The 57,268-nt window shown below is 70.2% G+C and carries 55 protein-coding genes and 1 pseudogene (2 of these 56 running past the window's edge); 42 read left to right on the forward strand and 14 right to left on the reverse strand.

Annotated elements, in window-relative coordinates; genetic code table 11:
* The 11 genes and pseudogenes from C6A87_RS10035 to smc form a co-directional block, all read left to right on the forward strand.
* A protein-coding gene (locus C6A87_RS10035; RefSeq protein ID WP_311117876.1) for a pyruvate carboxylase crosses the window boundary here: on the forward strand, positions 1-886 show its end. The gene continues 2,558 nt to the left of window position 1, outside the view; only the last 886 of its 3,444 coding nucleotides appear in the window; its start codon lies off the left edge, out of view; the stop codon is at positions 884-886.
* Positions 883-1,449, forward strand: coding sequence for a 16S rRNA (guanine(966)-N(2))-methyltransferase RsmD (rsmD, locus tag C6A87_RS10040; RefSeq protein ID WP_311117877.1), 567 nt, complete (start codon positions 883-885; stop codon positions 1,447-1,449). The genes C6A87_RS10035 and rsmD overlap by 4 nt, the downstream gene beginning before the upstream one ends.
* Before the next feature lie 11 nt (positions 1,450-1,460).
* Positions 1,461-1,942 (forward strand): annotated as a pseudogene (gene coaD / locus C6A87_RS10045) (pantetheine-phosphate adenylyltransferase).
* Between the two features lie 82 nt (positions 1,943-2,024).
* On the forward strand, positions 2,025-2,591 hold the full coding sequence (locus C6A87_RS10050; RefSeq protein WP_311117087.1) for a hemerythrin domain-containing protein: 567 nt from the start codon (positions 2,025-2,027) through the stop codon (positions 2,589-2,591).
* Between the two features lie 255 nt (positions 2,592-2,846).
* Positions 2,847-3,584 (forward strand): cell division protein SepIVA, encoded by a 738-nt coding sequence (sepIVA, locus tag C6A87_RS10055; protein WP_311117088.1) that lies wholly within the window; start codon positions 2,847-2,849, stop codon positions 3,582-3,584.
* Positions 3,585-3,614: 30 nt separating this feature from the next.
* Positions 3,615-4,229, forward strand: coding sequence for a DUF177 domain-containing protein (locus tag C6A87_RS10060; protein ID WP_311117089.1), 615 nt, complete (start codon positions 3,615-3,617; stop codon positions 4,227-4,229).
* On the forward strand, positions 4,226-4,918 hold the full coding sequence (gene rnc, locus C6A87_RS10065) for a ribonuclease III (protein WP_311117090.1): 693 nt from the start codon (positions 4,226-4,228) through the stop codon (positions 4,916-4,918). Before C6A87_RS10060 ends, rnc begins: the two co-directional genes overlap by 4 nt.
* A 5-nt stretch (positions 4,919-4,923) precedes the next feature.
* Complete coding sequence (gene mutM, locus C6A87_RS10070; RefSeq protein ID WP_311117091.1) at positions 4,924-5,805, forward strand: bifunctional DNA-formamidopyrimidine glycosylase/DNA-(apurinic or apyrimidinic site) lyase; 882 nt, start codon at positions 4,924-4,926, stop codon at positions 5,803-5,805.
* Positions 5,806-5,848: 43 nt separating this feature from the next.
* Positions 5,849-6,265 (forward strand): OsmC family protein, encoded by a 417-nt coding sequence (locus C6A87_RS10075; protein WP_311117092.1) that lies wholly within the window; start codon positions 5,849-5,851, stop codon positions 6,263-6,265.
* On the forward strand, positions 6,249-6,533 hold the full coding sequence (locus C6A87_RS10080; protein WP_311117093.1) for an acylphosphatase: 285 nt from the start codon (positions 6,249-6,251) through the stop codon (positions 6,531-6,533). The genes C6A87_RS10075 and C6A87_RS10080 overlap by 17 nt, the downstream gene beginning before the upstream one ends.
* Before the next feature lie 26 nt (positions 6,534-6,559).
* Positions 6,560-10,144 (forward strand): chromosome segregation protein SMC, encoded by a 3,585-nt coding sequence (gene smc / locus C6A87_RS10085; RefSeq protein WP_311117094.1) that lies wholly within the window; start codon positions 6,560-6,562, stop codon positions 10,142-10,144.
* Between the two features lie 7 nt (positions 10,145-10,151).
* Here smc and fni read toward each other — a convergent pair whose 3' ends face one another.
* Positions 10,152-11,180 carry a type 2 isopentenyl-diphosphate Delta-isomerase gene (fni, locus tag C6A87_RS10090; protein WP_311117095.1) on the reverse strand — a complete coding sequence of 343 codons (1,029 nt, stop codon included), beginning with the start codon at positions 11,178-11,180 and terminating at the stop codon, positions 10,152-10,154.
* Positions 11,181-11,208: 28 nt separating this feature from the next.
* Between fni and ftsY the strand changes: the two genes are divergently transcribed.
* The 6 genes from ftsY (at position 11,209) to C6A87_RS10120 (ending at position 19,839) form a co-directional block, all read left to right on the forward strand.
* Positions 11,209-12,627 (forward strand): signal recognition particle-docking protein FtsY, encoded by a 1,419-nt coding sequence (gene ftsY, locus C6A87_RS10095; RefSeq protein WP_311117096.1) that lies wholly within the window; start codon positions 11,209-11,211, stop codon positions 12,625-12,627.
* A 218-nt stretch (positions 12,628-12,845) separates the two neighbouring features.
* Positions 12,846-14,198, forward strand: coding sequence for an ammonium transporter (locus tag C6A87_RS10100; RefSeq protein WP_311117878.1), 1,353 nt, complete (start codon positions 12,846-12,848; stop codon positions 14,196-14,198).
* A 33-nt stretch (positions 14,199-14,231) separates the two neighbouring features.
* Entirely contained in the window at positions 14,232-14,570 is a 339-nt protein-coding gene (locus C6A87_RS10105) for a P-II family nitrogen regulator (RefSeq protein WP_311117097.1), read from the forward strand.
* 79 nt (positions 14,571-14,649) lie between these two features.
* Positions 14,650-17,130 (forward strand): [protein-PII] uridylyltransferase, encoded by a 2,481-nt coding sequence (locus C6A87_RS10110; protein WP_311117098.1) that lies wholly within the window; start codon positions 14,650-14,652, stop codon positions 17,128-17,130.
* A gap of 51 nt (positions 17,131-17,181) precedes the next feature.
* The gene (ffh, locus tag C6A87_RS10115) at positions 17,182-18,750 is read left to right on the forward strand and encodes a signal recognition particle protein (RefSeq protein ID WP_311117099.1); all 1,569 of its coding nucleotides are present in this window, start codon (positions 17,182-17,184) and stop codon (positions 18,748-18,750) included.
* A 3-nt stretch (positions 18,751-18,753) separates the two neighbouring features.
* The gene (locus C6A87_RS10120) at positions 18,754-19,839 is read left to right on the forward strand and encodes an amidohydrolase family protein (RefSeq protein WP_311117100.1); all 1,086 of its coding nucleotides are present in this window, start codon (positions 18,754-18,756) and stop codon (positions 19,837-19,839) included.
* Between the two features lie 85 nt (positions 19,840-19,924).
* On the opposite strand, the gene C6A87_RS10125 is transcribed toward C6A87_RS10120, so the two are convergent.
* Together C6A87_RS10125 and C6A87_RS10130 are read right to left on the reverse strand one after the other, a co-directional pair.
* Positions 19,925-20,761: a serine hydrolase gene (locus C6A87_RS10125; protein WP_311117101.1), complete on the reverse strand. Its 837-nt coding sequence runs from the start codon at positions 20,759-20,761 to the stop codon at positions 19,925-19,927.
* Positions 20,762-20,835: 74 nt separating this feature from the next.
* Entirely contained in the window at positions 20,836-21,720 is an 885-nt protein-coding gene (locus C6A87_RS10130; RefSeq protein ID WP_311117102.1) for a serine hydrolase, read from the reverse strand.
* 81 nt (positions 21,721-21,801) lie between these two features.
* On the opposite strand from C6A87_RS10130, the gene C6A87_RS10135 reads away from it, so the two are divergent.
* Positions 21,802-22,233 (forward strand): nuclear transport factor 2 family protein, encoded by a 432-nt coding sequence (locus C6A87_RS10135; protein ID WP_311117103.1) that lies wholly within the window; start codon positions 21,802-21,804, stop codon positions 22,231-22,233.
* Positions 22,234-22,242: 9 nt separating this feature from the next.
* On the opposite strand, the gene C6A87_RS10140 is transcribed toward C6A87_RS10135, so the two are convergent.
* Positions 22,243-22,737 carry a nuclear transport factor 2 family protein gene (locus tag C6A87_RS10140; RefSeq protein WP_311117104.1) on the reverse strand — a complete coding sequence of 165 codons (495 nt, stop codon included), beginning with the start codon at positions 22,735-22,737 and terminating at the stop codon, positions 22,243-22,245.
* Between the two features lie 92 nt (positions 22,738-22,829).
* On the opposite strand from C6A87_RS10140, the gene mgtE reads away from it, so the two are divergent.
* From mgtE to trmD, 5 genes are all read left to right on the forward strand, one after another.
* The gene (gene mgtE, locus C6A87_RS10145; protein WP_311117105.1) at positions 22,830-24,188 is read left to right on the forward strand and encodes a magnesium transporter; all 1,359 of its coding nucleotides are present in this window, start codon (positions 22,830-22,832) and stop codon (positions 24,186-24,188) included.
* A gap of 165 nt (positions 24,189-24,353) precedes the next feature.
* A complete protein-coding gene (rpsP, locus tag C6A87_RS10150; RefSeq protein WP_311117106.1) occupies positions 24,354-24,836 on the forward strand; it encodes a 30S ribosomal protein S16 in 483 nt (160 codons plus the stop codon).
* A complete protein-coding gene (locus C6A87_RS10155) occupies positions 24,833-25,075 on the forward strand; it encodes an RNA-binding protein (RefSeq protein ID WP_003928628.1) in 243 nt (80 codons plus the stop codon). The genes rpsP and C6A87_RS10155 overlap by 4 nt, the downstream gene beginning before the upstream one ends.
* An 11-nt stretch (positions 25,076-25,086) precedes the next feature.
* Positions 25,087-25,608, forward strand: a complete 522-nt coding sequence (gene rimM, locus C6A87_RS10160; RefSeq protein ID WP_311117107.1) for a ribosome maturation factor RimM — start codon at positions 25,087-25,089, stop codon at positions 25,606-25,608.
* A 12-nt stretch (positions 25,609-25,620) separates the two neighbouring features.
* A complete protein-coding gene (trmD, locus tag C6A87_RS10165; RefSeq protein WP_311117108.1) occupies positions 25,621-26,340 on the forward strand; it encodes a tRNA (guanosine(37)-N1)-methyltransferase TrmD in 720 nt (239 codons plus the stop codon).
* Here trmD and C6A87_RS10170 read toward each other — a convergent pair.
* Complete coding sequence (locus C6A87_RS10170; protein ID WP_311117109.1) at positions 26,337-27,275, reverse strand: hypothetical protein; 939 nt, start codon at positions 27,273-27,275, stop codon at positions 26,337-26,339. The two genes, trmD and C6A87_RS10170, sit on opposite strands and share 4 nt — an antisense overlap.
* A 300-nt stretch (positions 27,276-27,575) precedes the next feature.
* Here C6A87_RS10170 and rplS point away from each other — a divergent pair, with 300 nt between their 5' ends.
* Genes rplS through C6A87_RS10205 form a run of 7 tightly spaced genes read left to right on the forward strand, consistent with a single transcriptional unit; the run spans position 27,576 to position 32,786 of the window.
* Positions 27,576-27,917 carry a 50S ribosomal protein L19 gene (rplS, locus tag C6A87_RS10175; protein WP_003928624.1) on the forward strand — a complete coding sequence of 114 codons (342 nt, stop codon included), beginning with the start codon at positions 27,576-27,578 and terminating at the stop codon, positions 27,915-27,917.
* A gap of 48 nt (positions 27,918-27,965) precedes the next feature.
* Complete coding sequence (lepB, locus tag C6A87_RS10180; protein WP_311117110.1) at positions 27,966-28,853, forward strand: signal peptidase I; 888 nt, start codon at positions 27,966-27,968, stop codon at positions 28,851-28,853.
* A gap of 17 nt (positions 28,854-28,870) precedes the next feature.
* Positions 28,871-29,620 carry a ribonuclease HII gene (locus C6A87_RS10185; protein ID WP_311117111.1) on the forward strand — a complete coding sequence of 250 codons (750 nt, stop codon included), beginning with the start codon at positions 28,871-28,873 and terminating at the stop codon, positions 29,618-29,620.
* Positions 29,617-29,922: a DUF2469 domain-containing protein gene (locus C6A87_RS10190; protein ID WP_003928621.1), complete on the forward strand. Its 306-nt coding sequence runs from the start codon at positions 29,617-29,619 to the stop codon at positions 29,920-29,922. The genes C6A87_RS10185 and C6A87_RS10190 overlap by 4 nt, the downstream gene beginning before the upstream one ends.
* A gap of 39 nt (positions 29,923-29,961) precedes the next feature.
* Positions 29,962-30,735 (forward strand): HAD-IIA family hydrolase, encoded by a 774-nt coding sequence (locus C6A87_RS10195; RefSeq protein WP_003928604.1) that lies wholly within the window; start codon positions 29,962-29,964, stop codon positions 30,733-30,735.
* A gap of 24 nt (positions 30,736-30,759) precedes the next feature.
* A complete protein-coding gene (locus tag C6A87_RS10200; protein ID WP_311117112.1) occupies positions 30,760-31,968 on the forward strand; it encodes a CoA transferase in 1,209 nt (402 codons plus the stop codon).
* The gene (locus C6A87_RS10205) at positions 31,965-32,786 is read left to right on the forward strand and encodes an acyl-CoA thioesterase domain-containing protein (protein ID WP_311117113.1); all 822 of its coding nucleotides are present in this window, start codon (positions 31,965-31,967) and stop codon (positions 32,784-32,786) included. The genes C6A87_RS10200 and C6A87_RS10205 overlap by 4 nt, the downstream gene beginning before the upstream one ends.
* On the opposite strand, the gene C6A87_RS10210 is transcribed toward C6A87_RS10205, so the two are convergent.
* The 3 genes from C6A87_RS10210 to aqpZ form a co-directional block, all read right to left on the reverse strand.
* The gene (locus tag C6A87_RS10210) at positions 32,746-35,241 is read right to left on the reverse strand and encodes an AMP-binding protein (protein WP_311117114.1); all 2,496 of its coding nucleotides are present in this window, start codon (positions 35,239-35,241) and stop codon (positions 32,746-32,748) included. The genes C6A87_RS10205 and C6A87_RS10210 overlap by 41 nt on opposite strands.
* Before the next feature lie 41 nt (positions 35,242-35,282).
* Positions 35,283-36,125 (reverse strand): DUF1206 domain-containing protein, encoded by an 843-nt coding sequence (locus tag C6A87_RS10215; protein WP_311117115.1) that lies wholly within the window; start codon positions 36,123-36,125, stop codon positions 35,283-35,285.
* An 82-nt stretch (positions 36,126-36,207) separates the two neighbouring features.
* On the reverse strand, positions 36,208-36,984 hold the full coding sequence (aqpZ, locus tag C6A87_RS10220; RefSeq protein WP_311117116.1) for an aquaporin Z: 777 nt from the start codon (positions 36,982-36,984) through the stop codon (positions 36,208-36,210).
* 192 nt (positions 36,985-37,176) lie between these two features.
* On the opposite strand from aqpZ, the gene C6A87_RS10225 reads away from it, so the two are divergent.
* From C6A87_RS10225 to C6A87_RS10255, 7 genes are all read left to right on the forward strand, one after another.
* A complete protein-coding gene (locus C6A87_RS10225; protein WP_311117117.1) occupies positions 37,177-37,542 on the forward strand; it encodes a YraN family protein in 366 nt (121 codons plus the stop codon).
* Complete coding sequence (locus tag C6A87_RS10230; protein WP_311117118.1) at positions 37,542-39,053, forward strand: YifB family Mg chelatase-like AAA ATPase; 1,512 nt, start codon at positions 37,542-37,544, stop codon at positions 39,051-39,053. Before C6A87_RS10225 ends, C6A87_RS10230 begins: the two co-directional genes overlap by 1 nt.
* Positions 39,053-40,174, forward strand: a complete 1,122-nt coding sequence (gene dprA / locus C6A87_RS10235) for a DNA-processing protein DprA (RefSeq protein ID WP_311117119.1) — start codon at positions 39,053-39,055, stop codon at positions 40,172-40,174. Before C6A87_RS10230 ends, dprA begins: the two co-directional genes overlap by 1 nt.
* Before the next feature lie 104 nt (positions 40,175-40,278).
* Complete coding sequence (locus C6A87_RS10240; protein ID WP_311117120.1) at positions 40,279-40,779, forward strand: DUF302 domain-containing protein; 501 nt, start codon at positions 40,279-40,281, stop codon at positions 40,777-40,779.
* Positions 40,780-40,865: 86 nt separating this feature from the next.
* Positions 40,866-41,708, forward strand: a complete 843-nt coding sequence (locus tag C6A87_RS10245; RefSeq protein WP_311117121.1) for a siderophore-interacting protein — start codon at positions 40,866-40,868, stop codon at positions 41,706-41,708.
* Between the two features lie 48 nt (positions 41,709-41,756).
* Positions 41,757-42,917 (forward strand): lactate 2-monooxygenase, encoded by a 1,161-nt coding sequence (locus C6A87_RS10250; protein ID WP_311117122.1) that lies wholly within the window; start codon positions 41,757-41,759, stop codon positions 42,915-42,917.
* A gap of 68 nt (positions 42,918-42,985) precedes the next feature.
* On the forward strand, positions 42,986-43,888 hold the full coding sequence (locus C6A87_RS10255) for a tyrosine recombinase XerC (protein WP_311117879.1): 903 nt from the start codon (positions 42,986-42,988) through the stop codon (positions 43,886-43,888).
* A gap of 12 nt (positions 43,889-43,900) precedes the next feature.
* Here C6A87_RS10255 and C6A87_RS10260 read toward each other — a convergent pair whose 3' ends face one another.
* From C6A87_RS10260 to C6A87_RS10270, 3 genes are all read right to left on the reverse strand, one after another.
* A complete protein-coding gene (locus C6A87_RS10260) occupies positions 43,901-44,590 on the reverse strand; it encodes an L-ribulose-5-phosphate 4-epimerase (RefSeq protein ID WP_311117123.1) in 690 nt (229 codons plus the stop codon).
* Positions 44,587-46,260, reverse strand: a complete 1,674-nt coding sequence (gene araB / locus C6A87_RS10265; RefSeq protein WP_311117124.1) for a ribulokinase — start codon at positions 46,258-46,260, stop codon at positions 44,587-44,589. Before araB ends, C6A87_RS10260 begins: the two co-directional genes overlap by 4 nt.
* A 253-nt stretch (positions 46,261-46,513) precedes the next feature.
* Complete coding sequence (locus tag C6A87_RS10270) at positions 46,514-47,563, reverse strand: LacI family DNA-binding transcriptional regulator (protein WP_311117125.1); 1,050 nt, start codon at positions 47,561-47,563, stop codon at positions 46,514-46,516.
* 156 nt (positions 47,564-47,719) lie between these two features.
* Between C6A87_RS10270 and chvE the strand changes: the two genes are divergently transcribed.
* Genes chvE through galK form a run of 5 tightly spaced genes read left to right on the forward strand, consistent with a single transcriptional unit; the run spans position 47,720 to position 53,953 of the window.
* On the forward strand, positions 47,720-48,808 hold the full coding sequence (gene chvE, locus C6A87_RS10275; protein WP_311117126.1) for a multiple monosaccharide ABC transporter substrate-binding protein: 1,089 nt from the start codon (positions 47,720-47,722) through the stop codon (positions 48,806-48,808).
* Complete coding sequence (mmsA, locus tag C6A87_RS10280; protein WP_311117127.1) at positions 48,805-50,340, forward strand: multiple monosaccharide ABC transporter ATP-binding protein; 1,536 nt, start codon at positions 48,805-48,807, stop codon at positions 50,338-50,340. Before chvE ends, mmsA begins: the two co-directional genes overlap by 4 nt.
* 4 nt (positions 50,341-50,344) lie before the next feature.
* Positions 50,345-51,595, forward strand: coding sequence for a multiple monosaccharide ABC transporter permease (mmsB, locus tag C6A87_RS10285; protein ID WP_311117128.1), 1,251 nt, complete (start codon positions 50,345-50,347; stop codon positions 51,593-51,595).
* A 7-nt stretch (positions 51,596-51,602) separates the two neighbouring features.
* Positions 51,603-52,733 carry a galactose-1-phosphate uridylyltransferase gene (gene galT / locus C6A87_RS10290; RefSeq protein ID WP_311117129.1) on the forward strand — a complete coding sequence of 377 codons (1,131 nt, stop codon included), beginning with the start codon at positions 51,603-51,605 and terminating at the stop codon, positions 52,731-52,733.
* Positions 52,730-53,953 carry a galactokinase gene (gene galK / locus C6A87_RS10295; protein WP_311117130.1) on the forward strand — a complete coding sequence of 408 codons (1,224 nt, stop codon included), beginning with the start codon at positions 52,730-52,732 and terminating at the stop codon, positions 53,951-53,953. The genes galT and galK overlap by 4 nt, the downstream gene beginning before the upstream one ends.
* Here galK and C6A87_RS10300 read toward each other — a convergent pair.
* The 3 genes in view from C6A87_RS10300 to C6A87_RS10310 are tightly spaced (each overlapping or abutting the next) and all read right to left on the reverse strand, a layout consistent with a single transcriptional unit that may run on beyond the window.
* Positions 53,947-54,900 carry an aldose 1-epimerase family protein gene (locus C6A87_RS10300; RefSeq protein WP_311117131.1) on the reverse strand — a complete coding sequence of 318 codons (954 nt, stop codon included), beginning with the start codon at positions 54,898-54,900 and terminating at the stop codon, positions 53,947-53,949. The genes galK and C6A87_RS10300 overlap by 7 nt on opposite strands.
* On the reverse strand, positions 54,897-56,408 hold the full coding sequence (araA, locus tag C6A87_RS10305) for an L-arabinose isomerase (RefSeq protein WP_311117132.1): 1,512 nt from the start codon (positions 56,406-56,408) through the stop codon (positions 54,897-54,899). Before araA ends, C6A87_RS10300 begins: the two co-directional genes overlap by 4 nt.
* On the reverse strand, positions 56,405-57,268 hold the 3' portion of the coding sequence (locus tag C6A87_RS10310; protein ID WP_311117133.1) for a LacI family DNA-binding transcriptional regulator. The gene runs 174 nt beyond the window's last position; 864 of the gene's 1,038 nt are visible here — the last part of the coding sequence; its start codon lies beyond the right edge, outside the window; it ends in the stop codon at positions 56,405-56,407. The genes araA and C6A87_RS10310 overlap by 4 nt, the downstream gene beginning before the upstream one ends.

Here is a 57,268-nt window from a genome sequence, read left to right on the forward strand (position 1 = left end):
CGCGGCGGCAGACCGGATCCTGGGCCGGCTGGTCAAGGTCACCCCGTCATCGAAGGTCGTCGGCGACCTGGCCCTGGCGCTGGTCGGCGCCGGGGTGTCGGCCGACGAATTCGCCGAGGACCCGGCACGTTTCGACATCCCGGACTCGGTGATCGGGTTCCTCCGCGGCGAGCTGGGCGATCCGCCCGGCGGCTGGCCCGAGCCGCTGAGGTCCAAGGCGCTGGCGGGCCGCGCTCCGGCCAAGCCGCCTGCCGAGCTGAGCCCCGAAGACACCCGCGCGCTGGCCGTGGCGGGACCGGAACGTCAGGCGACGCTGAACCGGCTGCTGTTTCCCGGTCCGACAAAGGAATTCGAGGCCCACCGGGAGCTCTACGGGGACACCTCGAGTCTGTCGGCCAACCAGTTCTTCTACGGGCTGCGGCACGGCGACGAACACCGCGTCACCCTGGAGCGCGGCGTCCAGCTGCTCATCGGGCTGGAGGCGGTCTCCGACGCCGACGAGCGGGGCATGCGCACCGTGATGTGCATCATCAACGGGCAGCTGCGTCCCGTGGTGGTCCGCGACCGCAGCATCGCCAGCGACGTGCCCGTCGCCGAGAAGGCCGACCGGACCAACTCGGACCACGTGGCCGCGCCGTTCGCCGGGGTGGTCACCGTCAGCGTCGACGAGGGCGACACGGTCGAGGCGGGCGAGACCATCGCGACCATCGAGGCGATGAAGATGGAGGCCGCGATCACCGCGCCGAAGGCGGGCACGGTGCAACGCGTCGCGGTGTCGGCCACCGCGCAGGTCGAGGGCGGGGACCTGCTGGCAGTGATCGGTTCGGCCGGCGGCGGGCACCGCCCGCCCGCAGCGGACAGCGACGCGGCCGGGGGACCGTCCTGACCCGGATCGTCGCCGGAATCTTCGGCGGGCGCCGGATCACGGTGCCGCAGCAGCGTTCCGGACGCGGCACGCGGCCCACCACGGATCGGGTGCGCGAGTCGTTGTTCAACGTGCTGAGCGCGCGCGTCGACTTCGACGGGCTGCGGGTGCTCGATCTGTACGCCGGTTCGGGCGCACTGGGTCTCGAGGCGTTGTCGCGCGGTGCCGCGTCGGCGGTGTTCGTCGAGTCCGACGCGCGGGCCGCGGCGGTGATCGAACGCAACATCGCCACCCTGGGTGCGCGCGACGCGGCCGTGCGCCGCGGCGCGGTCACCGCGGTGCTTGCCGGTGGTGCGTCCAGGCCGGTGGGCCTGGTGCTGGCCGACCCGCCCTACGAACTGGACGCCGCGCAGATCGACGCCGTGGTCGCCGCGCTGACCGAGGGCGGCTGGACCGCACCGGGCACCGTGATGGTGCTGGAACGGCCCGCCTCCGCGCCCGAGACCGACTGGGCTGACGGGTGGTCGGCGTGGCGGTCGCGCCGCTACGGGGACACCCGCGTCGAGTTCGCCGAACGCTGCTAGCGTCGACCGTCATGAGCGGAGCGGTGTGCCCGGGATCCTTCGATCCGGTGACCCTCGGTCACATCGACGTCTTCGAGCGCGCCGCGGCGCAGTTCGACGAGGTCGTCGTCGCGGTGATGGTCAACCCGAACAAGACCGGCCTTTTCACCCACGACGAGCGGATCGCGCTGATCGAGGAGTCGACCGCCCACCTGCCGAATCTGCGGGTGGAGTCCGGCCGGGGCCTGATCGTGGACTTCGTCAGGGAACGCGGGCTGACCGCGATCGTCAAGGGACTGCGCACCGGCACCGACTTCGAGTACGAGCTACAGATGGCGCAGATGAACCGGCACGTCGCCGGCGTTGACACGTTCTTCGTCGCGACCACGCCGCAGTACTCGTTCGTGTCCTCGTCGCTGGCCAAGGAAGTCGCGTTGCTCGGTGGCGACGTCTCCGACCTGTTGCCGGCCCGGTGAACGCGCGGTTGAAGGCCAAGCTCGCCGAACGCGGTTGAGGCGTGCGGGTGGGGGTAAGCACAGGGCACGGCGCGCAGCCCCGCGCCGTATTCCTGCAGCCCGCCCCCGGAGGTGCCGACCGTGCCCGAGACATTCGTTCAATCCACCGATGATGTCGTCGCGTTTCTCAGGGATCAGCACAACCTGATCAAAGACATGTTCGACGATGTGCTGCTGGCGTCCGAGGACAAGGCGCGCGAAAAGGCGTTCACCGATCTGCGCCAGTTGCTTGCGGTGCACGAGACCGCCGAGGAGATGGTGGTCCATCCGAGGGTCCGGCGCGAGGTGGAGTCCGGCGACGAGATCGTCGACGCGCGCCTGCGCGAGGAGCATGCCGCCAAGGAGCAGCTGGTCGCGTTGGAGAACTTGGACATCGGGTCCGAGGAGTTCCTCACCGCGCTGACCGAGTTCCGCGACGCTGTGCTCGAACACGCCGAGCACGAGGAGACCGAGGAGTTCCCCAAGCTCAAGCGCGAACTCGACGCCGACGAGCTCAAGAGCCTCGCCGGAGCGGTGCGGGCGGCCGAGGCCACCGCGCCGACCCGCCCGCACCCCGGAGTCGAGTCCGCCAAGCTCAACTTCGCGGTCGGCCCGTTCGCGTCCATGCTGGACCGCGCGCGGGACGCGATCGGCGCGGCACTGCGCTGAGGTAGCCGCCCGCCGCTGCACTGGCCTGGGCGGCTCGCCGCTGCACTGTCCTGGGGCGGCTCGCCGCCGTGCTGCCTGGGCGGCTCGCCGCCGTGCTGGCCTGGGCGGCTCGCCGCCGTCTTGACATAATCCAACCCACGGATGCCGGTCGAGCCTGGCCGCGACTCGTAACGCGACACACCGCGACGGAAGCCCAGTCACACGCGTAACACCAGGCACACTGGTCACTAACAACTACGCCTGGAGGGTGTCGCCGTGTACCGAGTGTTCGAAGCTCTCGATGAATTGGGTGCGATCGTCGAAGAAGCCCGCGGTGTGCCGATGACGGCAGGCTGCGTGGTGCCGCGCGGCGACGTCCTGGAGTTGATCGACGACATCAAGGACGCCATCCCGGGTGAGCTCGACGATGCGCAGGACGTGCTGGACGCCCGTGACTCCCTGCTGCGGGAGGCCAAGGAGCATGCCGACTCCACCGTGTCCAGCGCCAACGCCGAAGCCGACTCGATGGTCAACCACGCCAGGGCAGAGGCCGACCGGCTGCTGGCCGACGCGAAATCCCAGGCCGACCGCATGGTCGCCGAGGCGCGCCAGCACAGCGAGCGCATGGTCGGCGAGGCGCGGGAGGAGGCCGCCCGCCTCGCCGCCACGGCCAAGCGCGAATACGAGGCCAGCACCGGGCGCGCCAAGTCTGAGGCCGACCGGCTGATCGAGAGCGGCAACCTGGCTTACGAGAAGGCGGTGCAGGAGGGGATCAAGGAGCAGCAGCGCCTGGTCTCGCAGACCGAGGTGGTCGCCACCGCCACCGCCGAGGCGACCCGGATGATCGACTCCGCGCACGCGGAGGCCGACCGGTTGCGTGGCGAATGCGACATCTACGTCGACAGCAAGCTCGCCGAATTCGAGGATTTCCTCAACGGCACGCTGCGCTCGGTGGGCCGTGGCCGTCATCAGCTGCGCACCGCTGCGGGCACTCACGACTACGCGGCCCGGTAGTCCGGCGGCGGGCCACCGTACGATACGGGGATGGCGACGCACGTCAATGCGGCGGCGCACCGAGGTTCACGGTCGCCGCTGGTAATCGATATCTCCCGACTCGGCCGGCGACCGGGCTCGATGATCACCGTCGACGAGACGGTGCCCAGCCCGGCCCGGATGGGCCTGGAGCTCATCGCCGTGCCCGAAGGGGCCCCGCTGCACCTGGACCTCGTCCTGCAATCGGTGTCCGAAGGCGTGCTGGTCACCGGCACCGTGGTGGCGCCGACCTCCGGCGAGTGCGCCCGGTGCCTGACCCCGATCACCGGCGAGGTCGAGATCGAACTGACCGAGCTGTACGCGTACCCCGACAGCACCACCGAGGAGACCACCGAGGCCGACGAGATCCCGCGGGTCGGACGCGACCGGGGGTCCGAGACCATCGACCTGCAGCAGCCGATCACCGACGCCGTCGGTCTGGCGCTGCCGTTCTCCCCGGTCTGCACCCCGGACTGCCAGGGGTTGTGCCTGGAGTGCGGAGTCCGGTTGGCCGACGCCGAACCCGGCCACCACCATGATCAGATCGACCCGCGATGGGCCAAGCTGGCCCAGCTGCGCGACCAGGACGCCGAACCGGACGGGCCGAGCACCGGAGACGACTCGTGACGGCCGACCGCGGGCTTCTGCTCGAGGCCCTCGGCGTCGAACTGCCCGGCGAGCTGCTGACCATGGCCCTCACCCACCGCAGCTACTCCTACGAGAACGGCGGCGTGCCCACCAACGAGCGCCTGGAGTTCCTCGGCGATTCGGTGCTCGGGCTGACCATCACCGAAGAGCTCTACCACCGCCACCCGGACCGCTCCGAAGGAGATCTGGCCAAACTGCGGGCCAGCATCGTCAACACCCAGGCGCTGGCCGACGTCGGGCGCAACCTGACCGAACACGGTCTGGGGGCCTATCTGTTGCTCGGCAAGGGCGAGGAGGCCTCCGGAGGCGCCGACAAGTCCAGCATCCTGGCTGACGGTGTCGAATCCCTTTTGGGCGCAATCTATCTCGAACACGGCGTGAACGAGGCGCGCGAGGTGATCCTGCGGCTGTTCGCCGGGCTGCTCGACACCGCGCCGACCCTCGGCGCGGGGCTGGACTGGAAGAGCTCCCTGCAGGAACTGACCGCGTCGCAGGGACTCGGGGTGCCGGCCTACGTCGTCACCTCCACCGGGCCCGATCATGACAAAGAGTTCACCGCGATCGTCGTGGTCGGGGAGCGCGACTACGGCCGCGGCGTGGGCCGGACCAAGAAGGAAGCCGAGCTCAAGGCCGCCGCGGCCGCCTGGCACGCTCTCACCGGTGACTGACCGCGATGCCTGAACTTCCCGAGGTGGAGGTCGTCCGGCGCGGGCTGGCCCAGCACGTCACGGGCAAGAGGATCGCCGCGGTGCGGGTGCACCACCCGCGCGCCGTGCGCCGGCACGAAGCCGGACCCGCCGACCTGACCGCCCGGCTCCTCGACACCACCATCACCGGGACAGGCCGGCGGGGAAAGTACCTGTGGCTGACCCTGGACGATGGTGCCGATGAGCGGCTTGCGCGAAGAGAATCTGACACGGCGCTGGTCGTGCACCTGGGGATGAGCGGCCAGATGCTGCTGGGTCAGGTGCCCAACGAGAACCACCTGCGCATCGCGGCGCTGCTCGACGACGGCACCACGCTGAGTTTCGTCGACCAGCGCACCTTCGGTGGCTGGATGATCACCGACCTCGTCGATGTCGACGGCAGCGCGGTGCCGGTGCCGGTCGCGCACATCGCCCGGGATCCGCTGGACCCGCTCTTCGACCGCGACGCGGTGGTGAAGGTGTTGCGGGGCAAGCACTCCGAGATCAAGCGCCTGCTCCTCGACCAGACCGTGGTGTCGGGAATCGGCAACATCTACGCCGACGAGTCTCTGTGGCGGGCCAAGATCAACGGTGCCAGGCCGGCCTCGGGGGTGTCGCGGGCCAAGCTCGCCGAACTGCTGGACGCGGCCGCGGCGGTGATGACCGACGCGCTGGCCCAGGGCGGCACGTCGTTCGACTCGCTCTATGTCAACGTCAACGGGGAGTCCGGCTACTTCGACCGGTCGCTGGACGCGTACGGCCGCGAGGGTGAGCCGTGCCGGCGGTGCGGCGCGATCATCCGGCGGGAGAAGTTCATGAACCGCTCGTCGTACTACTGCCCGCGCTGCCAGCCCCGCCCCCGCACCTAGTTCCCCAGCAATGCTATTCCGCGGGACGTTGTAGAAATGACCCGTGACTGAACTGTGGGTGGAGCGCACCGGTGTGCGCCGTTATACGGGCCGAAGCACGCGGGGCGCCGAGGTGCTGGTGGGCTCCGAGGACGTCGAGGGCGTCTTCACGCCGGGCGAGCTGATGAAGATCGCGCTGGCCGCCTGCAGTGGGATGTCCAGCGACCAGCCGCTGCGGCGCCGGCTCGGGGACGACTACGCGGCCACCATCCGGGTGTCGGGGCCGGCCGACCGCGAGCAGGAGCGTTACCCGCTGTTGCAGGAGTCCCTGGAGGTCGACCTGTCGGCGCTGTCGGGCGACGAGCTGACCCGGCTGCTCACCGTGGTGGAGCGTGCGATCGACCAGGTGTGCACGGTGGGGCGGACATTGAAGAGTGGTACTGAAGTGACGTTTGAGGTGAAAGATGTTGGACGAGAATGATGTCCGCCTGACCGCCTGGGTGCACGGGCAGGTCCAGGGGGTGGGTTTCCGCTGGTGGACGCGGTCCCGCGCGCTCGAACTGGGGCTCACCGGGTTCGCCGCGAACAGACCCGACGGCCGGGTGCAGGTGGTCGCCCAGGGTCCGCGGGACGCCTGCGAGCGACTCCTTGCCCTGCTCAGCGGCGGTGACACCCCGGGTCAGGTGGACAAGGTCATCGCGGACTGGGGAGCGCCCGCCGACGCGATCGCGGGCTTCACCGAGCGGTGAGGTCCGCGGCGGTAGGGTAACGCGTCATGCATCTGAAGAGTCTGACGCTGAAGGGCTTCAAGTCCTTCGCCTCGCCGACGACTCTGCGCTTCGAACCCGGCATCACCTGCGTGGTCGGCCCGAACGGTTCGGGCAAATCGAACGTGGTCGACGCGCTCACCTGGGTGATGGGGGAGCAGGGCGCCAAGACGCTGCGCGGCGGCAAGATGGAGGACGTCATCTTCGCCGGCACCTCGTCGCGCGCGCCACTGGGCCGCGCCGAGGTGACGCTGACCATCGACAACTCCGACAACGCGCTGCCGATCGAGTACTCCGAGGTCTCGATCACCCGCCGGATGTTCCGCGACGGCGCCGGCGAGTACGAGATCAACGGCAGCCGTTGCCGTTTGGCCGATGTGCAGGAGCTGCTCAGCGATTCCGGCATCGGACGCGAGATGCACGTCATCGTCGGGCAGGGCAAGCTCGCGGAGATCCTGGAGTCCCGCCCCGAGGACCGCCGCGCGTTCATCGAGGAGGCCGCGGGCGTCCTCAAGCACCGCAAGCGCAAGGAGAAGGCGGTCCGCAAGCTGGACTCGATGTCGGCGAACCTGGCGCGGCTGACCGATCTGACCACCGAACTGCGCCGCCAGCTCAAACCGCTGGGCCGCCAAGCCGAGATGGCCCGCCGCGCGCAGACCATCCAGGCCGACCTGCGTGACGCCCGATTGCGGCTGGCCGCCGACGACCTGGTCACCCGCAAGGCCGAGTTCGACGACACCAACCAGGCCGAGACCGCGCTGCGCCGCGAACACGAGGAGCTCAGCGAGCGACTGCAGGCCAGGTCCCTCGAACTCGACGCCCACGAGAGCGCCGTGGAGGACCTCAGCGAGCGCGCCGACGCGGCCCAGCAGCGCTGGTTCCGGCTCTCGGCGCTGGCCGAGCGGGTGGGCGCGACCGTGCGCATCGCCGCCGAGCGGGCACAGCACCTGGATGCCGAGCCGGACTTCTCGGCCGGTCCCGACCCCGACGAGCTCGAAGCCCGGGCCGACGCCGTCGCCGAGCAGGAGCGGCAGCTCCTCGAGGAGCTGGCGGAATGCCAGGCCCGGCTGGAGGCCGCCCGCGACGAACTCGGCGAGCGCGAACGGACCGCGGCCGAAGCCGAGCGCGCCCACATGGCCGCCGCACGTGCCGAGGCCGACCGTCGCGAGGGGCTCGCACGGTTGTCCGGGCAGGTCGACACGATGCGCTCCCGCGTGGACTCGGCCGACGAGACCGTGGCGCGGCTGACCGCCAACATCGACGAGGCCGCCGCCCGCGCCCAGCAGACCCAGACCGAGTTCGAGATGGTCCAGGGCCGGGTCAGTGAGCTCGACGCCGGCGAGGTCGGTCTCGACGAACACCACGACCGCACGGTCACCGCGCTGCGCCTGGCCGACGAACGCGTCGCCGAGCTGCAGGCCGCCGAGCGGGCCGCCGAACGTCAGGTGGCCTCGCTGCAGGCCCGCATCGACGCGCTGTCGGTCGGCCTGGACCGCAAGGACGGGGCCGCTTGGCTTCGGGAGAACCACGGCGTCCCAGCACTTTTCGACTCTCTGGCCAATCTGGTCAAGGTCCGCCCCGGGCACGAGTCGGCGATCGCGGCCGTCCTCGGCGCCGCGGCGGACGCCCTGGCCGCCGAGAACTCCGCGGCGGCGAAGGACGCGCTGGCCGCGCTCAAAGAGGCCGACGGCGGCCGGGCCGCCATCGTGCTGGGGGACTGGCCGGCGCAGCCGTCGCTGACAGGGCAACTGCCCGCGGGCGCGGTCTGGGCGGTGGACCTCGTCGACCCGGCCCCGCGGATCCAGGGCGCGGTGTCGGCGATGCTGGCCGGTGTGGCGGTCGTCGGCGATCTGGCCGGCGCGCTGGAAATCGTTGCGGCGCAACCGCAGTTGCGTGCGGTGACCGCCGACGGCGACCTGGTGGGCGCCGGCTGGGTCAGCGGTGGTTCCGATCGCAAACCCAGCACCCTGGAGATCACCTCCGAGGTGGAGAAGGCGCGCACGGAGCTGGCCGCCGCCGAGCGGCAGGTCGGGGAGCTCTCGGCGGCGCTGTCGGGGGCGCTGGCCGAGCAGGCGGCCCGCCAGGACGCCGCCGAACAGGCGCTGGCCGCGCTGAACGAGTCCGACGCCGCGATCTCGTCGATCTATGAACAGCTCGGCCGGCTCGGCCAGGACGCTCGCGCCGCCGACGACGAGTGGCAGCGCCTGATCCAGCAGCGCGACGAGCTGGAGGCCGCGCGCAACCGCACGGTCGAGGAACTGACCGAACTGGAACAGCGTCTGCACCTCGCCCAGCAGGAGCCCATGTTCGACGTCGAGGTGGTGGACCGCTCGGAGTCCACTGCTGCGGCCGAGGCGGCGCGCTCGGCGGAGGTGGAAGCCCGGCTGGCCGTGCGCACCGCCGAAGAACGTGCCAATGCCGTTCGTGGACAAGCAGATTCGCTGCGCCGCGCCGCCGTCTCCGAACGGGAGGCGAGGGCGCGGGCGGCACGGGCCCGGGAGGCCCGCGTGCACGCCGCCACGATGGCGGCCGCCGTCGCGGAGTCCGGCCGTCTGGTCGCGCAGCGGCTGAGCCAGGCGGTGGCCGTGGCGTCGCAGGTGCGCGACGAGGTCGCCGCCGAGCGGCAGGTCCGGGCCGGCGCCCTGACCAAGGCACGCGAGGAGGTCAACGAACTGAACTCGCGGATCGCGGCGCTCACCGACGCCCTGCACCGCGACGAAGTCGCCAAGGCCCAGGCCGCGCTGCGCATCGAGCAGCTCGAGCAGCAGGTGCTCGAACAGTTCGGGATCGCGGTGGCCGACCTGGTCGCCGAGTACGGTCCCGACGTCGCGTTGCCGCCCACCGAACTGGAGATGGCCGAGTACGAGCAGGCCCGGGAGCTCGGTGAGCAGGTGGTCGCGCCCGCGCCGATGCCCTACGACCGGTCCACCCAGGAGCGCCGGGCCAAGCGCGCGGAGAAGGAGCTGCGGGAGCTGGGCCGGGTCAATCCGCTTGCGCTGGAGGAGTTCGCGGCGCTGGAGGAGCGCTACAACTTCCTGTCCACCCAGCTCGAGGACGTCAAGGCCGCCCGCAAGGACCTGCTGGACGTGATCGCCGACGTGGACTCGCGGATCCTGCAGGTCTTCACCGAGGCCTACATGGACGTCGAGCGGGAATTCACCCAGGTGTTCGACACGCTGTTCCCCGGCGGCGAGGGCCGCCTGCTGCTGACCGACCCGTCCGACATGCTGACCACGGGCATCGAGGTCGAGGCCCGGCCCCCGGGCAAGAAGATCAAGCGCCTGTCGCTGCTGTCCGGCGGCGAGAAGTCACTGACCGCGGTCGCGATGCTGGTGGCGATCTTCCGGGCCAGGCCGTCGCCGTTCTACGTGATGGACGAAGTCGAGGCCGCGCTCGACGACGTGAACCTGCGGCGGCTGATCAGCCTGTTCGAGCAGTTGCGGGAGCGTTCGCAGCTGATCGTGATCACGCACCAGAAGCCCACGATGGAGGTCGCCGACGCCCTCTACGGCGTGACGATGCGCGGCGACGGCATCACCACGGTGATCTCGCAGCGGATGCGCGGGCAGGAACTGGTCACCAGCCCGACCTGAGCGCGCCTCAGGTGAGGGCGGTGACGCCGAGCCCGCGCAGCGCGGCCAGGTCGGACGCCCCGCTGCCGTGCAGGCAGACCAGCAGCTCGTCGAGGAAACGCTGCAGCCAATCCACCACGGCGTCAACGGATTCCACGGCAGGGGCGAGCAGCGGGCGGGCGATGGCCACCACCTGGGCGCCCATCGCGAGCGCCTTGGCCGCGTCCATCCCGGTGCGGATGCCGCCCGAGGCCACCAGCGGCATGTCGGGCAGGAGTTGCCGCACCTCGGTCAGTGCCTGGGCGGTCGGGATGCCCCACTCGGCGAGCGCGGGGTAGCGCACCTCCCCGTAGCGGACGAACTGCTCGATGCGCGCCCAGGACGTGCCGCCGGCCCCGGCGACGTCGACGGCGGCCACCGGACAGTTCACCAGCTGTGCGGCGGCGGCCGCACCGATGCCGTGCCCGACCTCCTTGAGCATGACGGGATAGCCGATCTCACCGGCCACGTCGCACAGCCTCGCGATCGAGCCGGAGAAATCGGTGTCGCCGTTGTGCTGCATCGCTTCCTGCAGCGGGTTGGTGTGCACGGCCAGCCCGTTGGCGCCCACCCGGTCCAGCGCGGCGGCCAGCCCGGGCGTCATCGACGTCTGCAGCTGCGCGAGTCCGATGTTGCCGATCAGCAGCACGTCGGGCGCCACGCCCCGGACGTCGAAGCTGGCGGTCGCGTCGGCGTCGTCGATCATCACCCGCTGCGAGCCCAGCATCATCCCGATGCCCAGTTGCTGCGCGGCGGCGGCCAGATTGCGGTTGATGATTCCCGACAGCGCCGCGCCACCCGTCATCGCGCCGATCAGCACCGGGGCGCGCAAGTGGCAGCCGAGGAACTCGGTGCTCAGGTCGACACTGTCGAGATCGGTCTGGGTCAGCGCGTTGTAGGGCAGCCGGAACCGCTCCAGACCGGTGGTCACCGTCTGGTAGTCGACGGCTTCGGTCAGGCACACGTCGATGTGCCGGCGCTTGCGGTGCTGCAGGGCGGACCCGGGGTCGGACGTCACCGGTTACGTCCCCTGCCACAATGGGGCGGTGAGTGAAGGTCTCTGGATCGCCATCGCGGTCATCGCCGTCCTGCTGCTGGTCGCACTCGTGGTGGGGCTGGTGCGGTACCGCCGTCGCCGGATCAAGTTGTCGGCTCCAGACACTGCCACTCCCGTCGATCGTTCCGGCGGCTATACCGCCTCGTCAGGCATCACGTTTGCCCAGTCGACGCCGGTGCAGGCCCCGCCGAAGGCGCCCGAACGCATAGACACCAGCGGTCTACCCGCCGTCGGCGATGATGCCACCATTCCCCGCGACGCACCCAAGCGTCCCATCGCCGATGTCAGGCTGCCCGAGCCGCCCGTGCTGCCGCCGGAGCCGGTCGTCGAGGAACCCGTCCGCGAGCAACCGGTCGTCGAGCCGGTCGTCGAGCCCGTCGAGCCGCCGGAACCCGTCCTGGAGCCGGAGCCGGTCGAGGCGCCGACACCCGTCGAGGCGCCGGCCCCGGTGTCCGCCGCACCCGCGGCCCCGCAGATCGAGGACATCGCGCCCGCCGAAGGCCGGCTGGACCGGCTGCGCGGCCGGCTGTCGAAGTCACAGAACGCGCTCGGCCGCAGCATGCTGGGGCTGCTGGGCGGCGGCGATCTCGACGAGGACTCCTGGGAAGAGGTCGAGGACACCCTGCTGATCGCCGACCTCGGCCCGGTGGTCACCGAGTCGGTGGTGGCGTCGCTGCGGGAGAAGATGGCCAGCAGCGGGGTGCGCACCGAAGCCGACGCGCGGGCGGTGCTGCGGGAGGTGCTGATCGCCGAGCTGCGCCCCGACCTGGACCGCTCGATCAAGGCCCTGCCGCACGCCGACAAGCCGTCGGTGTTGCTGGTGGTGGGGGTCAACGGCACCGGCAAGACGACGACCGTCGGCAAGCTGGCGCGGGTGCTGGTGGCCGACGGCCGCCGCGTCGTGCTCGGGGCGGCCGACACCTTCCGTGCCGCCGCGGCCGACCAACTGCAGTCCTGGGCGTCGCGGGTGGGCGCGCAGGTCGTACGCGGCCCCGAGGGCGCCGACCCGGCGTCGGTGGCGTTCGACGCCGTCGACACCGGCATCGCCTCAGGCGCGGACGTCGTGGTGATCGACACCGCGGGCCGGCTGCACACCAAGACCGGCCTGATGGACGAACTGGGCAAGGTCAAACGCGTGGTCGGTAAGCGCGCCTCCGTCGACGAGGTGCTGCTGGTGCTCGACGCGACGATCGGCCAGAACAGCCTGCCGCAGGCCCGGGTGTTCGCCGAAGTGGTCGACATCACCGGGGTGGTGCTGACCAAACTGGACGGGACGGCCAAGGGCGGCATCGTGTTCCGGGTGCAGCAGGAACTCGGGGTGCCGGTGAAGCTGGTGGGGCTCGGCGAGGGACCCGACGATCTGGCCCCGTTCGAGCCCGCCGCGTTCGTCGACGCGTTGCTCGGCTGAGCGCCGACCGGCCAGCGAATTCCTCGGGGCAGTCGCTGATTTTTGCTGTTCCGCCCTGATGAAACACGAGCGTAACGACATCGGCGCGTCCGTTCACGTGTGCGAAACACAACAGAATCACAGGTGAAACGCTTGCCAAAGAGTCTCTTCGGGAGGCCGATCGTGATCGGCCGTCAACCCAAGGAGGTTCACACAAAGTGGCATTCGGCTTACACGACGTGGTCTTGGCCCTGCCAGACGACCAATTCGCGCCATTCGGGGAAGGGGGCCTGAGCGCCGGAGACACCGCGTGGGTGCTCACGGCAGCCGCACTGGTGTTGTTCATGACTCCGGGCCTGGCGTTCTTCTACGGTGGTCTGTCCCGGCAGAAGTCCGTCCTGAACATGATGATGATGTCCTTCGGCTCCATCGGTGTCGTCAGCGTCATCTACGTGCTGTGGGGTTACTCGATGTCGTTCGCGTCGGCGCACACCGGCGACAGCGACTTCTTCGGCGTCTTCGACAACCCGTTCTCGCTGTTCGGGCTCAGCCAGCTCACCGAGGTGCGCGAGGTCGACGGCATCAGCACCTACGTGCTGGGCGGTTTCGGCACCGTGCCCGCCATCGTCTGGGTCGGCTTCCAGCTCACCTTCGCGGTGATCACCGTGGCGCTGATCAGTGGTGCGGTGGCCGAGCGCATGAAGTTCGGCACCTGGCTGGTGTTCGGCGGCATCTGGGTGACGCTCGTGTACTTCCCTCTGGCACACATGGTCTGGGGTGGCGGCCTGCTCTCCGGTTCGGAGGACAGCCTCGCGGCCAAGCTGTTCGGTCTCGATGACGAGGGCGCGGCCAACGTGTCGCCGATCGACTTCGCCGGTGGCACCGTGGTGCACATCAACGCCGGTGTGGCCGCGCTGGTGCTGGCGATCCTGCTCGGTAAGCGGACCGGCTTCGGCCGCACGCCCTACCGTCCGCACAACATCCCGTTCGTCATGCTGGGCGCGGCGATCCTGTGGTTCGGCTGGTTCGGCTTCAACGTGGGCTCCGAGGGCGCGGCCGACATGCTCGCCGGTGTGGTGTGGGTGAACACCACCGCCGCCACCGCGGCCGCCATGCTGGCGTGGTTGCTGGTGGAGCGCATCCGCGACGGCCACGCAACCAGTGTGGGCGCCGCGTCGGGCATCGTCGCGGGCCTGGTCGCGATCACCCCCGCGTGTGGATCGCTCAGCGCGATCGGTTCGCTGATCCTCGGGGCCGTCGCCGGCACGCTGTCGGCACTGGCGATCGCACTGAAGTACAAGTTCGGTTACGACGATTCACTCGACGTCGTCGGCGTGCACCTCGTCGCCGGCCTGTGGGGCACCATCGGCATCGGGTTCCTGGCCACCGAGACCGGTCTCTTCTACGGCGGCGGCGTTCAGCAGCTCGTGGTCCAGATCGTCATCGCACTCGTTGCCGTAGTCTTCACCGCAATCATGACCGCCATCATCGCGTTCATCGTCAAGCCTCTGGGCTGGCGGGTGTCCAAGGAGGACGAAGACACCGGTATCGATGAGACCGAACATGCCGAAACGGCTTACGAGCTCGCCTGACCGGCGACAATTTCATCGGAAGGGATCAACTACATGAAGCTGATAACCGCGATCGTCAAGCCGTTCACGCTGGAAGATGTCAAGACCGGTCTGGAGCAGACAGGCATTCTCGGCATGACCGTCAGCGAGGTTCAGGGCTACGGCCGGCAGAAGGGCCACACCGAGGTCTACCGCGGTGCGGAGTACTCGGTCGATTTCGTCCCGAAGGTGCGGGTGGAGGTCGTGGTCGACGACTCCGCCGTCGACAAGGTGGTGGACGTGATCGTCCAGGCCGCGCGTACCGGCAAGATCGGCGACGGCAAGGTCTGGGTCAGTCCGGTCGAGGCGGTGGTGCGGGTACGCACCGGTGAACGCGGGGCGGATGCCCTTTGATCCGCATGGAATGAGTGGTCGTCTCCCGGCGGTTTGGTCGTGTGAGTAGTTCAATCGTCATATGCCGGGAGGGCAACCCATGAAAGAGCAGAAGTCGCAATCCGCCGCCGGCGCTCCCCGATGGGAGCGTCCGGCGGCGGGTTCTTTGCGTCCTGCAACAGATCTCGTCGCAGCTGCCGAGCAGCTGCTCTCCGGCGGCCGTCAGCTCGATTCCGCCGCGCTGCGCGACGCGCTGCTCGACCTGTACGACTTCTGGCTCACCACAAAGGCGGCCGAGATCGGCATCACCGCCACCAGCGGGTTCGCGATCGTCGCGACCGGTGGTCTGGGCCGCGGCGAGATACTGCCGTTCTCGGACCTGGACCTGATGCTGCTGCACGACAACATGCCGGCCTCCGACGTCGCCGAGGTGGCGGACCTGTTGTGGTATCCGTTGTGGGACGCCAACATTCGTCTGGATCACAGTGTGCGCACCGTGCCCGAGGCGCTGCGGGTGGCCGGTGAGGACATCTCCGCGGGGCTGGCCATGCTCGAGGCGCGGCACATCGCAGGCGACGCCGACCTGTCGGCACTGCTGATCGGCGGGGCCCGCAGGCAGTGGCGCACCGGCATCGCCTCCCGGTTCGACGAGCTCGTCGAGCACACCAGGGCGCGCTGGCAACGCAGCGGCCAGATCGCCCACCGCGCCGAGCCGGATCTCAAGTGCGGCAGGGGCGGGCTGCGCGACGTGCAACTCCTCAACGCGTTGGCGATCGCGCAGCTGGCCGACGTGTATCCCAGCCGCTCGCTGGCCTCGCCCACGGAAACCCTTGGCGAAGCCCATCTCTCGTTGCTCAATGTGCGCACCGAGCTGCACCGGGTGGCCGGCCGCGGCCGCGAACTGCTGCTGGCCCAGCACGCCGACGAGATCGGCGCCCAGCTGCGCATCGGGGACCGCTTCGATCTGGCGCGCGCACTCTCCGACGCCGCCCGCACGGTCAGTTACTACGTCGATGCCGGCATCCGCACCGCGGGCAACGCGCTGCCGCGCCGCGGGCTCGCCGTGCTGCGGCGCCCCGTGCGGCGGCCCCTCGACGAGGGCGTCATCGAGTTCAACGGCGAGGTGATCCTGGCGCGCGACGCCCGCCCGGAACGCGACCCCGGCCTCATCCTGCGGGTCGCCGCCGCGTCGGCCACCACAGGGCTGCCGATGGCGGCCTCCACGCTGAGCCGCCTGGTCGAGGCCGCGCCGGAACTGCGCACCCCGTGGCCCAGGCAGGCGCTCAAAGATCTGCTGGTGATGCTGGCGGCGGGTCCGTCGGCGGTGGCCACCATCGAGGCCCTCGACCGGACCGGGCTGTGGGGCCGGCTGTTCCCCGAGTGGGGTGCGGTGCGCGACCTGCCCCCGCGCGACGTCGTGCACATCTGGACCGTCGACCGGCATCTGGTCGAAACAGTTTCCCGCGCAAGCGCATTCACCACGCGGGTGTCGCGTCCGGATCTGCTGGTGCTGGGTGCGCTGGTCCACGACATCGGCAAGGGCCGGGGCGGGGACCACAGCGTCATCGGCGCCGAACTGGCCAATCAGATCGGCAGCAGGCTGGGGTTGTGGCCATCGGACATCAAGATCTTGTCGATGGTGGTGCGTCACCATCTGTTGTTGCCGCACACCGCCACCCGGCGCGACCTTCAGGATCCCGTCACGATCTCCGCCGTCGTGGACGCACTCGAAGGCGACCTCGTCGTGCTGGAGCTGCTGCACGTCCTCGCCGAGGCCGACTCGCTGGCGACCGGCCCCGGCGTCTGGGGTGACTGGAAGGCCTCGCTGATCGGCGAGCTGGTGCGCCGGTGCCGGCTCGTGATGGCCGGTGAACCGCTTCCGCAGCCGGACCCGATCGAGCCGCGGTTCATCGAGCTGGCCCGCGACGCCGGCGTGCACGTCGAGCTGACGCCGGGGGACACCCCGCACATCTTCAACGTCACGATGATCGCGCCGGACGGTCGCGGGGTGCTCTCCAAGGCGGCCGCGGTGCTCGCACTGAACTCGCTGCGCGTGCACTCGGCGTCGGTGAACGGGCACGACGGCGCGGCCATCAACACGTTCGTGGTGTCCCCGCACTTCGGCGCCCCGCCGGCGGCCGAGCTGCTGCGCCAGCAGCTGATCCTGGCCATCGACGGCGACCTCGACGTGATGGGCGCGCTGGACAAGAAGGAGGCGGAGGCCACGGCCACCGCCAGGGCCGGCGAGATCCGCGCCGCGGTCCCCGTGCACGCACCGGCCGCGCCTCCCCGGGTGCTGTGGCACGACGGCGCCGGCGCCGGGCAGATGGTCGTCGAGGTCCGGGCCACCGACCGCACCGGCCTGCTGGCGGCGCTCACCGGCGTCTTCGAACGCGCCGGGGTGGACATCGCGTGGGCCAAGGTCACCACGCTGGGCTCGTCGGTGGTCGACGCGTTCGGGATCGTGCTGCCCCCGGCGCTGGCGGCGGACGAAGCCGCGGCGCGGCAGAACCTGGAACGACAGCTGTTCGCGGTGCTACCCGCCCCGCCGGCCAGGCACACCGAGGTGGAGGCCAGCTAGTGACCCGCAGCACCCCGAACCCGCCGCGCCGCCCGCGATAGGCTTGGCCACGTGTTTGAATCCCTGTCCGACCGGTTGACCGGAGCCCTCTCGGGCCTGCGCGGCAAAGGTCGGCTCACCGACGCCGACATCGATGCCACCGCGCGCGAGATCCGACTGGCGCTGCTCGAGGCCGACGTTTCGCTGCCCGTCGTGCGTGCGTTCATCTCCCGCATCAAGGAACGCGCCAAGGGCGTGGAGGTGTCGGCGGCGCTGAACCCCGCCCAGCAGGTCGTCAAGATCGTCAACGAGGAACTCATCGGGATCCTCGGCGGCGAGACGCGCCAGCTGGCCTTCGCCAGGAACCCACCGACGGTCATCATGCTGGCCGGTCTGCAGGGTTCGGGTAAGACCACGCTGGCCGGCAAGCTGGCCCGGTGGCTCAAAGCCCAGGGCCACACGCCGCTGCTGGTGGCCTGTGACCTCCAGCGTCCCGGTGCGGTCAACCAGCTGCAGATCGTCGGTGAGCGCGCCGGGGTGAGCGTGTTCGCGCCGCATCCGGGCGTGTCCCCGGGCGGCACCACCATCGAGCAGATGGCCACCAACGATCCGGTGGCCGTGGCCGCCGCGGGCCTGGCCGAGGCCAAGGCCAAGCTCTACGACGTGGTGATCGTCGACACCGCGGGCCGGCTCGGCATCGACGAGGAGCTGATGGCCCAGGCCGCGGCCATCCGCGACGCCGTCAACCCCGACGAGACGCTGTTCGTCCTCGACGCGATGATCGGTCAGGACGCGGTGACCACCGCCGACGCGTTCCGCGAGGGCGTGGGCTTCACCGGTGTCGTGCTGACCAAGCTCGACGGCGACGCCCGCGGCGGCGCCGCGCTGTCGGTCCGCGAGGTCACCGGCGTGCCGATCCTGTTCGCGTCGACCGGCGAGAAGCTCGAGGACTTCGACGTCTTCCATCCCGACCGGATGGCCAGCCGGATCCTCGGCATGGGTGACGTGCTGTCCCTCATCGAGCAAGCCGAGCAGCATTTCGACGCCGAACAGGCCGAGGCCACCGCGGCCAAGATCGGCAGCGGGGAACTCACCCTCGAGGACTTCCTCGAGCAGATGCTCGCGATCCGCAAGATGGGGCCGATCGGCAACCTGCTCGGGATGCTGCCCGGCGCGGGCCAGATGAAGGACGCGCTGGCCGCCGTGGACGACAGCCAGCTCGACCGGGTGCAGGCCATCATCCGGGGGATGACCCCGCAGGAGCGGGCCGATCCCAAGATCATCAACGCGTCGCGCCGGCTGCGGATCGCCAACGGCTCCGGGGTGACGGTGGCCGAGGTCAACCAGCTCGTGGACCGCTTCTTCGACGCGCGCAAGATGATGTCGCAGATGGCCGGCCAGATGGGTATGCCGTTCGGCCGCAAGAACACCCGTAAGGCCGCCAAGGGCAAGAACAAGCAGGCCGGCAAGAAGGGCCGCAAGGGACCGACGCCGCCGAAGAACCGCAATCCGCTCGGTGCCGGAATGCCGGGCATGCCCGCGGGCTTCCCGGATCTGTCGAACATGCCCAAGGGACTCGACGAGCTGCCGCCGGGGCTGGCCGACATCGACCTGTCGAAGCTGAAGTTCCCGAAGAACTAGCGGATGGGCACGCCTCTGCACGTGCGGGGCCGCGGTCTGCCCGACGGCGAACCCGTCGAATGGTGGATCGCCGACGGCGTGCTCAGCGCGGAACCGGTCGCGGGCGCCGAGACGGTCTTCGGGGCCGACGGCGACGCCGGCTGGATCCTGCCCGGACTGGTCGACGCGCACTGCCACGTCGGGCTCGGCCCGGGCGGCGAGGTCGAGCTGGCCGAGGCGATCGCGCAGGCCGAGACCGAACGGGGAGTCGGCGCGCTGCTGCTGCGCGACGCCGGCTCGCCCACCGACACCCGCAGCTTCGACGCCAGGCCGGAGCTGCCGCGGATCATCAGGGCCGGGCGGCACCTGGCGCGTCCGAAGCGCTATTCGCGTGGCTTCGCGCTCGAGCTCGAAGACGAATGGCAGCTACCCGACGCGGTCGCCCAGCAGGCCCGGTGGGGTGACGGCTGGGTGAAGCTGGTGGGGGACTGGATCGACCGGGATACCGGGGATCTGGCGCCGCTGTGGTCCGACGACGTGCTGGTGGCGGCCATCGACGCCGCGCACGCCAACGGCGCTCGGGTCACCGCGCACGTGTTCAGCGAGGACGCGTTGCCCGGCCTGATCAAGGCCGGCATCGACTGCATCGAACACGGCACCGGCCTGACCGAGGACACGATCGACCTGATGGTCGAGCACGGTACCGCGCTGGTGCCCACGCTGATCAACATCGAGAACTTCCCGGGCATCGCCGCCGGGGCCGACCGCTACCCGGTCTATCAGAAGCACATGCGCGCGCTGTACGAAACCTGTTCGACCCGAATCGGAGCCGCCCACGAGGCGGGCGTACCCATCTTCGCCGGCACCGACGCGGGCAGCGCGGTGGCCCACGGCCGCATCGCCGAGGAGGTCGACGCGCTCAAGGCCGTCGGCATGACCCCGACCGATGCGCTGGGCGCGGCGTGCTGGTCCGCCCGCGAGTGGCTGCGCCGTCCCGGCCTGTCCCACGGCGCGCCGGCGGATCTGGTGTGCCACACCGAGGATCCCCGTTCGGGCGCCGCGGTGCTCGCCGATCCGGCGCTGGTGATCCTCGGCGGGGTCGTCTACTGAGGGACGGCTGCCGGTTGCGTAACGCCATGGCGGTTCTCGGCCGCGAATTCCGCCACCCCGTTACGCAAACGGTGTGCGTGACGTGCTACGGCCGGCCGAACCCGTAGTCCAGCAGCCGGATCGCCTGGCCGTAGAGATCCCCGCTGCCGTACATCTGCACCACGACCAGCCGCCGGTTGCCGCGCTGCGCGGCCCCGACGTAGGTCTTGCGGGCCAGATTGGTGAAACCGGTTTTGCCGCCGATGTTTCCGGGATAGCGGGTGAGAAGCTCGTTCTGGTTGCGCAGCGTCTTACCCGGGAACGGCGCCGACGGCGACCGCATGATCTGCGCGATCAGCGGATATTTCAGCGCCGCCCGCATGATGACCGCCAGATCGTGTGGCGTGGTGACCGATTCCCACCCCGGCCCGTCCAGCCCCGACGGCGAGGACGCCCTGGTGCCGCGCGCGCCGACCAGCGCGGCCTTGCGGTTCATCGCCGCGACGGCGACCCGCTGCCCGCCGAGCATGTCGGCGAGCATGTTCGCCGCGTCGTTGCCCGACACCATCAGGATCGCCGCGACCAGTTGCCCGGTGGTGTAGGCCTGCCCGGGTGTGAGCCCCACGCAGGAACATTCGACACGGGTGTGGGATTCGTTGGCGCGCGCGAAGTTGTCCGGCCGGAGGTGGTCGAGCACCGTCATCGCCAACAGCACCTTGATGGTGCTCGCCGGGGCGTATGCGCCGTAGGGGTCCTTGCTGGCCAGCACATGGCCGGTGTCGAGGTCGGCCACCAGCCAGGCCTTGGCGGGCCCGTCCGGAAGCGGTTGGGCCGCAGCGGGTTCGGCTGCAGGCTGGGCCGGGCTCGGCGGCGCGACCGACAGCGAGGCGACGGGCAGCAGCGCGCTGAGCGCGAGCGCCAGCCCCGCGAGTCGTCTTCGCACGTGGCGACGCTATCGGCGCCAGGACTCGGCCAGCGCGCGATCAGGTCTCCATCGGGTATCGGAGCGTTTGAAACTCAGAGCCGGCTGACGCCGGCGTTCGGGCCCAGCGCGAAACCCCAGTCGAGCAGCGCGCCCGCCTGGTCCCAGTAGGTCGGGCCACCCTCGGCGACCAGCCCGTACATCAGCGCCACCACCAGGTGCCTGCCGCCGCGGTGGGCGCCGCCGACATAGGTCTTGCGGGCCAGGTCGGTGTATCCGGTCTTGCCGCCGAACGCGCCCGGGTAGCGGTGCAGCAGCTCGTTCTGGTTGACCAGCACCACGTCACCGCGCTTGGCCGGGAACACTGCGGTGGGCTGGGCGGTGATCTGCGCGAACACCGGGTTGGCCATCGCGGCGCGGAAGATCGTGGCCAGGTCGTGCGGGGTGGACCGGATGTCGATCCCGGGACCGTCGATACCCGACGGGGAACCCGCGCTGGTGGCGTGCGCGCCCAGCATCGCGGCCTTGGCGTTCATCTTCTGCACCGCCACGTCGCGCCCGCCGAGCATGGTGGCCAGGGTGTTGGCGGCGTCGTTGCCCGACACCAGCAGCAGCGCCTCGAGCAGTTGGCGGGTGGTGTAGGTGCGGCCCGGAGCGACGCCGGCGCAGTTGCACTCCACCCTGGTGTCGGCCTCGTTGGCCACGACGGTGGCGTCGAGCGGGAGTTCGTCGAGGACCACCGTGGCCAGCAGCACCTTGATGGTGCTGGCCGGTGCGTGCGTTTCGTGCTCGCCGCGCGCGGCCAGCACCTCGCCGGTGTCCATGTCGGCGACGATCCAGGCCTCGGCGGGACCGTCGGGGATCGGTGTCGAACCGGCGGGCTGCACCACTGCGGTGACGGGTGCGGCCGCGGCCGGGCCCGCCGGCACGGCGGCCAGCAGGCACAGCGCGACACCGATGCAGCTGAGGAGCCTGGTCATGACGGCTGAGCCTAAACCGCGGCTGCCGAACTCGCCTGCCATCACGCCGGCGGGAACGGCGGGATCGTGTTCAATCGATTCATGTTGAGCCTCGGGGAGATCTCGGACCGGCTGGAGATCCAGCAACTGCTGATCGACTACTCCACGGCGATCGACGGGAGGCGGTTCGACGACCTGGACGCCGTCTTCACCGACGACGCCTACATCGACTATCGGGTCAGCGGCGGCGTCGACGGCCGGTTCCCGGAGGTCAAGGCCTGGCTGAAGGAGGTGCTGCCGAACTTCCCGGCGTACTACCACATGCTCGGCAACGTCGATGTGCGCCTCAGCGGCGACACCGCGACGTCGCGGGCCATCTGTTTCAACCCGATGGTGATGGGCGCGGGGGAGGCCGGGACCTCACCGCAGATCTATTTCGTCGGGATCTGGTACGTCGACGAGTTCGTCCGCACCGCGCAGGGCTGGCGGATGAGCAGACGCGTCGAGGAGAAGTGCTTCGACAAGCTGGTGTGAGCCGCCCGCTCAGCGCGTGAGCAGGCGGCCGATCCGGCCGGCGGCCCGCTTCATCCGGTCGGACACGTACACCGACACCGCGACGTTGAAGATGTCCTCGCGCAGGCGGGTCAGGGTCGACGCGGTGATCAGCCAGCGACCGTCGATCTTCTGGTAGGTCTCCCGGTAGTGGCCGTAGCCGCGCAGGTTGATCCCGGGGCCCAGCCGCACCACGTCTTCGAGCGCCCACACCGCGCGGGCGGTGGTGGGGGAGGTCAGCTCGATCTCCGGCGCGTGCACCTGGTGCACGGTCGCGCGGTCGCCGAGGCTCTTGCGGGTGAACGCGACGAACTCGTCGGCCCCGACGATCACCTTGCCGCCGGCCCGAGAGGTGTCACTGTGCAGGTCGTCGGCGAACAGCGACCGCCATCCGTCCCACTCCTTGGTGTCCAGATATCTGCAGTAGCGCGCCTTCAGCTGTTTGACCGCCTCGATCTCCGCCAACGCCACCACTGGGTCCGTCATCCGTGCAGCGTGACATCTGCGCTCTCAGCTGTAAACCGCGTGCCGTTCGGTAACCGGTCCTTCACCACGATGGTGTAGAGCTATCCCACGACATGACCGACATGACCGCGCCGCCCTCCGACGCCCAGCTCAAGCCGATTCTCCGGGCGCTCGACGAACTCGACCTGCCCGCACTGACCACCGCACTGCGGGAGTTGTCGACGATCCAGGTCGTCGACGTGCTGGAACGGCTGGACCGGCAGGAACAGGCCGTGCTGTACCGGGTGCTGCCCAAGGACCGCGCCCTCGAGGTGTTCGAGATGCTCGACGCGAGCCTGCAGCGCGACCTGGTCGGCGGGCTGCAGGACGACGCGGTGGCCGCGCTGTTCGCCGACCTGGATCCCGACGACCGGGTCGAACTGCTCGACGAGCTGCCCGCAACCGTGGCCGGGCGCCTGCTGCACGGGCTGCCGCCCGCCGAACGGGACCTGACCGCCGCGATGCTCGGCTATCCGCAGCGCTCGATCGGCCGCCGGATGAGCCCGGAGTTCGTCTCGGTGCGGCCGGCGATGACGACGGCCGCGGCGCTGACCCGGGTGACGGCGAGGCTGGAGGACGCGGAGACCGTGTACACGCTGCCGGTGGTCGACGAGCAACGCGTGCTCATCGGGGTGGTGAGCCTGCGCCGGTTGCTCGCGGCCGCGCCCGGGACGACGGTGGCCGAGGTGATGAGCGCACCGCACTGGGCGCGCGCCACCGAGGCGGCCGAGACCGCCGCCCGGCGCTGCGCCGACCTCAGGATGCTGGCGCTGCCGGTGGTCGACAGCGAGACGCGGCTGGTCGGCATCCTCACCGTCGACGACGCGTTGCAGATCCTGGAGACCGCCGAGTCCGAGGACCAGGCCCGCATCAGCGGCACCGAACCGCTGCGCCGGCCCTACCTCACCGCGCCGGTGGTCGGCCTGGTCCGGTCCCGTGTGGTCTGGCTGCTGGTGCTCGCGGTCGGCGCCACGCTGACGGTGCAGGTGCTCGAGGTGTTCGAGTCGACGCTGGCCGAGGTGGTCACGCTCGCGTTGTTCGTGCCGCTGCTCATCGGCACCGGCGGGAACACCGGCAACCAGGCCGCCACCACGGTGACCCGGGCCCTGGCGCTGGGCGATGTGGGACCCCGCGACCTGGGCAAGGTGCTGTTCCGTGAACTGCGGGTCGGGTTGTCGCTGGGCCTGCTGCTGGGCGGGTTGGCGTTCGCGGTGACCAGCCTGATCTACGACAGCTCCATCGGCGCGGTGATCGGGCTGACGCTGGTGAGCCTGTGCACCATGGCCGCCGCGGTCGGGGGAGCGATGCCATTGATCGCCCGGTCGATCCGGGTCGATCCGGCGGTGTTCTCGAATCCGTTCATCTCGACGTTCGTCGACGCGACCGGGCTGCTGATCTACTTCCTGATCGCCAAGGCCGTGCTGGGGATCTGAGCGCGATTTCCGCAGCACGTGCGTGTTCTGGCACAATGGGCGGCTGTCTGCCGCAGGACTCCGGCTCTGCGTCGGTCACACGCGTAAGGCAAAACCGGGTCCCGGCATCCCGCCGGAGATCGCTCGAATTGCAAACGTGGCAATCACAGGAGAAAACGCTCAACCATGGCTGTCAAGATCAAGCTCGCCCGCTTCGGCAAGATCCGCAATCCCCAGTACCGCATCGCCGTCGCCGATGCGCGCAACCGCCGCGACGGCCGCGCCATCGAGGTCATCGGCCGGTACCACCCGAAGGAGGAGCCGAGCGTCATCGAGATCGACTCCGAGCGCGCACAGTACTGGCTGGGCGTCGGCGCCCAGCCCACCGAGCCCGTGCTGCAGCTGTTGAAGATCACCGGTGACTGGCAGAAGTTCAAGGGTCTGCCCGGCGCCGAGGGCACGCTGAAGGTCAAGGAGCCCAAGCCCTCCAAGCTGGACCTCTTCAACGCCGCACTCGCCGAGGCCGAGGGTGGCCCGGCCACCTCCGCGACCACGCCGAAGAAGAAGAAGCCCGCCGCCAAGAAGGACGAGGCCGCCGAGGCTGCGCCGGCCGACGCTCCGGCTGAGGACAAGGCTGCCGCCGAGTCCGACGCCCCCGCTGCCGAATGAGTTCGGTCGTCGTCGACGCCGTGGAGCACCTGGTCCGCGGAATCGTCGACAATCCTGACGACGTCCGCGTGGACATGGTGACCAATCGCCGCGGCCGCACCGTGGAGGTGCACGTGCACCCCGACGACCTGGGCAAGGTCATCGGGCGCGGCGGTCGCACCGCGACCGCACTGCGCACCCTGGTGGCAGGCATCGGCGGTCGCGGGATCCGCGTCGACGTGGTGGACACCGACCAGTAGCGTCGCGCCAGATGGACCTTGTTGTCGGGCGCGTGGTCAAGGCGCACGGCGTCACCGGCGAACTTTCCGTCGATGTCCGCACCGACGACCCCGAGGGTCGTTTCGTGGCGGGTGCGGTGCTGCGCGGCCGCCCTTCGCGGGGCGGCGGCGCAGAACGCGAGTACGTCATCGAATCGGTGCGGCCCCACGGGGACCGCGTGCTGGTGCGCCTGCAGGGGGTCGGGGACCGGAACGCCGCCGACGCGCTGCGGGGCACCCTGTTTCTGGTCGACTCGGGCGATCTGCCCCCGATCGACGACCCGGACGAGTTCTACGACCATCAGCTCGAGGGCATGACCGTGACCACCACCGACGGCCGGTCCCTCGGCACGGTGGCCGAGGTGTTGCACACTGCCGCAGGCGAACTGCTGGCCGTGCGCGACTCCGAGGGCGCCGAGGTGCTGGTGCCTTTCGTGTCGGCGATCGTGGTGTCGGTGTCGTTGGCGGACAACGCGATCGAGATCGACCCGCCTGAGGGTCTGCTCGATCTGTAGGGATGGCAGCCCGTGAAGATTGATGTCGTCACCATCTTCCCCGCGTTCCTGGACGCGCTGCGGCAATCGTTGCCCGGCAGGGCGATCGACGCGGGGATCGTCGAACTGGCCGTGCACGATCTGCGGGACTGGACCCACGACGTGCACCGCTCGGTGGACGACTCGCCGTACGGCGGGGGACCGGGAATGGTGATGAAGGCACCGGTGTGGGGACCGGCACTGGACGAGATCTGTTCCACGGAAAGCCTTCTCGTGGTGCCGACCCCGGCCGGGCGGCTGTTCGACCAGGCCACCGCGCAGCGCTGGTCGGCCGAGCGGCACCTGGTGTTCGCGTGCGGCCGCTACGAGGGCATCGACCAGCGGGTGATCGACGACGCGGCCAGGCGGATGCGGGTTGAAGAGGTCTCGATCGGCGACTACGTGCTGCCCGGCGGTGAGTCGGCCGCGGTGGTGATGATCGAGGCGGTGGTCCGGCTGCTGCCCGACGTGCTGGGCAATCCGGCTTCGCACCAGGACGATTCGCACTCCGAACTCGTCGGGGGGCTGCTGGAGGGGCCGAGTTACACGCGCCCGGCGAGCTGGCGCGGACTCGACGTGCCCGAGGTGTTGCGTTCCGGTGACCACGCGCGGATCGCCGCGTGGCGACACGAACAGGGGCTGCAGCGCACCCGGGAGCGCCGTCCCGATCTGATCAAGCCCGACCTGATCGAGACCGAGGCGCCGCCGGCCTAGATCCGGCCTCCGGGGAACATCGTCTTGACCGCGTCGGTGATGGTCCGGCGGGCCACCTCGTCGTCGGCGGCCTGCATCGACGCGATCACCATCACGTAGCGGTCGGCGGCGCCGATCACCCCGGTGGACAGATGCATCCAGTCCGAGCCGACGCAGCACATCCAGCCCTGCTTCACGGCGACCCGTTCGGCGAACAGGCCCTCCGGGATGCCGAACCGCTGCGGGTACACGCCGCCGGGTGCCATCCCGTCCGGCGCGGTCGGGGTCGACGCCGCGAGGTTCGACATGATGATGTCCACCTGTTCGCGCGGCAGGCCCCCGGCGCCCGACAGCAGCATGTCGTAGTAGCGGACGAGGTCGGTGGCGGTGCTGACGGTGTTGAACCAGCGCCCGTTGCCCGGCCGCCGCGTCGACGACAACCCGTAGCGCTGGGCGACGCGGTCGACGATCGCGCTTCCGCCGCTGCGGTTCCAGAACACCTCGGCGGCGCTGTCGTCGGAGGACCGCAGCATCACGTCCAGCGATGCGCGGTCGTCGGGGGACAGTTCGGTCCGGCCCTCGGAGACCTGGAGGAGCAGGTCATCGGCGATGAACAACTTGACCACCGACGCGATCGCGATGGTCCTGTCGTTTCCGTTGGTGATCAGCTGCCCGGTGTTGCGGTCCAGTACCGCGCTGGTGATGTCGGCGCCGGCATCGGCGGCCTCCGCGGTGGCCAGCGCGGCACGGTCGGTCAGACCGGAGAAAGCGGCGGGAGGTTCGTCGGGGGGCGCTTCGGGAAGGGGGGCCATGGTGCCCAGCGGCGCCACCACGGTCAGGTGCGGGCCGCTCGAGACCACAGGCGCTCCGTTGCCCGTTGCCGAGCATCCGACCAGGGCGGATGCTGCGACGGTCAGCAGTGCGGCGGTCCTGAACAGCCGTGACGGCTGTCGCATCGTGCTTCCTCCAGATATGTGGGCCGACGCTGTCCCCGAATGCGGACAGCGTCACGCGGCTGCCCGGTAGGGAAAGGGTAGCCCGTCTCTACCCGCTGTGCCTGCCCCGAACCTCGGTCCACGTCGCGGTGGCCACCGGATTTCGGGGATGAGCCCCGCGTCTGGCACAATTGGGCAGTTGTCTGTGCAAGGCGGGTACGTCCACGCCGCACGACCGCCCAAGACGTCCGAAACACCATGGTTGCGTGCGCGTCACCACGACGCCGGCACGGAGCCGCGAACAGCAAGGAAGTGTCACCGATGAACACGCTGGATTTCGTCGACCAGGCGTCGTTGCGTGATGATGTCCCGGCCTTTGGTCCCGGCGACACCGTCAACGTCCACGTGAAGGTCATCGAGGGCTCCAAGGAACGCATCCAGGTCTTCAAGGGTGTCGTTCTCCGCCGTCAGGGTGGCGGGGTTCGCGAGACGTTCACGGTCCGCAAGGAGAGCTACGGCGTCGGCGTCGAGCGCACCTTCCCCGTGCACTCGCCCAACATCGACCACATCGACGTGCTCACCCGCGGTGATGTGCGCCGGGCGAAGCTGTACTACCTGCGCGAGCTGCGTGGCAAGAAGGCCAAGATCAAGGAAAAGCGCTGAGCTTGCTCGCCGTGCCGGCGGTGACAGCGTGCTGGCTACTCTGATCCCGTGACATTCGCTTCCGACCCCTCGGGGCCCGCGGGACCTTCAGATCCTGACGATTCGTCCACCGAGCGCACGCTGGCGACGCCGGAGCCCACCGACGGCGACGAGCAGGACGGCGATGAGCAGGACGGCGATGAGCAGGACGGCGAGCAGCCGGGCAAGAAGAAGCGCGGTGCCGTCCGCGAGGCTGCGATCCTCATCAGCATCGCGCTGGTGCTGTACTACGTGATGCTGACGTTCATCGCACGTCCGTACCTGATCCCGTCGGAGTCGATGGAGCCAACCCTGCACGGGTGCAACGGCTGCGTCGGCGACCGGATCATGGTCGACAAGCTGACCTACCGGTTCTCCACGCCGCAGCCCGGCGATGTGGTCGTGTTCAAGGGGCCGCCCAACTGGAGCATCGGCTACAAGTCGATCCGTTCCGACAACACCGCGATCCGCTGGGTGCAGAACGTACTGTCGGTGGTGGGGTTCGTGCCGCCGGACCAGAACGACCTGGTGAAGCGGATCATCGCCGTCGGCGGGCAGACCGTGCAGTGCCGGGTCGACACCGGGCTGACGGTCGACGGCAAGCCGCTCAACGAGCCGTATCTGGACCCCAACACGATGATGGCCGATCCCGCCGTGTACCCGTGCCTGGGCAACGAGTTCGGTCCGGTGACCGTGCCCGAGGGCCGGCTCTGGGTGATGGGCGACAACCGCACCCACTCTGCCGACTCCCGCACGCACTGCTCCAACGTGCCCGGCGACGCGCAACGCGGACTGTTGTGCACCGGGGATCCGACCGCCGGGACGATCCCGGAGGAGAATGTGATCGGTAAGGCCCGGTTCATCGCCTGGCCGCCGGGACGGTGGGGCGGCGTGAACTCGGTGAACCCCCAGACGTAACGGGAGGGCACGGACTTTTGCCTGCTGCTTGGCCTCCGCGGACCGTCATCCGCAAATCTTCCGGTCTGCGGACCCTGGAATCGGCGCTGTACCGGGCCGGGCTGGGGCCGGTGGCCGGGGTGGACGAGGTCGGACGCGGGGCCTGCGCCGGGCCGCTGGTGGTGGCGGCGTGCGTGCTGGGCCCCAACCGGCTGGAGAGCCTGGCCGCCCTCGACGACTCCAAGAAGCTCAACGAAGCCGAGCGGGAACGGCTGTTCCCGCTGATCCGGCGGTACGCGCTGGCCTACCACGTGGTGTTCATCCCGTCCGAGGAGGTCGACCGCCGGGGGGTGCACGTGGCCAACATCGAGGGGATGCGGCGCGCGGTCGCCGGCCTGGCGGTGCGGCCCGGTTACGTGCTCTCGGACGGCTTCCGGGTCCCCGGCCTGCCGATGCCGTCGCTGCCGGTGGTCGGCGGTGACGCGGCCGCGGCCTGTATCGCCGCGGCCAGTGTGCTGGCCAAGGTCAGCCGCGACCGGCTGATGGTCGCGATGGAGGACGAGCATCCCGGCTATGGTTTCGCCGAGCACAAGGGCTACAGCACGCGGGCGCACAGCGCGGCGCTGTCGCGACTCGGTCCGTCCCGTCAACACCGGTATTCGTTCATCAATGTGCGGCGACTGGTCATCGACGGGGAACCCGAGGAGCATGCAGAAGTGGTGTGCGGGAAAATGCTCGTGGACATGCCGATGAACGGCGATCTACCCGAAGGACAGCTGAGCCGATGAGTGCCGAAGATCTCGAGAAGTACGAAACCGAGATGGAGCTCTCGCTCTACCGGGAGTACAAGGACATCGTCGGTCAGTTCAGCTATGTCGTGGAGACCGAACGGCGGTTCTACCTGGCCAACAGCGTGGAGATGGTGCCGCGCAACGCCGACGGCGAGGTGTACTTCGAACTGCGGCTCGGCGACGCGTGGGTGTGGGACATGTACCGGCCGGCGCGCTTCGTCAAGCAGGTCCGGGTCATCACGTTCAAGGACGTCAACATCGAAGAGGTCGAGAAGCCCGAGTTGCGGCTGCCCGAATAGCTCAGGCGGCGGTTTGCCATGGCTGACACACTGGAGGGCGTGCGCTCCACACCGCAGTGCTGGCTGACCGACATGGACGGCGTGCTCGTCCGCGAGGAATACGCGCTACCGGGTGCCGCTGAGTTCCTGCAGCGTCTGATCGACCGGGAACGGCCGTTCCTGGTGCTCACCAACAATTCGATCTTCACCCCGCGCGATTTGGCTGCCCGGCTGGTCCGCTCCGGGCTGGCCGTCCCCGAGGGCGCGATCTGGACCTCCGCGATGGCCACTGCGGCGTTCCTGGCCGACCAGCTGCCCGGTGGCTCCGCGTATGTGATCGGCGAGGCCGGCCTGACCACCGCGCTGCACGAGGCCGGCTACACCCTGACCGACATCGCGCCGGACTTCGTGGTGCTCGGCGAGACCCGCACCTACTCGTTCGAGGCGATCACCAAGGCCGTGCGGCTGATCCTTGGCGGTGCCCGGTTCATCGCCACCAACCCCGATGTCACCGGCCCGTCGGCCGAGGGCCCGCTACCGGCCACCGGATCGGTGGCGGCGATGATCACCAGGGCCACCGGACGCGAGCCGTACTTCGTCGGCAAGCCCAACCCGATGATGTTCCGCAGCGCGCTCAACCGGATCGAAGCCCACTCGGAATCCACCGTGATGGTCGGCGACCGGATGGACACCGACGTCGTGGCCGGGATCGAGGCCGGGCTGGAAACCATCCTGGTGCTGACCGGGTCGACGACGATCGAGGACGTCGAACGCTACCCGTTCCGGCCGAGCCGGGTGCTGCCGTCCATCGCCGAGGCGATCGAATTGGTGTGACGCATCGCTTGCTAGCTTGAGCGGATGACCGAACCAGCGCCTGATCCGGCCCGGCCGCTGGCCGGAGTGCGCGTCGTGGAGATCTCCAGCTTCGTCGCAGTCCCGTTGGCGGGCATGACATTGGCTCAATTGGGCGCCGAGGTGGTGCGCGTCGACCCGGTCGGCGGGGCCGCGGACTACAAGCGCTGGCCGCTCACCGAATCCGGCGACAGCATCTACTGGGCCGGGCTCAACAAGGGCAAGCGGTCGCTGGCGGTCGACATGCGCTCCGACGCCGGACAGGAACTGGTCACCCGGCTGATCGCCGAGAGCGGGGTGTTCATCACCAATGTGGCCGGACGGCAGTGGCATTCGTACGAGACACTGAGCCGCGTCCGGTCCGACCTGATCCATGTCGAGGTGTCCGGACGCCACGACGGCGGCACCGGCGTCGACTACACGGTCAACGCCGCCATCGGCTTTCCGATGGTGACCGGCCCCGCCGAACTGACCACACCCGTCAACCACGTGCTGCCCGCATGGGACGTCTCGTGCGGCCTGTACGCGGCGCTGTCGGTGGTCACCGCACTGCGCCACCGCGACGCCACCGGAGCCGGCCAGCAGATCAGCATTCCGCTGGAGAACGTGGCGCTGGCGACGGCCGGCAACCTCAGCCTGCTCACCGAAGCGATGGTCAACGGCACCTCGCGGCAACGCATCGGCAACGCCGTCTACGGCACCTACGGGCAGAACTTCACCAGCAGCGACGGCGTGTCCTACATGGTCGTCGCGCTGACCGGCCGCCACTTCCGCGACCTGACGAACCTCACCGGCACCACCGAAGCCGTTGCCGCGCTGGCGGATTCACTGGGCGCGGACTTCTCCGACGAAGGTCAGCGGTACCGGCACCGAGAAGCGTTGAGCGCGTTGTTCGCCGAGTGGTTCAGCACGCACACCGGGGCCGAGGTCGCCGCCGCGCTGTCGCAGACCTCGGTGTTGTGGGAGCGCTACCAGAGCTTCGGGGAGACGGCCGTCGACCCGCGGGTGACCGAGAACCCGCTCTTCACCGACCTCGACCAGCCGCGGGTGGGCCGCCATCTCGCCGCGGGGTTGCCGGTGTCGATCGACGGCGCGTACCCGCCGGCGGTCCCCGCCCCGGCCCTCGGCGACGACACCGCCGCGGTCCTGGGGGACTGGCTCTCCCTGGAACGCGGCCGGATCGACGACCTGTACGGGTCGGGCACCGTCGCGTGAGCACGCTGCGCGATCTGCTCGACGTCACCGAGACCGGGCGGGGCGACTGGCAGGGGCGCGCTTCCGGGCCGGTGGGCAAGCGGGCCTACGGCGGCCAGCTGGCGGCCCAGAGCCTGGCCGCGGCAGCCCGCACCGTGCCGAGCGCCAAGGCGCCGACCGCGATGCACCTGCAGTTCCTGCGCGGCGGCGAGGCCGGTGACCCGGTCGACTACCGGGTGCAGCAGATCCACGACGGGCGCACCGCGGCGTCGCGCCGAGTCGACGCCCACCAGCACGGACGCCACCTGACGACCGCGACCGTGTCGTTCGCGGCCGCGCTGCCCGGGCCCGAGCACGGCCGCCGCGACCTTGCCGGCATGGACCCCGACGGGCTGCCCAGGACCGGTCCGGCCGGCCCGGCCCCGTCGTTGCCGCTCGACGAACTCGACCTGCGCGTCGCCGACGAGGGCTCCGGGCAGGACTTCGTCCGGCGGCTGTGGTGGCGGGCCACCGTCGACCTGCCCGACGACGAACTGCTGCACACGGTGATCGCCGTCTACGTCACCGACGTGTATCTGATCGACCCGGCGCTGCAGGTGCACGGCCATTCGATGCGGGCGCGGACCCACCGCAGCGGCACCACCGATTCGTCGGTGTGGTTTCACCGCGGGCTGCGCGCCGACGAGTGGAATCTGCTCGAGTGCGGGTCACCGGCGGCGGCGCGCGGGCGAGGCGTGGTGACCGCCAGCCTGATCCGCGCCGACGGTCTCGTCGCGGCCACCCTGGTTCAGGAGGGGCTCATCGCAGAGCGGGAACCTGCGCCGGGGCCGACGGGCTGAGCCTGCGGTCGCGCCACCACTGCCGGGCCAGCGTCACCGCCGCGGAGACCGTGATGCCGACGACGATCGCGGCGACCACGCCCACCAGTTCGTGGCTGCCGAACAACGGATAGACCTGGTAGTGCGTCAGGTAGATGTACAGCGACGCCTCGGCGATCACGCCTGCGACCGCGGCGACCCCCGACGGGCAGCGCACCGACGGCAACCAGATCAACAGTGCGAGCCCGGTGAAGACCATCAGCTGGCGCAGCGTGTCGTCGAAGTAGCCGTGCAGACCGACGAACAACACCGCGGTCACCGCCGCCCGCTGCCAGGTGGTGGTGGCCTTGGCGGCGGCCCAGCCCGCCGCGAAGAACCAGAACGCGAGCACGGTGAACGCCGCCTCGCGGACGTCGAGCCCCGCCAGGTCGTAGCGCAACACCAGTCCCAGCGCCAGGAACGCCATCGCGAGGTGGAACGGGTGCCGACGTTCCAGCCGGTCCATCGCCGGCACACAGAACAGCAGCGCCAGCGCGATCAGCGTCCACACGATCACTTCCACGAACCACAGCCGTCCGGCGGTCATGCTGTCGTGCGGTCCGAGGATCTTGTTGGCCAGCAACAGGTTCGAGGCGTGGTAGTCGTCGGTGACGATCAGCGCGAACGACACCCACAACACCGACGGGATCGCGACCCAGGCGATCGTGGTGCGCAGGTGCCTGATGCGGGTGGGCCGGGGCAGTGGGGTCAGGCAGAACCGGCCGAAGTTGTAGCCGGCCGCCCCGAGCAGGATGTGCGCCCCGCCCCACAGCTCGAAGAGCTCGGCGTGCGAGCCGACGATCAACACGATCGCGAGCGCGCGCAACGCCACACTCGTTTCCAGCGTGGAACCCCAGGACGGCCACCGGCCGCGCTTCGGGGCGGGCAGGTTCTGCAACGTACGTATCGACAGCTGCGGCCAGTCGACGGGCAGCCGGCCGAGTGCGCGTTCCAGCCGCGCCGACATCGTCACGTAGTTCAGCGAGTTGCCGCCCAGGTCGACGAAGGAGGCGTCGTCGTCGACGTCGGCCGGGTCGAGCAACAGCACGTCGGCGTACATCCGGCGCAGGTCCCCGTCATGCCGGGCGGGTGCGGGCGCGTCGGCGGCCAGCATGCGGGCGCTCGGGTAGTCCGGCTTGCCGGAGGGGAGCTTGGGCAGCTCCGGCACGCACACCGCGTCCACCGCGGCCGCGGGCACCCCGGCGGCGCGGGCCGCGGTCCGGCGCAGCACGCCGGGATCGTGCCCGGCGACCGCGACCACCGCGAGGCGGTCGCCGTTGTCGGTGCACAGCGCGCGCACGCCGGCCGCGTCGAGCGTGGCCTCCAGTTGCTGCAGGTCGATGCGCAGCCCGTACATCTTGACGAACCGGCTTCTGCGGCCGACGACCTCGTACAGGCCGTCGTCGCCGCGGCGGGCGATGTCGCCGGTGCGCAGCACGTCGAGGCCCGGGCCGTCGGCGAGATCGGCGGGACCGTGGGCGTAGCCCATCATCACGTTGGCGCCGCGGTACACCAGCTCGCCGACGCCGGGTTCGGGCCATTCGTCGGTCGGTTCGATGGCGAAGGACCCGCCGGGCACCGGGCGGCCGATCGCAGTGCTGCGGGTCAGCGCGAGATCCGGCGGCAGGTACGCCATGCGGGCGGTCGCCTCGGTGGCCCCGTACATCACGAACAGCTGCCAGCCGCGGCGGGCGCCCAGCGCGGCGTACCTGCGGACCCGTCCGGGCGGCATCCGGCCGCCGGCCTGGGTGATATAGCGCAGGTGCGGGAGGGTCTTGGATTCGAAGCCGATCCCGTCGAGAAGCTCGAACGTGTACGGGACACCGGCGAAGGTGGTGCCGCGGTGGCGGGTGAACAGCTGCCAGAACTCGTCGTCGGCGACCGAGCGCTCGGTCAGGATCAGCGCCGCCCCCACCAGCAGGTGACTGTGAATGACCGACAGGCCGTAGCAGTACGACATCGGCAGCGTCGTCGCCGCGCGGTCGGTGTCCCGGATCTGTAGGTACTCGGCGATCGACGCGGCATTGGCCAGCAGATTGGTGCGGGAGAGCCGGACCAGCTTCGGCGAGCCGGTACTGCCGGACGTCGACATCAGCAGCGCCAGGTCGTCGTGCAGCACGTGCGCGGCATCGGAGTGGACGTGCACGCCCGCGGCGTCGATCACGACGTCAGGGCGGTACGCCGCGAGCATCGCGGCGTGGTCGCGGCCGTCGGGCACGGGCAGCACCACGTGGCCGCCGGCGAGGGCGCCGAGGTAGCGCACCAGCGTCGTCAGGTCGTTGCGGGTCTCCAGCAGGATCAGCCGGCGCCGTGTGCCCAGTGTGTGGGCGAAATCCTGAACCCGGGAGGCGAGCTCGCGGTAGTCGATCTGCTCGTCGGCGGTGAGCACCGCCGGGCGGTCACCGTGACCGCGCAGCCGATCCACCAGCGAGCTCATCCGGGTGAGGATACCCTCGCCTCATCCGCGCTCCCGGGTGGTCACATCCGGCTGTAGCGGCTCCGCACGAAGCTGTAGGCGCCGAACGCGGCGATGCCCAGCGCCGCCGCGATCAGCAGCGCCTTGCCGAACGGAGCGGAACCCAGCGTCTTGACCGCGGCGTCCAGACCGGTGGCCTTGGACGGATCGGCCTGCAGGGTGGCGATCACCACGAGCAGGCCTGCGCCGGCCAGCACCAGGCCCTTGGCCACGTAGCCGGTGATGCCGACGGCGGTGATCGCGGTGCCGCCGGAGACCCGCAGGTCGTCGAGGAACTTCTCGGACACGCCCTTGTACACGTGGTAGGCGCCGACCGCGATGACGCCGATGCCGACGGCGATCAGGAGCGCCTTGCCCCAGCCGGACTGCATCAACTGCGCGGACAGGCCGGCGTTCTGCTGGGAGCTGGACTGCCCGGTGCCCATCGCGTAGCGCGCGGCCGAGAAGGCGATCGCGAAGTTGACGACCGCCAGGGCGAGTGCCTTGCCGCGTTTCCACGCGGGATTGTCACCTTTGCGGCCGGAACTCTCCCCGGGCTTGGCGCCGATCACCGCTTCGGCCACCCGCCACAGTCCCAGGGCCACCAGACCGGCCACGGCGGCCCACAGGATGATCGTGCCGCCGGTCTGACTGGACAGCTCGGCCAGCGCGCCGGATTGGTCGGCGCTGCCACCGCCGCCCACGAACGCCAATCTGGCGATGATGAAGCCGACGAGAAGGTGCAGCACGCCGCTGGCCGCGAAACCCGCCCGGGCCAGGTATTCGAACGCGTTGTTGTCGGTCGCCCGGTCGGCGGCGCCGTGGGCGGAGCGGTGCAGCGATGCTGCTGAAGTTCGGGCGGCCATCAGGTCCTCCTGGTCGGTGATGGTCCCGGGTTCCCCAAATTTGACGCCGGTGAAACTGCTGGTGCGGCGCTGGGTGCCGGCGTCAGCGGCTGCCGGGCAGGTCGAGCGCGTCGTCGCGCACGGGCCGGTCGGCCAGTTCCTCCCGGTAGCCGAACAGGTAGGGGTAGGCCAGGCCGGCGATGGCGGCGCCGACCAGCGGGGCGAGCCAGAACAGCCACAACTGCGCAGGTGCGCCGTCGCCGTTGAAGAACGCGACACCGGTGGAGCGGGCCGGGTTGACCGATGTGTTGGAGATCGGGATCGAGATGAGGTGGATGAGCGTCAGCGTCAGGCCGATCGCGAGCCCGGCGAATCCCTTGGGGCCGCGGTCGTCGGTGGAGCCGAGGATGACGAGCAGGAACATGAAGGTCAGCACGACCTCGGCGAGGAGCACCGTCCACAGCGTGTACCCGGCGGGGGAGTTGGCGCCGTACCCGTTGGCGGCCATGTTCCCGGCCGCCGTCCACCCGGGCCTGCCGCTGGCCACCACGTAGATCACCAGCCCGCCGAGGAGGCCGCCGAGCACCTGCACGGCCCAGTAGGACGGCACCATCTTCCACTCCACGCGCCGCGCGAGCGCCGCACCGAGGGTGACCGCGGGGTTGAAGTGTCCGCCGGAGATGGTGCCGAACGCGTAGACGCCGGTGAGCACCGTGAGGCCGAACGCCAGTGCGACGCCGGCGAACCCGATGCCCACCGGGAAGCCGCCGTCGGTCTGGACGGTCGCGGCGAACACCGCACTGCCACAGCCGCCGAGTACCAGCCAGAACGTCCCGATGAACTCGGCGGCCAATCGATGGAAGAGCTTGGGATCGCGCATGGCTGCCGCCGCTCGTCGAGGAATGGGGTGTGCTCCCAGCGTGACACCCGTGCCGGGGCAGCGGGGGCAGATAGGCCGGAAACGTCCTCTCACAGAAACTGTCGATTCCTACAAATGCGCTCTATCTGTGGATGGATTCGGCTCTGGGGATGGACGGGCGGTTTTGTCGGCCGCGGTGCGCAGCGTGTCGGTATGACCGGAACAGAGAGTCGCGCCGAACTCGGCGCGTGGGGTGAGCAGGTGGCGGTGGACTACCTGCAGGGGCTCGGCTTGCGGGTGCTGGCGCGCAACTGGCGGTGCCGCTACGGGGAGTTGGACGTGATCGCCGCCGACGGGCGCGAGTTGGTGTTCGTCGAGATCAAGACCCGCACCACCGAGCGCTTCGGCGGGGTGGCCGAGGCGGTGACCCCGGCCAAGGTGCGCCGGCTGCGGCGCCTGGCCGGGCTGTGGCTGGCCGGCCAGAGCGAGCGTTGGGCCGCGGTGCGCGTCGACGTGATCACCGTGCGGATCGGGCGGCGCCGCACCCCGGAGCTCACCCACATCAAGGGGGTGGGGTGATGGCGACGCTGGGACGGGCGTTCTCGGTGGCGGTGCGCGGAGTCGAGGGCGAGATAGTGGAGATCGAGGCCGACATCTCCTCGGGCCTGCCGGGGGTGTACCTGGTCGGGTTGGCCGACGCCGCGCTGCGGGAGTCGCGGGACCGGGTCCGCGCGGCGATCGGCAACTGCGGCTTCCAGTGGCCGATGGTGCGGCTGACGCTGGCGTTGTCGCCGGCGACGTTGCCGAAGATGGGTTCGGTCTACGACATCGCGCTGGCCGCGGCGGTGTTGTCGGCCGACCAGAAGAAGTCCTGGCCGCGGCTGGAGAAGACGGTGCTGCTCGGCGAGCTGGCCCTCGACGGGCGGGTGCGCCCGATCAAGGGCGTACTGCCCGCCGTGCTGGCCGCCCAGCGGCAGGGCTGGCCCGCGGCGGTGGTGCCGCTGGCCAACGTGGCCGAGGCCAGTCTCGTCGACGGCATCGAGGTGTGGGGTGTGCGCACGCTGCGGCAGCTGCACGCGTGGCTGGCCGGCAAAGGGGATCTGGAGCGGCCGGTCGAGCATCCACCGCAGGTTCCCGAGGAGGTGCCCGACCTCGCCGATGTGGTCGGCCAGACCCAGGCCCGCTACGCCGTCGAGGTGGCCGCAGCAGGCGCGCACAACCTGTTGCTGACCGGCCCGCCCGGAGTCGGGAAAACCATGCTGGCGCAACGGCTTCCGGGCCTGCTGCCGCCGTTGTCGGATGCCGAGTCGCTGGAGGTCACCGCGATTCACTCGGTCGCGGGTCTGCTGGCCGGTGACGCGCCGCTGATCACCCGCCCGCCGTTCGTGGCCCCGCACCACACCACCAGTGTCGCCGCGCTGGTCGGCGGCGGCTCCGGGATGGCGCGTCCCGGCGCGGTCAGCCGGGCCCACCGCGGCGTGCTGTTCCTCGACGAGTTCGCCGAGATCAACTCGGCGGTGCTGGAGGCGCTGCGAACCCCGTTGGAGGACGGCGAGATCCGGCTGGCCCGCCGCGACGGTGTCGCATGCTACCGGTGCCGTTTCCAGTTGGTCCTGGCCGCGAACATCTGTCCGTGCGCGCCGCCCGACCCGCGCGACTGCATCTGCGGGGTGGCCGAGAAGCGGCGCTACCGCAGCAAGCTGTCCGGGCCGCTGGTCGACCGGGTGGATCTGCGGGTGGAGATGCACGCGTCGCGGGAGGGAACGTTCACCGATCAGGAGGGTGAGCCGACTTCGGTTGTCCGCCAGCGTGTCTGGGCGGCCCGGGCGGCGGCCGAGGACCGCTGGCGTCCGTACGGGATCACCACGAACGCCGAGGTCAGCGGATCCCTGCTGCGACGCCGGTTCCGGCTGAGCCCGCAGGCGATGAAGCCGCTGCGCGCGGCGGTGGACCGCGGAACGATGAGCATCCGCGGCATGGACCGGGCGATGCGCGTCGCATGGACATTGGGCGATCTGGCCGGTCGCACCACACCGAACCTCGACGACGTCGCCACCGCGATGAGTTTCCGGCAGGGACGAGGCTTCTGATGGACGAGACCACACGCCGGGCATGGGCCTATCTGTCCCGGGTGGTCGAACCGCCCAATCCGGCACTGGCCGAGCTGGTGTCCGAGGTGGGGGCGGTCGCGGCCGCCGAGCGCATCCGTCGCCGCGACGTCGGGGACGACCTGCTACGCGCCACCGAAGCCAGACATGCCATCGACTGCGCGGCAACCGATCTGGAGATCCTGGACCGGATGGGCGGGCGGCTGCTGACCGACGAGGACCAGGAGTGGCCGACGCTGGCATTCCGGTCGTTCGCCGGAGTGGACCACAACGAACGGCCGCAGGGGCGGACGCCGCTCGTGCTGTGGGTGCTGGGCCCTGCGCATCTGGCCGACCTCACCGAACGGAGCGTCGCGATCGTCGGGACACGCGCGGCGACGGCCTACGGCGAGTACATCGCCGCAGACTTCGCCGCGGGATTGGTGCAGCGCGACGTCGCGGTGGTGTCCGGGGGTGCGTACGGCATCGACGGTGCGGCCCACCGGGCGGCGCTGGGGTCGGACGGCCAGACCGTCGGGGTGCTGGCGTGCGGTGTCGACGTGCCGTATCCGGCCGGGCATTCGGCGCTGTTGCACCGCATCGCGCGCAACGGCCTGGTGGTCAGCGAGTACCCGCCGGGTGTGCGGCCGGCGCGGCACCGGTTCCTGACGCGTAACCGACTGGTGGCCGCGCTGACCGGCGCGACGGTGGTGGTCGAGGCGGGGCTGCGCAGCGGCGCGGCCAACACCGCGGCCTGGGCGCGGTCGTTGGGCCGGCAGGTGTGTGCGGTGCCCGGGCCGGTGACCTCGGCCGCGTCGGCGGGGTGTCACGACCTGCTTCGCCGGAAAGACACCGTGCTGGTGACGCGCGCACCGGAGATCGTCGAGGTGATGGGACGCATCGGTGAACTGGCCGCCGACCCGGAGCATCCGGTCACCCCGTTGGATCACCTGAGCGGGGTACAGCGTCAGGTCTACGAGGCGTTGCCGCGGCGCGGCGCCCGCACCGTCGACGAGATCGCCGTCAGCGCGGGGGTGGCGCCCGAGCAGGTGTTGGGCCCACTGGCGCTGATGGAGATCGACGGTCTCGTCGAGTGCGAGGAGGGCCAGTGGCGATTGGCCTGAGCATGGGCCGCGAAATGAAAACGCCGGCCGTGGGCGTTGAGCCCAGGGTGAGCCCTCGACGCCGACGTGACGCCGACTGCCAGGCCCGCCATGAGGGAGAGACGATGTCCGACACTGTGCCGCAAAGGATTCCGTTCCACGGCGTGCGGGTCCGGCACGAGAGCGAGAAATCGTTCGACGCACTCGTTCGGGCGCTGATGGCCGACGTCGGCGACACACCGGTGCGGATCGAGGACATCGCCGCGGCATCGGCCGACTGGACCGACTACCGCGCGCGCGTCGAACCGCACGTCGGGCCGCACGGCTTCATGCTGTTCGCGACCCTCGATCACGGCGGCTGGATCACCAAGGCGGGCATCGAGCGGAAGGTGCTGCGGGTGATCATCGGCAATCCGCTGATCGCGATCACCATGCTGCGCCACGACGTGACCGCAGGGTTGTTCGCGCCTGTCGAACTGCTCCTCGCCGACGAGCCCGCAGACCGCAGCAGCCTCACCTACGTGCAACCGTCGACACTGATGGTGGTCACACCGAATGCGGAGTTGTCGGCCGCGGCCCGCGAACTCGACGTGAAACTCGCGGCGCTGGCGTCGGCGGTCACATAGCGGGTAACCGTCCGACCGGGGAGGCCGCGGTGCGGTGGCCTTCGCTCGTATAGTCGTCAAGGACAGCTAGTAGCAAAGGAAGTGAAGTGGCAGGACGTCCCGTGCACACCTTCGAGGTGGTACGTACCGAGCAACTGGCCCCCCATGTCGTGCGAGTCGTACTCGGCGGCAAGGGTTTCGACACGTTCACCCCCAGTCAGTACACGGACTCGTACGTGAAGTTGGTGTTCGTCGCCGACGACGTCGACGTCTCCGAACTCCAGCAACCGCTGACCCTGGACAGCTTCAACGCGCTGCCGCCGGCGCGGCAGCCCACCGTGCGGACCTACACCGTCCGCCGGGCCGACCCCGAACGCCGGGAACTGACCATCGACTTCGTCGTGCACGGCGAACACGGCGTCGCCGGGCCGTGGGCCGCCAACGCCACCCCGGGACAGCGGCTGTTCGTGATGGGCCCCAGCGGCGCCTACAGCCCCGACCCCGCCGCCGACTGGTACCTGTTCGCCGGCGACGAGTCCGCGGTGCCGGCGATCAGCGTCGCGCTGGAAGGCCTGCCCGAGGATGCGGTCGGCAACGTGCTCATCGAGGTCGCCCACCCGGAGGACGCGATCGAGCTGAGCGCGCCCGCCGGCGTCCACGTGTCGTGGATCTATCGCGGCGGCCGGGCCGACCTGGTCCCCGAGGAGATCGCCGGCGACCACGCCCCGCTGATCGCGGCGGTCAAGGAGACCCCCTGGCTGCCGGGGCAGGTGCAGGTGTTCATCCACGGCGAGGCGCAGACCGTGATGCACAACCTGCGGCCCTACATCCGCAAGGAACGCGGAGTGGACGCCAAGTGGGCCTCGATCTCCGGGTACTGGCGGCGCGGACGCACCGAGGAGACCTTCCGGCAGTGGAAACGCGAACTCGCCGAAGCCGAGTCGACATAGCGGCCCGAATGGCGGGGGGCGCCGCCCGGCGATGGCACGCTGGGACCCATGACGTTCGGTAACTACCAGTTCGAGATCTATCTCCAGGGCCTGTCCGGCATCCTGCCCGACTTCCCGATGGACTACGCCGGCTGGGAGGCCAAGGCCGAATCGGCGATGCCGCCGTCGGTCTGGTCGTATGTGGTCGGTGGAGCCGGTGACGAGCAGACCCAGCGCGCCAATCGCACCGCGTTCGACGGCTGGGGTCTGATCCCGCGGATGCTCGTCGGCGCCACCGAACGTGACCTGACCGTCGACCTGTTCGGGATGACCCTGCCCTCACCGCTGTTCATGGCGCCCATCGGCGTCATCGGCATCTGCTCGCAGAACGGCCACGGAGACCTGGTGACCGCCCGCGCCGCCGCCCGCACCGGCGTCCCGATGACGGTGTCCACCCTCACCGAAGACCCGCTGGAGGACGTCGCCGCCCAGTTCGGCGACACCCCGGGCTTCTTCCAACTCTACACCCCGACCGACCGGGACCTGGCCGCGAGCCTGGTGCACCGCGCCGAAGCCGCCGGCTACAAGGCGATCATCGTCACGCTGGACACCTGGATCCCGGGCTGGCGACCGCGCGACCTGGCGATGTCGAACTTCCCCCAGCTGCGCGGCCGCTGCCTGGCCAACTACACCAGCGATCCCGTCTTCCGCGCGTCCCTGGCCCAGCCGCCGGAGGAGAACATGCAAGCCGCCGTCCTCAAATGGGTTGGCCTGTTCGGCAATCCGCTGACCTGGGACGATCTGCCGTGGCTGCGGTCGCTCACCGACCTGCCGCTGGTGCTCAAGGGGCTGTGCCACCCCGACGACGTACGCCGCGCCAAAGACGCCGGCGTCGACGGGATCTACTGCTCGACCCACGGCGGACGTCAGGCCAACGGGGGACTGCCCGCGCTGGACTGCCTGCCCGGCGTCGTGGCGGCCGCCGACGGCCTGCCGGTGCTGTTCGACTCGGGGATCCGCAGCGGCGCCGACATCGTCAAGGCCCTCGCCCTCGGCGCCACCGCCGTCGGGGTCGGCCGGCCCTATGCCTACGGCCTCGCGGGCGGCGGTGAGGACGGGCTCGTGCACGTGCTGCGTTCGCTGCTGGCCGAGACCGACCTGATCATGGCCGTCGACGGCTATCCGACCCTGGCGGATCTCACTCCGGACACGGTGCGGCGCGTCCTCTGAGCCGCCGGACCCGGTTCTGCCACGGTAGGGGCGTGGAGACCGGCAGGCAGGAGCGCAGCGACCCGGTGATCGAGGCCTACCTCGAAGAGTTCGACGAGTACCTCGCGCTCGAGCGCGGCCGCTCCGACCACACCCGACGCGCCTATCTGGGCGATCTGCGGTCGCTGTTCGGCTTCCTCGCCGAACGCCGACCCGGCGCGGGCCCGAGCGCGCTGACGTTGCCGGTGCTGCGGTCCTGGCTGGCAGCCCAGGCGTCGGCGGGGGCAGCACGCTCGACGCTGGCCCGGCGCACCTCGGCGGTGAAGACGTTCACCGCGTGGGCGCTGCGCAAAGGCCTGCTGGCCGAGGATCCCGCGACCCGGCTGCAGGTGCCCAAGGCCCGCCGCACGCTGCCCGCGGTACTGCGCCAGGATCAGGCCCGGGACGCCATGGAGGCCGCGAAATCCGGTGCCGAACAAGGTGATCCACTTGCCCTGCGGGACCGGCTGATCGTCGAGATGCTCTACGCGACCGGCATCCGGGTCAGCGAGCTGTGCGGGCTGGACGTCGACGACGTCGACACCTCCCGCCGGCTGCTGCGGGTGCTGGGCAAGGGGAACAAGCAGCGCACCGTGCCCTTCGGCGAACCCGCGCACGCCGCGCTGACCGCGTGGCTGACCGAGGGCCGGCCCGGGCTGGCCACCGCCGACTCGGGTGCGGCGCTGCTGCTCGGCGCCCGCGGCGGCCGCCTCGATCCCAGGCAGGCGCGCACCGTCGTGCACCAGACCATGTCCGCGGTCGCCGGCGCGCCGGACATCGGCCCGCACGGGCTGCGGCACAGCGCCGCCACCCACCTGCTCGAGGGCGGCGCCGACCTGCGCGTCGTGCAGGAACTGCTCGGCCATTCGACGCTGGCCACCACCCAGCTCTACACCCACGTCACCGTCGCGCGGCTGCGCGCCGTGCACGACCAGGCGCACCCGCGCGCCTGACGGGCGGGCCGGTCAGGCGCCGCCCTGCCCGTAGACGTTCTGGTACCGGCGGTGCAGCCGGTCGATGTCGTCGGTCCCGATCGGCACCGGAGTGCCGAGTTGCCTGCTGATGTGCACGGTGCGCGCGACGTCCTCCAGCATCACCGCGGCCTTCACCGCGGCGTGCGCGGTGCGGCCGATGGTGAACGGACCGTGGTTGCGCATCAGCACCGCCGGGGAGTTGCTCTGGGCCAGGGTCGCCACGATGCCCTGCCCGATCGAGTCGTCGCCGATGACCGCGAACGGCCCGACCGGGATGTCTCCGCCGAACTCGTCGGCGATCATCGTCAGCACGCACGGGATCGGCTCGCCGCGCGCGGCCCACGCCGTGGCGTAGGTCGAGTGGGTGTGCACCACGCCGCCGACGTCGGGCATGTGCCGGTACACGTAGGCGTGGGCGGCGGTGTCCGAGGACGGGGAGAGGTCCCCGGACACCTGCCTGCCTTCCAGATCGCAGACCACCATGTGCTCCGGGGTCAGCGAATCGTAGGACACCCCTGAGGGTTTGATCACCATCAGATCGGTGCCCGGCACCCGTGCCGAGACGTTGCCCGCAGTCCAGATCACCAACTGGTAGCGGGTGAGCTCGGCGTGCAGCGTGCACAGCTGATCGCGCAGCGCCGCGATCGCGTCGTGCACCTCGGTGGGTTGGGCGATGGTCATGTCAGCGCCCCCACCTGCCGGTGCCGGTCCGCCTCGCGCAGCTCGCGCATCATCGCGTTCTCCCGTCCGAAGTAATCGTGCAGTTCCAGGTACTTGGCGTAGAGCGCGTCGTAGCGCTCCACGTTGGCCGGTATCGGCAGGAACGCGCGCTGCCTGCGCCGTCCCATGTGCGCGGCCGCCTCGCGCACCGACGGGTACGCGCCCGCGGCCGTGGCGGCGTGGATGGCCGCGCCGAGCGCGGGCGCCTGAGCCGACTCCACGCACGACAGCGGCAGCCCGGTGACGTCGGCATAGATCTGCATCAGCAGGCTGTTCTTCACCAGTCCGCCGGCCACCACCAGCTCGATGATCGGGACACCTTGGCGCTGCAGTGTTTCCACGATCACCCGGGTGCCGAACGCGGTGGCTTCGAGCAGCGCCCGGTACTGGTCGACGCACGTGGTCGCCAGGGTCTGGCCGACGATCACCCCCGACAGGTGATGGTCGACGAGCACCGACCGGTTGCCGCTGTGCCAGTCCAGTGCGATCAGTCCGTCCCGGCCCACCTCCTGGGTCGAGGCCAGCGCGGTGAGGTGCTCGTGCAGCGTGCGGCCGGCCTCGGCGGCCTGCTGCTCGTACCGGCCCGGCACGCACTGTTCGACGAACCACGCGAAGATGTCACCCACCCCGGACTGCCCGGCCTCGTAACCCCACAGGCCCTCCACGATGCCGCCGTCGACGACGCCGCACATGCCCGGGACCGGCTGCATCACATCGGCGTTGACCACGTGACAGGTGGAGGTGCCCATGATCGCGACCAGTCGGCCCGGATCGAGGGCGTCGGCCGCGGCGGCGGTGACGTGGGCGTCGACGTTGCCGACCGCGACCGGCGTGCCCTCGGGAAGCCCGGTCCATGCGGCCGCCTCGGCGGTGAGGCCGCCGGCCCGGTCGCCGAGGCGCCCGATCGGCTGGTCGATCTTGTCGGCGACGACGTCGGCGAACTCCGGGTCCAGCGCGGCCAGGAAGTCCCGCGACGGGTAGCGGCCGTCCTGGCGGATGGCCTTGTAGCCGGCCGTGCAGACGTTGCGCACGTAGGTGCCGCAGAGCTGCCAGACGATCCAGTCCGCGGCCTCCACCCAGCGGTCGACGGCGGCGTAGAGCTCGGGATCCTCGTCGAGGATCTCCAGGGCCTTGGCGAACTCCCACTCGCTGGAGATCAGCCCGCCGTAGCGCGGCAGCCACGGCTCCCCGCGCTGCGCGGCGAGCCGGTTGATGCGGTCGGCCTGCGGTTGCGCGGCGTGGTGGCGCCACAGTTTGGCGTAGGCGTGCCTGCGGTCGCGCCACTCGTCGAGGTCACACAGCGGCGTGCCGTCGTGGCGCGTCGGGACCATCGTGCAGGCGGTGAAGTCGGTGGCCAGCCCAATGACGTCGGCGGGGTCGACGCCGGCGTTCCACACCGCGGCGGGCACGGCGGTGCGCAGTACCTCGACGTAGTCGGCAGGCACCTGCAGTGCGTAGTCCGGCGGCAGGACGGTGCCGGGGTGCCCGGGCAGGTGGTCGGTGATCACCGCGTGCGGGTAGCGGTGCTCGGCGCTGCCGAGCTCGCTGCCGTCGGACACCCGGACCACCAGCGCGCGCCCGGACAAGGTGCCGAAATCCACTCCAACGGTGTACTTCTCGGCGCTGCTCACGGCGCACCGGGGCGGTCGGGTGATGCGGTGGGGCGAGGGAGCGGCATACGGATCACCTTTGCGGGCTCAGTGTGTTAACGCTCACATGTTAGCGATAACATTCCTCGGCGGTCAACGGGTCTGCCGCTCGGGCGGGGGTGGGTGAGTCCCAGGGGTCACAGCTATCCACGTTGTGCAGGGGAGTTCTCGCACTTTCTCTGCCGACCGTGGATATGTGTGACGCGTGAGGTGGGCGGGTGCCGAGCCGCTCGGTTCAGCTGCGCCGGGAGCTCTGCCGGACGACGAGTTCGGCGGGGATGACCGCGCTCGCGGTGGACGACGGGTCCTCGGGTCCCCGCTCGATCACCTCGAGCAGCAGGTCCACGCTGCGTCGGCCCACCGACGTGAAGTCCTGGCGCACCGTGGTCAACGGTGGGCAGAAGTACTCGGCCTCGGGAATGTCGTCGAAGCCGCCGACCAGCACGTCGTCCGGCACCCGGCGACCCGAATCGGCCAGCCCGCGCAGCACGCCGAGCGCCATCTGGTCGTTGGCGACGAAGACCGCGTCGACGGCGGGGTCGGCGCCGAGTCGCCGCCCGGCCGCATAGCCCGAGCGTGGCGTCCAATCGCCGTGCAACGGCTCGGGCACCTCGCGCCCCTGGGCGATGAGTTCGCTGCGCCAGCCCTCGAGCCGGGCATCGGTCTCGGCCCATTCCGCTTCGCCGGAGATGTGCCACACCGTGGCGGCGCCGGCCTCGAGCAGGTGGCGGGTCATCTGGCGGGCGCCGTCGGCATGGTCGACGCCGACGACCGGAATGCCCAGGCCCGCCGCGGCGTCCACGGCGACGACGGGCACCGGGTTGCGCAGCGTGCGTAGGGCTTCCCGGTTGGCCGCCAGCGGCGCGATCACGATCACGCCTTCCACCGACTGTTCCACCAGGCGGTTCAACGCGCGGGGAAGGGTGGTGCTGTCGACGGTCGAGTCGGTGGCGACGCTGACGAAGAAGCCCGCCTCGGTGGCGGCCTGCTCGATCGCGTAGAGCATGCTCGCCGGCCCGAAAAGCGTGGTGTTGAAGCAGATGACACCGATGGTGGCGGTCCGGCGGGTGACGAGCGCGCGTGCGGCCATGTTGCGGCGGTAGCCCAGTTGGTCGATCGCCTCGGTGACCCGCTGGCGCGTCGATTCCTTGACCGCCTCGGATCCGTTGAGCACTCGCGAGACGGTCTGGTGGGAGACGCCGGCCAGGCGGGCCACGTCGAACATGCTGACGTGGCGGCCGGTGCTTCGGGTTCTCCCGGTTCCTCCGTGGCGGGCTGCTGGCACGTTCCGAATGTAGCCCCGCGACCTCGGGCGACGGACGTCTGCTCCACCTCGTGTCGATAGGCCGTTGACAATCGCGTGAGCGTCATCACATACTTGTGCGCGCATGTTAACGCTCACATTCCGTGGGCGGACGACCCGAATCTCGGGAGGTAGTCGATGAGAAAACTGAAGTGGGCGGCGGTCGTGGTGATCGCGCTGCTGGCCGCGGCGCTGGCCGGCTGCGGCAGGGCCGACGAAACGGCCGACTCCGGCGCGGGCAAGGGCACCATCGGCATCGCGATGCCGACCAAGTCCTCCGAGCGGTGGGTCGCCGACGGACAGAACATGGTCAACCAGTTCCAGGAACTGGGGTACCAGACCGACCTGCAGTACGGCGACGACGTGGTGCAGAACCAGGTCTCACAGATCGAGAACATGATCACCAAGGGCGTCGATCTGCTCGTCATCGCGCCGATCGACGGCTCGTCCCTGACCGCCACCCTGGAGAACGCCGCGGCCGCCGACATTCCGGTGATCAGCTACGACCGGCTGATCCGGGGCACCGGCAACGTCGACTACTACGCGACCTTCGACAACTTCCAAGTCGGTGTGCTGCAGGCCCGCTACATCGTCGACACGCTCAAGCCCGACACCGCGCCCGCCCCGCAGAACATCGAGGTGTTCGCCGGCTCGCCCGACGACAACAACGCGACCTTCTTCTTCGACGGGGCGATGAGCGTGCTCAAGCCCTACCTCGACAGCGGCAAGCTGGTGGTGCGCAGCGGCCAGACCGACTTCAACCAGGTCGCCACCCTGCGCTGGGACGGCGGGCTCGCCCAGTCGCGGATGGACAACCTGCTCAGTCAGGCCTATACCAGCGTCCCGGTCAGCGCGGTGCTCTCGCCCTACGACGGCATCTCCCGCGGCGTGATCTCGGCACTCAAGAGCGCCGGTTACGGCAACGCCGCGCGGCCGCTGCCGGTGGTCACCGGCCAGGACGCCGAGCTGGCGTCGGTGCAGTCGATCGTGGCGGGCGAACAGACGCAGACGGTGTTCAAGGACACCCGCGAGCTGGCCAAGTCCGCGGTGCAGATGTCCGATGCGGTGCTCACCGGCGGCGAACCGATGGTCAACGACACCGAGACCTACGACAACGCGGTGAAAGTGGTGCCCGCCCACCTGTTGGACCCGGTGAGCGTCGACAGGACCAACTACGAGCAGGTGCTGGTCGACTCCGGCTACTACACGCAGGCGCAGGTGCAATGACGGCGCACTCGCCGGCGCTGCTGGAGATGAAGGGGATCACCAAGGAGTTCCCCGGGGTCCGCGCCCTGGCCGACGTCGACCTGCGGGTCGGCTCCGGTGAAATCCACGCGATTTGCGGCGAGAACGGGGCGGGCAAGTCCACGCTGATGAAGGTCCTCAGCGGCGTGTACCCCCACGGAAGCTACCGCGGAGAGATCTACTTCGACGGAAACCTGTGTGAGTTCAAAGACATCCGGTCCAGCGAGAAATGCGGTATCGCGATCATCCATCAGGAGCTCGCCCTGGTGCCCTACCTGTCGATCGCCGAGAACATGTTCCTGGGCAACGAGATCCGCCGCTTCGGCGTCATCGACTGGGACCGCACCCTGGTGCGCGCCGCCGAGTTGCTCGAGCGGGTCGGGCTGGACGAGAGCCCGCAGACGCGGGTCGCCGACATCGGGGTGGGCAAGCAGCAGCTGGTGGAGATCGCCAAGGCCCTGGCCAAGGACGTGCGGCTGCTGATTCTCGACGAGCCCACCGCGGCGCTCAACGACACCGACAGCCGCCACCTGCTCGAGCTGATCGCCGACCTGCGCGAGCACGGACTGACCTCGATCCTGATCTCGCACAAGCTGAACGAGGTCCTGCAGATCGCGGATGCGGTGACCACTCTGCGCGACGGCGCCACCATCGACACCGTCCGCGTCGCCGACGGGCTGACCGAGGACGCGATCGTGCGCGGCATGGTGGGCCGGGACCTGACCCACCGGTTCCCCCCGCGCCCGGAACGTGAGATCGGCCCGGTGGCCTTCTCGGTGTCGAACTGGACCGTGCTGCACCCGATCGACCAGCACCGCAAGGTGGTCGACGACGTGTCGCTGGAGGTGCGGGCCGGCGAGATCGTCGGAATCGCGGGCCTGATGGGCGCAGGCCGCACCGAGTTGGCGATGAGCGTGTTCGGCCGGTCCTACGGCAGGTATGTGGGCGGCCGGGTCAGCAAGGGCGAGCGCGAGATCAACACCAGCACGGTGCCCGCCGCGATCGACAACGGCATCGCGTACGTGACCGAGGACCGCAAACAGCTCGGGCTGAACCTGATGGACTCCGTGGCCACCAGCATCACGCTCCCGTCGCTGGGCAAGATCAGCCACCGGTCGGTGATCGACTTCCGCGCCGAAACCGCGGTGGGCGAACAGTTCTGCGAATCGATGAGGATCAAGACGGCGTCGGTGGCGACGGTCGCGGGCAAACTCTCCGGCGGCAACCAGCAGAAGGTCGTACTGAGCAAGTGGCTGTTCACCGACCCCGACGTCCTGATCCTGGACGAACCGACCCGCGGCATCGACGTCGGCGCCAAATACGAGATCTACCAGATCATCAACGAACTGGCCGGCCGCGGCAAGGCCGTCATCGTGATCTCCTCCGAACTACCCGAACTGCTCGGCCTCTGCGACCGCATCTACGCGCTCAGTCAGGGACGGCTCACCGGCGAGGTGGACCGGGAGCGCGCCGATCAGGAAACCCTGATGCGGCTGATGATGAAAGGACGCTGATTCCGTGACCACCACCGTCGACCAACCGTCGCCGAATTCGCCGGTGGCCCAGCCGCCCAACGGATCCCGACCGGATCCGCCGGGACTGCGGGACCGGATCTCGCAGTTCCTGATCTCCCACATCCGCCAGTCCGGCATGGTGGTCGCCCTGCTGGCGATCGTGCTGCTGTTCCAGGTGTGGACCGACGGCATCCTGCTGAAGCCGCTGAACGTCACCAACATCATCCAGCAGAACGGCTACATCCTGGTGCTCGCCATCGGGATGGTGATCGTGATCATCAACGGCCACATCGACCTGTCGGTCGGTTCGATCGCGGCGTTCACCGGCGCGATGGCCGCGGTCCTGATGGTGCGCCACGACATGCCGTGGCTGCTGGCCGTGGTGCTGTGCGTGGCGATGGGCGCGCTGATCGGCGCGTGGCAGGGATTCTGGATCGCGTTCGTCGGCATCCCGTCGTTCATCGTGACCCTCGGCGGCATGCTGATCTTCCGCGGCGCCACCCAGTACATCCTGCAGGGGCAGTCCATCGCGCCGATGCCGCCCGCGCTGCAGACCTTCAGCAGCGGCTTTCTGCCCGAGTGGGGGACCAACGCGCTCTACCACTGGCCGACGATCCTGCTCGGCGGGGTGATCACGATCGCGGCGGTCGGCATGCAGATCCGTCGGCGGCGCTCCCAGAGCCGTTACGGCCAGCCGGTTTCCGGCACGCCGCTGTTCATCGCGAAATGCGTGGCGATCGTCGCGGCCCTCGGCGCGGTGACGCTGCTGCTGGCCAGCTACCGCGGTGTGCCGATCGTCGGCATCATCCTGGTGGTGCTGACGCTGATCTACGCATTCCTGATGCGCAACACCGTGTTCGGCCGCCAGGTTTACGCGGTCGGCGGCAACGCCGCGGCGGCGAAGTTGTCCGGGGTGCGCAACCGCTGGGTGACGCTGCTGGTGTTCGTCAACATGGGCGCGCTCGCCGCGGTCGCGGGCCTGATGTTCGCCGCCCGGCTGAACTCGGCCACCCCGCAGGCCGGCATCAACTTCGAACTGGAGGCCATCGCGGCGGCGTTCATCGGCGGCGCGTCCTCCAGCGGTGGGGTCGGCACCGTGTTCGGCGCCATCATCGGCGGCCTGGTGCTCGGCGTGCTCAACAACGGGATGTCGATCCTGGGCATCGGCACCGACGTGCAGCAGGTGATCAAGGGCCTGGTGTTGCTGGCCGCGGTGGGCTTCGACGTGTACAACAAGCGGCGCGGCGGTCGCTGAGACGCCGATGGCCTTACCCCGCAACGACGCTCCGCCCGTGCGTAAGACGGTGACGACCCTGGCGGACGGTCGCAGGCTGATCTATTTCGACGACAGCGACGCCCCACCGCCGCGGACCGCACGCGATCCCCGGGTGCTGCCGCCGGCCACCTCGGAGTCCCAGCTGCGCTACGACGTGCTGACCGGGGAGTGGATCGCGATCGCGGCCCAGCGCATGGACCGCACCTACCTGCCCCCGGCCGGTGACTCTCCGCTGGCGCCCACCCGCCCGGGCGGCCCGGCCACCGAGATCCCGGCCGCCGACTACGACGTCGTGGTGTTCGAGAACCGGTTCCCGTCGCTGTCGGCGCGGGCCGGCGACCAGGACCTGCCGCCGTACCTCGACGGTGAGCCGCTGTGGCCGCTGCGGCCGGGCACCGGGTGCTGCGAGGTGGTCTGCTTCACCAGCGACCCGCACGCCAGCTTCGCCACCGTCGGGCACCGTCGCGCCCGCACCGTGATCGACGTGTGGGCGGACCGGACCGCGGAACTGTCCGAACTGCCCGGCGTCGCGCAGGTGTTCTGTTTCGAGAACCGCGGCAGGCAGATCGGGGTGACGCTGACCCACCCGCACGGGCAGATCTACGCCTACCCCTACCTTCCGCCGCGGACCGAGGCGGTGATGCGCCAGGCCCGGCGGCACCGCGCGGCCACCGGCGGCGATCTGTTCGCCGACGTGCTCGACGCCGAGCGGCGGGCCGGGCGCCGGATCGTGGTGGCGGGGCAGCGGTGGACGGCGTTCGTCCCGTCCGCGGCGCGCTGGCCGATGGAGGTGCACCTGCTCCCGCACCGCGCGGTCGCCGATTTCGCCGAGCTCACCGACGGCGAGCGCGACGAGTTGGCCACCGTTTATCTCGATCTGCTCGGCCGGGTCGACCGGTTCTTCGACGGCGTCGACGAGACGCCTTACGTCGCGGCCTGGCACCAGGCCCCGGTCGGCCCGCAGCGGGAACTGGGCCGGCTGCACCTGCAGCTGTTCTCGGTGATGCGGGCGCCGGGGCGGCTGAAGTACCTGGCCGGATCGGAATCAGGGATGGGCGCGTGGATCAACGACACCACCCCCGAACGCATCGCGGACCGGTTCCGGGAGATCCGGTGAGCGTGTCGTGGTCGACGAGGCCGCGCCGGCTGCTGCCGCCGGTGCCGGACCGGGCGCTCGCCGACAATGCCGCTGCCGCGTTCACCGACGCGTTCGACGCTGCGCCGCAAGGGGTCTGGATCGCGCCGGGGCGGGCCAACATCATCGGCGAACACGTCGACTACGTGGGCGGGCGGGTGGTGCCGTTCGCGCTGCCGTATGCCACCGCGGTGGCGGTGCGTATCCGCTCCGACGACGTGGTGCGGTGCACCTCGACCGGGCCGCAGCCGGACTGGGCCGGGCGGGTCGGGGATGTCGGACCGGGCAGCCCGTCGGGATGGGCCGGCTATGCGGCCGGGGTGTTGTGGGCGATGGCCTACCACGAGTCCATCGCCCGGATGCCGGGTGTGGACATCGCGGTGACGTCGACGGTGCCCCAAGGTGCAGGACTGTCGAGTTCGGCCGCGCTCGAATGCGCGGTGGCCCTGGCCGTCGCCGAGCTGTCGGGGGTGGCGACCGACAACGCCGGCCGCGCCGTGCTGGCCCGCGACTGCGCCACCGCGGAGAACGTCGTGGTCGGCGCGGCGACCGGGCTGATGGACCAGTCGGTGTCGCTGCGCGCTCGCCGCGGCCACGCGATGGTGCTGGACTGCGCCGACGGCACCGTCGAGCACGTCGCGGTCGACAGTGTGAACCCGGACCTGGCGCTGATGGTGATCAACACGAACTCTCCACACCGACTGGTGCAGGGCGACTACGGCCGCTGCCGCACCATGGTCGAGCAGGCGTGCGCGCGGGTCGACCGTGACGTGCTCGACGGTGCCGAGGTCGACGTGCAGGACGTGGTGGATCTCGCCACCCTCGGTGCCCACCAACTGCGTCGTCCGCTGCGCCACGTGCTCACCGAGTTCCGGCGGGTGGACGCCGCGGTCGAGCGCTTGCGTGCGGCCGACCTGGCCGCCGTCGGCCCGCTGCTGAGCGCGTCGCACCGGTCGTTACGCGACGACCTCGCCGTCAGCTCGGTCGAACTGGACAGTGCGGTCGAGGCCGCGCTCGACGCCGGGGCCCTCGGCGCCCGGATGATCGGTGGCGGGTTCGGGGGATCGGTGCTGGCCCTGGTGGAAGCAGGTGACACGGCGACCGTCGCCGAGGCGGTGCTGCGCCGGGCGCACGACGGCGGGCTTCCCCGCCCCCGGTTCCTGGCCGCCGACTGCGCGGCCGCGGCGCGCCGGGTCTACTGACCGGGGTCCTGGTAGCGGATCGACCACGATGCCGACCAGTGTTGCCCGCACTCCAGCCAGCGCAACCCGGCGCCGCTGTTCAACGCGTCGGCGGCCGCGGACATCGGCTCGACGGCCACCGCGGTGACATGGCCCTGCGCCGTCGGGTAGCGCCGGGTGACGAACACGTGCACATAGTCGAAACCCGTTCCGGCGCACAGTGACACCGAGCGACCGTCGGGCGCGCGCAGGGTGTGGGTGCTGATGCCGCCGCTCATGTGCAGGCCCGTCCAGCAGTCGTCGAAGCCCAGCTCGGCCACCGGCCGGCCACCGCGCAGATCCCATTCGGTGCCCGCCACCGGTGTGGTGCCGGTCGGGTTGAGCCGTTCGTCGACGTCGATGTGCCGGTCGGCCGCCACGGTGAGCACCAGCTCGTCGGCGGGCACGTCGCCGACGGTGAGGAACGGGTGCGCCCCGACCGCGACCGGCGCCGGCGCGGGGCCGACGTTGCCGATCGTGTGGGTGACGCTGATACCGGTCGTGGTCAGCGCGTAGCGCACCCGGGTCTTCAGGCTGAACGGGTAGCCGTGCTGGGGATGCACCCGCGCGCCCAGCGTGATGGACGAGGTGCTGCGTTCGGTCAGCCGGTACGGGGCGAAGGACAGCAGGCCGTGCAGCGCGTTGCCGTTCTCCGGTTCGGTGATGTCGAGCTGCTGGGTCACCCCGTCGAGCGTCCAGCGCCCGTCACGCACCCGGTTGGGCCACGGGGCGAGCACGGCGCCGCTGTAGAAGGGGCGTGCCGCGGTGGTGTCGTACCGCGGCGTCAGAGCCACCCCGCCGACCGACAGTTCCAGCAGGGCGGCGCCGACCTCGGCGATCACCGCCCGCACCGGACGCCTGCCGGGCAGCGTCAGCTCGAACTCGTCACCGCACGTCGACGCCGGGGCGACCGGGGGAGCGAGCGTCACAGCCCCGCCGCCAGGTGGTGATAGGCGTTGTTCCAACGCAATTCGCGGGCGAAGGAGCCGACCGTGGTCTCGCTGTCGATGACGAGCAGTTCGGTGCCGGTCATCACGGCGAAATCCTCGAACGGCTCGACGCCCAGCGCGGTGGTGAGCACGGTGTGGTGGGGCGCTCCGGCCGCCAGCCACGCCTCGGTCGACACCGACCAGCTCGGCTGCGGCTCCCACACCGCGCACGCGACCGGCAGTTTCGGCAGTGCGGCCGTCGGCTCCACCACCCGGACCGTGTTGGCCACCAGGCGGAATCGCGGACCCATGTCACTGATCCCGAGGATCGTGGCGTCGCCGGGGGAGGCGGTGAACCGCAGGCGCACCGGGTCGTCGCGGTTGCCGATGGACAGCGGGTGCACCTCCAGTGAGGGCCTGGACTCGGTGATCGACGGGCACACCTCCAGCATGTGCGCGCCGAGCACGCGTTCCCGGCCCGGGGTCAGGTCGTAGGTGTAGTCCTCCATGAACGACGTGCCCCCCGGCAGCCCGTCGGCCATCACTTTCACGGTGCGCAGCATCACCGCGGTCTTCCAGTCGCCTTCACCGGCGAAACCGTATCCGTCGGCCATCAGCCGCTGCACGGCGAGGCCGGGCAGCTGCTTCAGTGGGCCGAGATCCTCGAAATTCGTGGTGAACGCCTGGAATTCGTGCTGCTCGAGGAACCGGCGCAAGCCGGCCTCGATCCGGGCGCCGTCACGCAGCGCGGTGTGCCGCGCACCGCCGGGCAGCAGTTCCTCGGCCACGTCGTAGCGGTCCCGGTACTCACGGATCAGCTTGTCGACACTGTCCTCGCCGACCCGCGACACCGACTCGGCGAGGTCGTTGACCGCGAAGGTGTTCACCGACACCCCGAAGTGCGCCTCGGCCTCCACCTTGTCGCCCTCGGTGACCGCGACACTGCGCATGTTGTCGCCGAAGCGGGCCACGTTCATCGTGCGGATCTCGGCGAAACCGAGTGCGGCGCGGGCCCAGTGACCGATGCGGCGGCGGGCCTGCGGGTCACTGACGTGGCCGGCGACCGTCTTGCGCGGCACCGACAGCCGCGACTGGATGTAGCCGAACTCGCGGTCGCCGTGCGCGGCCTGGTTGAGGTTCATGAAGTCCATATCGATGGTGCTCCACGGCAACTCCACGTTGTGCTGGGTGTGCAGATGCAGCATCGGCCGTTGCAGCGCCCGAAGTCCGCGGATCCACATCTTGGCGGGGGAGAAGGTGTGCATCCAGGCGATGATGCCGATGCAGTTCGGGTCCCGGTTAGCGTCGGCGACCACCGACGCGATGGCCTCGGCCGAGACCACCGTGGGCTGCCAGCGCACCCGCACCGGCATCTCGGCGGACTGGTCGAGCAGCGTCGCGATCTCCTGAGACTGCGCGGCGACCTGCTCGAGAGTCTCGGGTCCGTACATCGACTGGCTGCCGGTGACGAACCAGACCTCGGCGTCGACGAGGCGGGAACCGATCATGCCCTGAGTCCTTTCGTTCGTTGCGGAGCCATCCGCGCACTGCTGGAGCGGATGACCAACTGCGGGGTGAGCAGCGGGGTGACCACCTCGACGCCGTCGAGGACGGCGGTGACGACCTCGATCGCCCGTCTGCCGACCGCGGCGAAGTCCTGGTGCACGGTGGTCAGCGACGGGGTGGTGTAGGCCGCCTCGGGGACATCGTCGAAGCCGACCACGCTGACGTCGCCGGGCACTGCGATGCCGGCTTCGGCGAACGCGTGCAGCAGCCCGACGGCCATCTGGTCGTTGGCGACGAAAACCGCGGTGAAATGGCCACGTTCGGCCAGCGCGCGACCGATCGCGCAGCCGCGGGCCGGGCTCCAGTCGCCTTCCAGATCGGCGTCCACCCGCAGGCCCGCACGCCGCATCACCTCGACGTAGCCGCTGCGGCGGGCCCGGGCCTCGGTCCAGCTCAGCGGTCCGGACACGTGCACGATGTGGCGGTGGCCCAGGTCGATGAGGTGCTGGGTGGCCAGCCGCGCCCCGGCCATCTGGTCCACGCCGACCGAGCGTCCCCGTCCGGTCAGCTCGCCCTCCACCACGATCAACGGGGTCGAGGTGATCTCGGCGTGGGCGACGGCCAGCGCGTCGTGCTGGGTCGCGATCATCACGATGGCCTCGACGGACTGGCGGTCCAGATGGTCCAGCGCGTCGCGCAGTTCACGGTGGGTGACCTCCGACAGCGTCACCACGCTGCTGAAGTAGCCGGCCGACCGCGCCGCCTCCTGCAGCGAATGCTGGATGCTGGCAGGCCCGTGCTGCGAGGTGTTGCTGCTGATGATGCCGACGGTCCTGGACCGCCGCGTCACCAGGGTGCGGGC

Source organism: Mycobacterium sp. ITM-2016-00317 (assembly GCF_002968295.1).
Taxonomy (GTDB): Bacteria; Actinomycetota; Actinomycetes; order Mycobacteriales; family Mycobacteriaceae; genus Mycobacterium.

Bases quoted from the DNA above. Each gene is read 5' to 3' on its own strand.
- C6A87_RS10060 (WP_311117089.1), top strand. From the start codon at position 3,615: ATGGCGACGCACGTCAATGCGGCGGCGCACCGAGGTTCACGGTCGCCG.
- mutM (WP_311117091.1), top strand. From the start codon at position 4,924: ATGCCTGAACTTCCCGAGGTGGAGGTCGTCCGGCGCGGGCTGGCCCAG.
- C6A87_RS10080 (WP_311117093.1), top strand. From the start codon at position 6,249: ATGTTGGACGAGAATGATGTCCGCCTGACCGCCTGGGTGCACGGGCAG.
- smc (WP_311117094.1), top strand. From the start codon at position 6,560: ATGCATCTGAAGAGTCTGACGCTGAAGGGCTTCAAGTCCTTCGCCTCG.
- C6A87_RS10105 (WP_311117097.1), top strand. From the start codon at position 14,232: ATGAAGCTGATAACCGCGATCGTCAAGCCGTTCACGCTGGAAGATGTC.
- C6A87_RS10110 (WP_311117098.1), top strand. From the start codon at position 14,650: ATGAAAGAGCAGAAGTCGCAATCCGCCGCCGGCGCTCCCCGATGGGAG.
- C6A87_RS10120 (WP_311117100.1), top strand. From the start codon at position 18,754: ATGGGCACGCCTCTGCACGTGCGGGGCCGCGGTCTGCCCGACGGCGAA.
- C6A87_RS10130 (WP_311117102.1), bottom strand. From the start codon at position 21,720: ATGACCAGGCTCCTCAGCTGCATCGGTGTCGCGCTGTGCCTGCTGGCC.
- C6A87_RS10135 (WP_311117103.1), top strand. From the start codon at position 21,802: ATGTTGAGCCTCGGGGAGATCTCGGACCGGCTGGAGATCCAGCAACTG.
- C6A87_RS10140 (WP_311117104.1), bottom strand. From the start codon at position 22,737: ATGACGGACCCAGTGGTGGCGTTGGCGGAGATCGAGGCGGTCAAACAG.
- mgtE (WP_311117105.1), top strand. From the start codon at position 22,830: ATGACCGACATGACCGCGCCGCCCTCCGACGCCCAGCTCAAGCCGATT.
- rpsP (WP_311117106.1), top strand. From the start codon at position 24,354: ATGGCTGTCAAGATCAAGCTCGCCCGCTTCGGCAAGATCCGCAATCCC.
- C6A87_RS10155 (WP_003928628.1), top strand. From the start codon at position 24,833: ATGAGTTCGGTCGTCGTCGACGCCGTGGAGCACCTGGTCCGCGGAATC.
- rimM (WP_311117107.1), top strand. From the start codon at position 25,087: ATGGACCTTGTTGTCGGGCGCGTGGTCAAGGCGCACGGCGTCACCGGC.
- C6A87_RS10170 (WP_311117109.1), bottom strand. From the start codon at position 27,275: ATGCGACAGCCGTCACGGCTGTTCAGGACCGCCGCACTGCTGACCGTC.
- rplS (WP_003928624.1), top strand. From the start codon at position 27,576: ATGAACACGCTGGATTTCGTCGACCAGGCGTCGTTGCGTGATGATGTC.
- C6A87_RS10190 (WP_003928621.1), top strand. From the start codon at position 29,617: ATGAGTGCCGAAGATCTCGAGAAGTACGAAACCGAGATGGAGCTCTCG.
- C6A87_RS10200 (WP_311117112.1), top strand. From the start codon at position 30,760: ATGACCGAACCAGCGCCTGATCCGGCCCGGCCGCTGGCCGGAGTGCGC.
- C6A87_RS10210 (WP_311117114.1), bottom strand. From the start codon at position 35,241: ATGAGCTCGCTGGTGGATCGGCTGCGCGGTCACGGTGACCGCCCGGCG.
- C6A87_RS10215 (WP_311117115.1), bottom strand. From the start codon at position 36,125: ATGGCCGCCCGAACTTCAGCAGCATCGCTGCACCGCTCCGCCCACGGC.
- aqpZ (WP_311117116.1), bottom strand. From the start codon at position 36,984: ATGCGCGATCCCAAGCTCTTCCATCGATTGGCCGCCGAGTTCATCGGG.
- C6A87_RS10225 (WP_311117117.1), top strand. From the start codon at position 37,177: ATGACCGGAACAGAGAGTCGCGCCGAACTCGGCGCGTGGGGTGAGCAG.
- C6A87_RS10230 (WP_311117118.1), top strand. From the start codon at position 37,542: ATGGCGACGCTGGGACGGGCGTTCTCGGTGGCGGTGCGCGGAGTCGAG.
- dprA (WP_311117119.1), top strand. From the start codon at position 39,053: ATGGACGAGACCACACGCCGGGCATGGGCCTATCTGTCCCGGGTGGTC.
- C6A87_RS10240 (WP_311117120.1), top strand. From the start codon at position 40,279: ATGTCCGACACTGTGCCGCAAAGGATTCCGTTCCACGGCGTGCGGGTC.
- C6A87_RS10250 (WP_311117122.1), top strand. From the start codon at position 41,757: ATGACGTTCGGTAACTACCAGTTCGAGATCTATCTCCAGGGCCTGTCC.
- C6A87_RS10260 (WP_311117123.1), bottom strand. From the start codon at position 44,590: ATGACCATCGCCCAACCCACCGAGGTGCACGACGCGATCGCGGCGCTG.
- chvE (WP_311117126.1), top strand. From the start codon at position 47,720: ATGAGAAAACTGAAGTGGGCGGCGGTCGTGGTGATCGCGCTGCTGGCC.
- mmsA (WP_311117127.1), top strand. From the start codon at position 48,805: ATGACGGCGCACTCGCCGGCGCTGCTGGAGATGAAGGGGATCACCAAG.
- galT (WP_311117129.1), top strand. From the start codon at position 51,603: ATGGCCTTACCCCGCAACGACGCTCCGCCCGTGCGTAAGACGGTGACG.
- araA (WP_311117132.1), bottom strand. From the start codon at position 56,408: ATGATCGGTTCCCGCCTCGTCGACGCCGAGGTCTGGTTCGTCACCGGC.